At 43.6% G+C, this 57,671-nt stretch carries 41 protein-coding genes and 3 tRNA genes (1 of these 44 running past the window's edge); 13 read left to right on the plus strand and 31 right to left on the minus strand.

Annotation, left to right across the window (positions count from 1 at the left end; genetic code table 11):
- Positions 1–207: 207 nt before the first annotated feature.
- A complete protein-coding gene (locus BTW00_RS00005; RefSeq protein ID WP_075105675.1) occupies positions 208–921 on the minus strand; it encodes an HAD family hydrolase in 714 nt (237 codons plus the stop codon).
- 139 nt (positions 922–1,060) lie between these two features.
- Positions 1,061–2,071, minus strand: coding sequence for an RluA family pseudouridine synthase (locus BTW00_RS00010; protein ID WP_075105676.1), 1,011 nt, complete (start codon positions 2,069–2,071; stop codon positions 1,061–1,063).
- 1,200 nt (positions 2,072–3,271) lie between these two features.
- On the opposite strand from BTW00_RS00010, the gene BTW00_RS00015 reads away from it, so the two are divergent.
- Positions 3,272–7,468: an Rne/Rng family ribonuclease gene (locus BTW00_RS00015; RefSeq protein ID WP_075105677.1), complete on the plus strand. Its 4,197-nt coding sequence runs from the start codon at positions 3,272–3,274 to the stop codon at positions 7,466–7,468.
- 125 nt (positions 7,469–7,593) lie between these two features.
- Here the strand turns inward: BTW00_RS00015 and BTW00_RS00020 are convergent, their stop codons facing one another.
- Positions 7,594–8,523, minus strand: a complete 930-nt coding sequence (locus BTW00_RS00020) for a DUF808 domain-containing protein (RefSeq protein ID WP_075105678.1) — start codon at positions 8,521–8,523, stop codon at positions 7,594–7,596.
- A 405-nt stretch (positions 8,524–8,928) separates the two neighbouring features.
- On the opposite strand from BTW00_RS00020, the gene BTW00_RS00025 reads away from it, so the two are divergent.
- From BTW00_RS00025 to BTW00_RS00045, 5 genes are all read left to right on the plus strand, one after another.
- The gene (locus BTW00_RS00025; RefSeq protein WP_075105679.1) at positions 8,929–9,783 is read left to right on the plus strand and encodes a DsbC family protein; all 855 of its coding nucleotides are present in this window, start codon (positions 8,929–8,931) and stop codon (positions 9,781–9,783) included.
- A 386-nt stretch (positions 9,784–10,169) separates the two neighbouring features.
- Positions 10,170–11,528 (plus strand): homoserine dehydrogenase, encoded by a 1,359-nt coding sequence (locus tag BTW00_RS00030; protein ID WP_075105680.1) that lies wholly within the window; start codon positions 10,170–10,172, stop codon positions 11,526–11,528.
- 143 nt (positions 11,529–11,671) lie between these two features.
- Entirely contained in the window at positions 11,672–12,853 is a 1,182-nt protein-coding gene (locus BTW00_RS00035; protein ID WP_058025676.1) for a thiolase family protein, read from the plus strand.
- Between the two features lie 456 nt (positions 12,854–13,309).
- A complete protein-coding gene (locus BTW00_RS00040; protein WP_075105681.1) occupies positions 13,310–14,158 on the plus strand; it encodes a DUF2382 domain-containing protein in 849 nt (282 codons plus the stop codon).
- Positions 14,159–14,400: 242 nt separating this feature from the next.
- Positions 14,401–14,967, plus strand: a complete 567-nt coding sequence (locus BTW00_RS00045) for a YsnF/AvaK domain-containing protein (protein WP_075105682.1) — start codon at positions 14,401–14,403, stop codon at positions 14,965–14,967.
- 100 nt (positions 14,968–15,067) lie between these two features.
- On the opposite strand, the gene BTW00_RS00050 is transcribed toward BTW00_RS00045, so the two are convergent.
- Together BTW00_RS00050 and secA are read right to left on the minus strand one after the other, a co-directional pair.
- Positions 15,068–15,598, minus strand: coding sequence for a hypothetical protein (locus BTW00_RS00050; RefSeq protein ID WP_075105683.1), 531 nt, complete (start codon positions 15,596–15,598; stop codon positions 15,068–15,070).
- Between the two features lie 232 nt (positions 15,599–15,830).
- The gene (secA, locus tag BTW00_RS00055) at positions 15,831–18,623 is read right to left on the minus strand and encodes a preprotein translocase subunit SecA (protein WP_075105684.1); all 2,793 of its coding nucleotides are present in this window, start codon (positions 18,621–18,623) and stop codon (positions 15,831–15,833) included.
- Positions 18,624–19,081: 458 nt separating this feature from the next.
- On the opposite strand from secA, the gene mutS reads away from it, so the two are divergent.
- Entirely contained in the window at positions 19,082–22,156 is a 3,075-nt protein-coding gene (gene mutS, locus BTW00_RS00060; protein ID WP_083603509.1) for a DNA mismatch repair protein MutS, read from the plus strand.
- 97 nt (positions 22,157–22,253) lie between these two features.
- A complete protein-coding gene (gene fdxA / locus BTW00_RS00065; protein ID WP_011279554.1) occupies positions 22,254–22,577 on the plus strand; it encodes a ferredoxin FdxA in 324 nt (107 codons plus the stop codon).
- A 93-nt stretch (positions 22,578–22,670) separates the two neighbouring features.
- Here fdxA and tfpZ read toward each other — a convergent pair whose 3' ends face one another.
- The 23 genes from tfpZ to BTW00_RS00185 all read right to left on the minus strand — a co-directional run bounded on the left by tfpZ (position 22,671) and on the right by BTW00_RS00185 (position 47,728).
- Complete coding sequence (gene tfpZ / locus BTW00_RS00070; RefSeq protein ID WP_075105685.1) at positions 22,671–23,414, minus strand: TfpX/TfpZ family type IV pilin accessory protein; 744 nt, start codon at positions 23,412–23,414, stop codon at positions 22,671–22,673.
- An 84-nt stretch (positions 23,415–23,498) separates the two neighbouring features.
- Positions 23,499–23,978 carry a pilin gene (locus BTW00_RS00075; protein ID WP_075105686.1) on the minus strand — a complete coding sequence of 160 codons (480 nt, stop codon included), beginning with the start codon at positions 23,976–23,978 and terminating at the stop codon, positions 23,499–23,501.
- 198 nt (positions 23,979–24,176) lie between these two features.
- Positions 24,177–24,668 carry a pilin gene (locus tag BTW00_RS00080; protein ID WP_075105687.1) on the minus strand — a complete coding sequence of 164 codons (492 nt, stop codon included), beginning with the start codon at positions 24,666–24,668 and terminating at the stop codon, positions 24,177–24,179.
- Between the two features lie 328 nt (positions 24,669–24,996).
- A complete protein-coding gene (locus tag BTW00_RS00085; protein ID WP_075105688.1) occupies positions 24,997–25,458 on the minus strand; it encodes a type IV pilin protein in 462 nt (153 codons plus the stop codon).
- Positions 25,458–26,009 (minus strand): type IV pilin protein, encoded by a 552-nt coding sequence (locus BTW00_RS00090; protein WP_075105689.1) that lies wholly within the window; start codon positions 26,007–26,009, stop codon positions 25,458–25,460. The genes BTW00_RS00085 and BTW00_RS00090 overlap by 1 nt, the downstream gene beginning before the upstream one ends.
- A 12-nt stretch (positions 26,010–26,021) precedes the next feature.
- Positions 26,022–29,966 carry a pilus assembly protein PilY gene (locus BTW00_RS00095; RefSeq protein WP_075105690.1) on the minus strand — a complete coding sequence of 1,315 codons (3,945 nt, stop codon included), beginning with the start codon at positions 29,964–29,966 and terminating at the stop codon, positions 26,022–26,024.
- Between the two features lie 33 nt (positions 29,967–29,999).
- Entirely contained in the window at positions 30,000–30,875 is an 876-nt protein-coding gene (locus tag BTW00_RS00100; protein WP_075105691.1) for a pilus assembly protein PilX, read from the minus strand.
- Between the two features lie 21 nt (positions 30,876–30,896).
- Positions 30,897–31,880, minus strand: a complete 984-nt coding sequence (locus BTW00_RS00105; RefSeq protein WP_075105692.1) for a prepilin-type N-terminal cleavage/methylation domain-containing protein — start codon at positions 31,878–31,880, stop codon at positions 30,897–30,899.
- The gene (pilV, locus tag BTW00_RS00110; RefSeq protein ID WP_075105693.1) at positions 31,880–32,446 is read right to left on the minus strand and encodes a type IV pilus modification protein PilV; all 567 of its coding nucleotides are present in this window, start codon (positions 32,444–32,446) and stop codon (positions 31,880–31,882) included. The genes BTW00_RS00105 and pilV overlap by 1 nt, the downstream gene beginning before the upstream one ends.
- Positions 32,446–32,943, minus strand: a complete 498-nt coding sequence (locus tag BTW00_RS00115) for a GspH/FimT family pseudopilin (protein WP_075105694.1) — start codon at positions 32,941–32,943, stop codon at positions 32,446–32,448. The genes pilV and BTW00_RS00115 overlap by 1 nt, the downstream gene beginning before the upstream one ends.
- Before the next feature lie 268 nt (positions 32,944–33,211).
- On the minus strand, positions 33,212–34,048 hold the full coding sequence (locus tag BTW00_RS00120; RefSeq protein ID WP_075105695.1) for a ComF family protein: 837 nt from the start codon (positions 34,046–34,048) through the stop codon (positions 33,212–33,214).
- Between the two features lie 41 nt (positions 34,049–34,089).
- A complete protein-coding gene (locus tag BTW00_RS00125) occupies positions 34,090–35,502 on the minus strand; it encodes a phospholipase A (RefSeq protein ID WP_075105696.1) in 1,413 nt (470 codons plus the stop codon).
- 369 nt (positions 35,503–35,871) lie between these two features.
- On the minus strand, positions 35,872–38,040 hold the full coding sequence (gene dsbD / locus BTW00_RS00130; protein WP_256713936.1) for a protein-disulfide reductase DsbD: 2,169 nt from the start codon (positions 38,038–38,040) through the stop codon (positions 35,872–35,874).
- Positions 38,041–38,093: 53 nt separating this feature from the next.
- Positions 38,094–38,660: a protein-disulfide reductase DsbD N-terminal domain-containing protein gene (locus BTW00_RS00135; protein ID WP_075105697.1), complete on the minus strand. Its 567-nt coding sequence runs from the start codon at positions 38,658–38,660 to the stop codon at positions 38,094–38,096.
- Positions 38,661–38,901: 241 nt separating this feature from the next.
- Positions 38,902–39,342 carry a type II secretion system major pseudopilin GspG gene (gspG, locus tag BTW00_RS00140; protein ID WP_075105698.1) on the minus strand — a complete coding sequence of 147 codons (441 nt, stop codon included), beginning with the start codon at positions 39,340–39,342 and terminating at the stop codon, positions 38,902–38,904.
- Positions 39,343–39,942: 600 nt separating this feature from the next.
- Positions 39,943–41,145: a type II secretion system inner membrane protein GspF gene (gspF, locus tag BTW00_RS00150; protein WP_075105700.1), complete on the minus strand. Its 1,203-nt coding sequence runs from the start codon at positions 41,143–41,145 to the stop codon at positions 39,943–39,945.
- 228 nt (positions 41,146–41,373) lie between these two features.
- Positions 41,374–42,429: a hypothetical protein gene (locus BTW00_RS00155; RefSeq protein ID WP_075105701.1), complete on the minus strand. Its 1,056-nt coding sequence runs from the start codon at positions 42,427–42,429 to the stop codon at positions 41,374–41,376.
- A gap of 292 nt (positions 42,430–42,721) precedes the next feature.
- Positions 42,722–43,657, minus strand: coding sequence for an AraC family transcriptional regulator (locus BTW00_RS00160; RefSeq protein ID WP_071002397.1), 936 nt, complete (start codon positions 43,655–43,657; stop codon positions 42,722–42,724).
- A gap of 434 nt (positions 43,658–44,091) precedes the next feature.
- Positions 44,092–44,167 (minus strand) — tRNA-His (locus tag BTW00_RS00165).
- A gap of 42 nt (positions 44,168–44,209) precedes the next feature.
- Positions 44,210–44,286: transfer RNA gene (locus tag BTW00_RS00170), tRNA-Arg, on the minus strand.
- Between the two features lie 108 nt (positions 44,287–44,394).
- A tRNA-Pro gene (locus BTW00_RS00175) sits at positions 44,395–44,471 on the minus strand.
- A gap of 233 nt (positions 44,472–44,704) precedes the next feature.
- Positions 44,705–46,252 carry an McrC family protein gene (locus tag BTW00_RS00180; protein ID WP_256713937.1) on the minus strand — a complete coding sequence of 516 codons (1,548 nt, stop codon included), beginning with the start codon at positions 46,250–46,252 and terminating at the stop codon, positions 44,705–44,707.
- Positions 46,253–46,264: 12 nt separating this feature from the next.
- Positions 46,265–47,728, minus strand: a complete 1,464-nt coding sequence (locus tag BTW00_RS00185; protein ID WP_075105702.1) for an McrB family protein — start codon at positions 47,726–47,728, stop codon at positions 46,265–46,267.
- Positions 47,729–48,037: 309 nt separating this feature from the next.
- Here BTW00_RS00185 and BTW00_RS00190 point away from each other — a divergent pair, with 309 nt between their 5' ends.
- Together BTW00_RS00190 and BTW00_RS00195 are read left to right on the plus strand one after the other, a co-directional pair.
- Positions 48,038–48,766, plus strand: coding sequence for a DUF4442 domain-containing protein (locus BTW00_RS00190; protein WP_075105703.1), 729 nt, complete (start codon positions 48,038–48,040; stop codon positions 48,764–48,766).
- A gap of 87 nt (positions 48,767–48,853) precedes the next feature.
- The gene (locus tag BTW00_RS00195; protein WP_256713938.1) at positions 48,854–49,330 is read left to right on the plus strand and encodes a RidA family protein; all 477 of its coding nucleotides are present in this window, start codon (positions 48,854–48,856) and stop codon (positions 49,328–49,330) included.
- 147 nt (positions 49,331–49,477) lie between these two features.
- Here the strand turns inward: BTW00_RS00195 and gspE are convergent, their stop codons facing one another.
- Entirely contained in the window at positions 49,478–51,031 is a 1,554-nt protein-coding gene (gene gspE / locus BTW00_RS00200) for a type II secretion system ATPase GspE (RefSeq protein WP_075105704.1), read from the minus strand.
- Positions 51,032–51,415: 384 nt separating this feature from the next.
- Between gspE and BTW00_RS00205 the strand changes: the two genes are divergently transcribed.
- Both BTW00_RS00205 and BTW00_RS00210 read left to right on the plus strand, forming a co-directional pair.
- Positions 51,416–52,198 (plus strand): thiazole synthase, encoded by a 783-nt coding sequence (locus BTW00_RS00205; protein WP_218608998.1) that lies wholly within the window; start codon positions 51,416–51,418, stop codon positions 52,196–52,198.
- A gap of 134 nt (positions 52,199–52,332) precedes the next feature.
- Positions 52,333–53,760 (plus strand): wax ester/triacylglycerol synthase family O-acyltransferase, encoded by a 1,428-nt coding sequence (locus BTW00_RS00210; RefSeq protein ID WP_075105706.1) that lies wholly within the window; start codon positions 52,333–52,335, stop codon positions 53,758–53,760.
- A 57-nt stretch (positions 53,761–53,817) separates the two neighbouring features.
- Here the strand turns inward: BTW00_RS00210 and BTW00_RS00215 are convergent, their stop codons facing one another.
- Both BTW00_RS00215 and dxs read right to left on the minus strand, forming a co-directional pair.
- Positions 53,818–54,645: an inositol monophosphatase family protein gene (locus BTW00_RS00215; RefSeq protein WP_075105898.1), complete on the minus strand. Its 828-nt coding sequence runs from the start codon at positions 54,643–54,645 to the stop codon at positions 53,818–53,820.
- A 353-nt stretch (positions 54,646–54,998) separates the two neighbouring features.
- Entirely contained in the window at positions 54,999–57,056 is a 2,058-nt protein-coding gene (gene dxs / locus BTW00_RS00220) for a 1-deoxy-D-xylulose-5-phosphate synthase (RefSeq protein ID WP_075105707.1), read from the minus strand.
- A 533-nt stretch (positions 57,057–57,589) separates the two neighbouring features.
- On the opposite strand from dxs, the gene ribA reads away from it, so the two are divergent.
- A protein-coding gene (ribA, locus tag BTW00_RS00225) for a GTP cyclohydrolase II (protein ID WP_075105708.1) crosses the window boundary here: on the plus strand, positions 57,590–57,671 show its start. Its footprint extends 626 nt past the window's final position; only the first 82 of its 708 coding nucleotides appear in the window; its start codon is at positions 57,590–57,592; its stop codon lies beyond the right edge, outside the window.

Consider the following 57,671-nt stretch of genomic DNA (forward strand, 5'->3'; position numbering starts at 1 on the left):
GGGCTGATGCTAAAATTGCCCCATACTGCGTTACAAATCTCGCTAAGGCATCTGCATTATCGTCGCTTTGTGCCTTGTCTGGAACAATTTTAGCGATCAGCAGTGCCTATTTGCGAATGTTCAACACGCCCTAGTCTCAAATAAAAAAAGGGGTTTGTCGATATTAACGATAAACCCCTTTTTTATATAAGTTAAAAAGGTTTTTATTTAAGCACACAATAGCTTAGCCAATGCTTGCGGCGTGTCAACCTGATATGTCGGATTTTGCTCTGCAAGCTCTGCACTTGTTGCCGTGCCATAGTTGACCGCGATACTGGTCATACCCAGTTTGGTTGCCATTTGAATATCATAGATACTGTCACCGATGAACACGGCATCAGATATTTGCTGCTGCGTGTAATCCAAGATATCAATCAACATCTGCGGATCAGGCTTTGAGCCTGACTCATCAGCACAGCGTGTCATGACAAAATAATCGCGACTGTCAGAGGCATCCAATACACGATCTAGCCCTTTTCTTTTTTTACCAGTTGCAACAGTAAGCTTTTTGCCCTGCTCCTGCAGAGTCTGCAACATATCCTCTATCGGCTCAAAGAGTGGCGTGCAGTGGCTATTAGCAATATAGTACTCTGCATAAGTCTGCTGAATGGCGAGCGTCTGCGACTCATCTGCATAAGGATATAAAATCTCGATACCATTCATTAAACTCAGACCAATGATGTCTTTCACCGCTTTATCAGTCGTCTCAAATCCATGTGCCTCTCCAGCCACATGCATAGAAACCACAATTAAGCCGATAGAATCCATCAGCGTGCCATCCCAGTCAAAAATAATTAGTGTCTTATCAGATAGACGATGCTCATCTGCTGGCTGAGATTGTTGAGTAAGTTCTGGCGTATCAGTGGTAAATAATGCAGTCATGGATTCACCTTAACGAATAACAATAGTAAGTAGCAGATACGAAAACGTCACGGCAGCTTATTGATTAAATAAGGTATCGTGACGTTTTCATGTTTCTATAAAGGTCTACATTTTTAGACCAAAATGATTATATTTAGACTTATTCAGGCAACTTGGCTGTCTCTGGTAGCCAATCCGCCATGTCGTCTGGCAATGGTGCGGTAATAGCGTCATAACCCGGAATATCTAAGCGCCACGCGTGGAGACACAGACGATGAACGCCTGATTTATCATGCACGTTATACTTATCATCACCCAAAATGGCATGACCAATATGAGCCAAGTGCACACGGATTTGATGCGTGCGGCCAGTTAGTGGCTTGGCTTCGATGAGGCTTACTGGCTGACTATTAATCATAAAGCGATCATGGACGATGATGTCTGTTTGGCTTTCTTTCGCTTGCGGGTCTTGGCTGTCTACTTTGACACGGCGTTCGCCACTAGCAAGTGTATAACGTAGCAACGGTGCATTGATACGTTGCTCATTAAGCGCAGGCTGTCCTTTGGCCAGACATAGATAGTGCTTTTGAATAGTCTTGTCTACCAAATGCTGCTGCAATACTTTGAGTGTTGAGCGTTTTTTGGAAATCATCAATAGACCTGAGGTATCTTTGTCGATGCGATGTATCAGTTCTAGATACTTTTTACCCGTCACTTCACGCATGGCTTCGATGACGCCGAAGTCCAAACCACTACCGCCATGCACTGCAATGCCAGAAGGCTTATTTAGTACTAGCAGACCTTCATCTTCATAGACCACACGTGCCAGCAAGCTTTTAGCAAACTCAGTACTGATGATGGGTTTTTCGCGCGTTGCTAGCTCCACAGGTGCGATACGTACAACGTCATCACGTTGCAATCTATCATGTGCCTTACAGCGTTTATTGTTGACGCGCACTTCATCTGAGCGAATCATTTTATAGATGTGCGATTTTGGCAAACCCTTCAAGCGATTGAGCAAAAAGTTATCCAAACGCTGGTCATGTTGATGTCGCGTCACTTCAAGGTAGTTTACCTTGCCAAAGTCGCTAATCTCATCGTCAGCGCTTTGTGGGCGGGTTTTGCTATTGAAAATAGCAGGGGCTTCATGGGTGGGAGCGTCGTCAGTCATTTTTGAGTTTGTCATTTTTAGTTAGGTATTTACACAAAGATTTGTTATAGTTTAGCATGTTGAGCGACAATTAAGCAGAGGCGACAGCAATAATCATTGTTGTTTCAGATAGCTGGTTACTGTTTTATTACTTTCCAGTGCTTACTGATTGCTAGTAAAGAGGTCTATGCTATTTACCCTGCTGCTATGAAACGTTTCATCTAATTGTAGGGCCAGTCGTTTAAAGGCACTAGCATTTAAAGGTATTCGTTACCAAACACAGCCCTATAAATTAAAACACTGTATCGAATTTTACTCGGTACCATAAAACAAATAGTGACACTAAATACCATCGCGTTAATAACTTTGACGATTAGTCTATTTATTAACGGATGACAACACCACATTGACTCACTAACTGCATGACAACGACTTTTTTTGATAACTATTTATTATTTAATGATTACTTATCTGATAGTCTTTTATGACAGCATAGTTGAGCAAGTATGGGTCGTTTAGCGTTAGGATCGAAAAATAATTCGATAGCTGCCTGAGTATTGGTGGTCAAACAGATGACGATAAAGAGGTAAATACGATACCATGCTGACAAGCTGGTCCATTACTCTGTTTGCCAAGTACGCCCCGCTGATAACCAAAGCTGTGATACCTAACCTTGAGACACCCAAGATATTATTGACAATATATAAAGAACGATAAATAAAGAGTAACCAATCGCTTTGCTTGAATAGATAACCGCTGACTGATGACGCTACGATATATAGTAGCAATCACGACCGCGATATTATTGTTAGACTTTGAAGGATGAATGGCTACCGCAATATGCCTTTTTAATATCAGTATTTTTTAGACCCGTAACTGACCGTCGCCCACGCTTACAACGTGCGCCAACATCACTACCAATAGAACGTACTGACATTAAGAGAGTTTTTATTCGCTGACATATTCATATATGTACCAAGTTTATTGATAATAGAATATAAGTATCATAGCCTTACACCCTATATTATTTATATTAATGTGAGCACCGCTCATAAGTTCAGGTAAAAGAGCCATTGAAAAAGCCCACGTGCTTTACGAAACCCACGATTTACGTTCTACTGTTCACTGATATCTACAAATGCTAATGTCATATTAGCCACACTTGCCACTATCTTTTAAAGACTGTCTCATCGTTGTTATGCGTACTCATAGGATATAAATATGAAACGCATTTTGATCAACGCAACTCAAAACGAAGAGATTCGTGTCGCCTTATGTACAGGCAATCATCTATACGATTTCGACCTAGAAAATCGTACCCGCGAGCAAAAAAAATCTAACATTTATAAAGGCCATGTAACCCGTGTTGAGCCATCGCTCGAAGCGGTATTTGTCGAATACGGCTCTCAGCGCCAAGGTTTTTTGCCGATTCGTGAAATCTCTGCTGAGTATCTAAACGGTAACCCACGTGATGAGAACATCAAAAAACTGATCAAAGAAGGCGATGAGCTCATCGTCCAAGTCGAAAAAGAAGAGCGTGGTAACAAGGGCGCTGCCCTATCGACGTATGTCTCTCTGGCTGGTCGCTATCTGGTACTCATGCCAAATAACCCTCGTGGCGGCGGTATCTCACGTCAAATCTCAGGTAAGCTGCGCGAAGACATGAAGCGCATGCTGAGCAATCTTGATTTGCCAAAAGGCATGAGCGTTATCATTCGTACAGCAGGTATTGGCAAGACGCAAGAAGACTTGCAACATGACCTTAACCATTTGCTTAATATCTGGCAGGCCATCCAAGAACAAAACCAAAAATATCCGTCACCACGCCTCGTCCATCAAGAAGCAGGTGTCGTTACCCGTGCTGTCCGTGACTATTTGCGTGATGATATCGCTGAGATTTGGATTGATAACGAAAACGCTTATATTGAAGCAGCAGGCTTTATTGATGCAGTGATGCCAAAACAAGCCGAAAAGCTACGCAAATATACCGATTATGAACCAATGTTTTCGCGCTTTAATATCGAAAAACAAATCGAAACGGCCTATCAGCGTGAGGTGCGCCTACCATCAGGTGGCTCAATCGTCATCGACCAAACAGAAGCCTTGGTCTCTATCGATATCAACTCAGCTAAGTCGACTAAAGGTTCAGACGTTGCTGAGACTGCTTATCATACCAACCTAGAAGCGGCCGACGAGATTGCCCGTCAGCTGCGTTTGCGTGATATGGGTGGTTTGATCGTTATTGACTTTATTGACATGAATGACAATAAGCATCAAAAGGAAGTAGAAAAGCGTCTAATTGATGCGACCAAATACGATCGTGCTCGCGTCCAGTTTGGTGATATCTCTAAATTTGGTCTGATGGAAATGAGCCGTCAGCGTCTACGTCCATCATTAGAAGAATCAACTGGTTATATCTGCCCACGTTGCCATGGTAACGGTATGATTCGTGACCTGCGTTCATTGTCGCTCTCTATCATGCGTCAAATTGAACAAATTGCGCTCAAAGAACGCCAAGGTGAAGTGCAAGCGGAAGTTCCAACCGACATCGCAGCATTTTTGCTAAATGAAAAGCGTGACAGCTTGGTTTATCTTGAGCAAGACAGTGGCACTCGTATCACGATTTTGCCGCACGCCCATTTAGAGTCACCAAACTTTAAGCTGCACTTTAACCGCGATGGCTTTGCCCCATCGAGCTACGAGCGTATCACTGATACCCAGCAACAAGAGCACAGTGACCTTGGCTACAATGTCGACTGGCAAACGGCTGAAAAAGAGCGCCCTGAGCAGCAGCCTACTCGCCAGCCTCGTAAACCATCAAATGATAACAACAAGCAGAGCACAGCTACGCAGAACGATACCGTCAATCATAGCAATGATCGCCGTAATCATAAAAATGCTAATGACGCCGCGCCAGCGCGCGCACCACAAGCCAGTCAACCTCAAAGCGTTGCAGCGCCAGTCGCAGCGCAGACTCAAAATGTGGAAGCCACTGCTCAACCAAAAGCAGTCGCTTGGTTATCAAATCTGTTTGCGCAAGCACCGCAAGCCACCACCACACCTAGTGTCAGTAGTCGCGATGCCGCTGAAGCGATCGAGGCCTTGGTAAATACTGGCGCACAAAGCTTAGGCTCATTTGGCCAAGTTGATAGCAATGCATTGAATAGTGCCGCTTCAAATAGTGAGCAGCCAACTCAACAAAACAATCATCAGAAAAACAACAGCCAACCATCAGAGAGCAAAGCTAATCGTCAACAGACACGCCGTACTAACGACAGCGATACTGATGACAGCAATAACGAAGACAGAAGAAGACGTAAGCCGCGTAAGTCAAGAAACTCAAAGCCGCGTCAAAGAAAAGAAGCGACTGACGAGACGACTAACCATACCAATAGCGGCGCTGATGAGAAATCGTCTGACACGCAAGGCCAACAACAGCAAGACAAGCGTCAACAGGAAAACAGACGTACGAACGATCGCAATCGTAATAACCGTCAAGACAACAGCAATCGTCAAGACAATAACCAAAAAGCAAACGATCGTAATGACGCAGACAACGTAACTGGCCAAAAAGCTGATGAGCAAGTCCGCGCTAAGCGTAAATCGCATAGCCAACGTGGCTCACGCGGAAAGCTAGAGCGCGGTGAGACGCTAACGGCTGACGATGTTAAGCAAAACAAGCAGCAAAATGATAAAAATAGCGACGATGCCAATGGTAAAAACCAATCTGGCACACGTCGTAGTCAGGACCCTAATGAAGTCGTGCTACAAGTCAATGAAGCACCGACCAAGCTAAAGGCGTCAGAAGTTGTACACTTATCTTTAGATGATAGCAAGTCCACGCCTGATAAGCCTCAATCTAGCGATAAACAACGCTCAACAAACGGCACGGCAAAGAACGAGAGCACAAAAGATCACGCTACTCAGCAAGCTGCCAACAAGCCTAGTAACAGTGAGAACAATACTGAGCAGAAAGGTGACAATAAAAAGGGTACGGTAGAGACGTCTGAGAATCAGACTCAAAACAACCAAGAGGCGACTACTAACGCTAAGGTGCAAAACAATGCGCCTGATCGTAAACAGAGCACTGATAATAAAAATCAGTCAGAACAAGCGCAACCAGCATCTACTAGAGACCAACCGGCCTCTGCTGGCGACGTAGACAGTCAGTCAGTTAGTACAAAAACGGCTGATGCAGAGCAGGCCAAAGCCAAACCCGAGCATCAGAAAGCTGAGAGCACTGATACTGGTACCACTGATAATGTCAGCGAAGCTGAAGAAGCTAAAAAAGTTCCAGCTAATGACAGTGGTGCCAATAATAAAGGCATGAGTAACTCAGCACTTGAGTTAACACACGAATCACTGTTTGGTGAACGTTACGTGACTGCTGAGAAGTTTGGTCAAGCTAGCAACGACCCACGTGTGGTACGTGCTCAGCAAGCAAAAGCAACACCTCAGGTCGAAGCTACTACTGTAAGTGCAGCAGCGATACGTGGCACCGTTGGTGAGTTTATTCGTGCGACGCTGCCAGACGCGCAAACTCGCTTAGCAGAAAATGGCGTTATCAGCTGCTTTATTGAAACAATTGCCTTGTATAACGAGCAAGCGCAATCTGCAGATAATAGCACCAACGTTGAGAATGCTGTCGATGACAACCATAGCAACAATATGGCCAGTCAGCGCTTTGACTTTAGCAACTATGGCTACCAGCCATTAGCCGCAGATTACTTGGCACGCTTCGCAGCGATGACTCAAGCAGTCAGTCAATTTGCAGTAGCTCAAGGCAAAACCGCCGTTGAACCACGCGCCATTGGCAAGCGTGCCAGCAATGATCCACGCGGTCAGCATCCTGACTACCAAGAGCCAGCTGTGTTGAGTGTTCCTACAAAGCAGACTTCGAGCAATGAAGCATCGCTAGTAAATACTAAGCAAAACGATAGCGAAGTGGATGCACATAACGTTGAAGCGACAGCACTGGCCAATCAAGCTCAGGCTGACCATGTCAGCGCTGATAGTGAGAAATTGCTAGAAGTCGAGCAAGCGCAATCAGCTGCTAACAGTGTAGAAGCTCAAGCCAGTGAAGCACAAGGAGTCAATACGACGGAAGCTGATGCAACACAGGCAGATGTAGAAAAGTCTGATGCAGAAGAGGCTGAGCAAACAACCGAATCTAAAGTAGAAAAATCTGCTAAAGAAACGAGCAAAGATGACAGTCAGGCAGCTAAATCTAAGACCACCATCGCCAGCTATAAAAACATGATCGAGAATGTGGCTGAGCAATTGCTGCCACAGACCGGCATGTTTAACCTGACGACGCCGAAGGTTCCAAAGGCACGTAGTCGCAAGCCCAAAACGGATCATAAAAAACCGACCCAAGCTGAGAAGCTTGCGTCTGATGATACCGATAGCGAAAGCTAATATATAGAAGCAGAAATATAAAAGCCCCAAAGCTACTAATAGCTTTGGGGCTTTTGTTTTGATAGGTTTCTGTTTAATTATCTGTTTAGAATAAAATTGGACATAAGATAAAACCACAAACCAGCTTAATGAGTAGAAGAAGCCTTATCATCTTTGCCGCGAACTTTATCAATCACAGTAAGCAATGCCACAACTGCCGCACCAATAATAAAACCAATAACACCATTTAATACGGTGGTTGTTACCCCCTCAAAAATACCCGTGAGATGTGCGATATCCTCTACACCATGATGCAAAAAGCCAATACCATGTACTAAGATACCACCACCCACTAAGAACATAGCCAACGTCCCTGCAATGGATAAAAACTTCATCAGCTTTGGCGCGGCGGCAAACATCACCTTACCTACTTTTTGCTTAAACGTGCTTTCTTGCTCCATCAGATGTAAGCCTGCATCATCTATTTTGACGATACCAGCAACCAAACCATAAATACCGATGGTGATACCAATTGCCAAGATGGACAATACTAAACTGCGTTCTAGCAAAGTAGCACTTGCCGTTGCCCCTAGTGCAATCACGATAATCTCAGCGGATAAGATAAAATCTGTACGTATGGCCCCTTTGATTTTTTCTTTTTCAAATGCCACTAAATCGACTGTTTCATCGGCATTGGCTTTTCGGCGAGCATTTTGTTCTTCATCATGTGGCAATGCATGTGGCCAAAACCGATGTATGACTTTTTCAGCCCCCTCATAAACCAAGAACAGACCGCCACACATTAATAAAAACGTGACAAGCGGTGGATAAATCGCACTAATCAATAACGCTGCTGGCACCAAAATGAGCTTATTAATGAACGAGCCCTTAGCGACTGCCCAGACAACGGGAAGCTCGCGATTGGCTTTGACACCAGTAACTTGCTCAGCATTCAACGCCAAATCATCGCCCAATACCCCAGCGGTTTTTTTGGCAGCGACTTTGGTCATGACGGAGACGTCATCCAATATCACACTGATATCATCAAGTAAGGTTAATAAACTGGCACCTGCCATGTGTGCTCCTTAAAGCAAATTTGTTGAAGTAAGTACTACTGAAATCATTAAAACAAAGTATTTTATTAGAGTTCTTATAATAACAATGCTGTTAGCAGTAGACTACAAGGGCACGCCCATATATTACATAGTACAAATGTATCTTATTTTTTGAATTTGTGTTGTCAGCTATTCTTAAAAGTTGGGATTATTTGCATTTATTAGACGATGCATTTGAGCTGTCATTATCCATAAATATGGTAATATAGCGATTTTATCGCTTATCTTTACTATCAATCATTTATAAAAACTTCTGTAAAATTAAACCTTTAAAACACTATACAGACACCTTACTATATATTGTAATTCACAACGCTTTGTATATAAAGAACTCATATCTAGGCGCGATACCTATAGGAAATCCATATGCCGTCATCCATTAGCAAAAATACCACGACGAATAATTTTTTCTCTCGTACTACCCTATCTCGTTTTGTGATGAGTGCCTTGCTAGTAGGTATTGCTGCTGGCTGCTCAAACAATGCAGCGGATGCAACCGGTAATACCAGTGTTGTCAACGCGGCACAGACCAAGGATGCGCCAGCCAAAGCGTCAGCTGATAATGACTCTGCAGTAGTTAGTGCATTACAAGCAAACCTAAAGGCCTCTGGTATCGAAGAAACCATCGTCTCAGCGGTACCAACAGATATGGATGGTATTTATTGGGTGACCGCTGAAGGTCTACCCTCTTTCTTTACCGATAAGTCCGGTAAGCATATTATCCAAGGTCAGATCATCGCTGTGGGTGATGCCGCTCCGGTTGATATCAGTGCTGCCCTAGTTGCTACGACAGCACAAGAAGCGCTAAAAGCAGTCGATAAAAAAGAGATGATTATTTATCCAGCAAAAGGTGAGACCAAAGCGGTCGTCTATGCCTTTACTGATGCCGACTGTGGCTACTGCCGTAAACTACATTCAGAAATGGATGATATCAATGCGCGCGGTATCGAAGTGCGATATCTCGCATGGCCACGCAGTCAAGAGTCTGTGCCAAAGATGGAAGCTATCTGGTGTAGTCAGGATCGTAACGCAGCGATGGATCAAGCAAAAATGGGTGCCAATGTGCAAGCGCCTAGCTGTGCTACCCCTGTGCAAGCGCATATGGCTCTAGGATCAAGGCTGGGTGTGCGTGGTACCCCTGCTATCTTTACTGAAGCAGGCGAGCAAGTAGGTGGCTATTTACCTGCAGCACAGTTGGCGCAAGCTGTCCGTGCAAACTAATACTTAATCCTAACATGTGATATTTTTGATGTATTCCAATATCTACTGTTTATATGAATGGATTTAAATATAAGACAGCACCGCTTGAGCAATACCTGAGTATGCCAAGTACAGATGAGCACGATAGTTATTCTATAATCTATACCCTATATAACCTTATCGACATTGTGTAGACGTCACAACTGCTTGTCGGTATGATACGATAAAGCGCGATGCAAAATTAGCAATACCCTTTTATCTAAGCATTTTTTATTCAACTATAATGAAGTATGTATGCAAAGTAGCACTAGAAAATGCCTATAGACTGCCGGTGTCATGCCGCAGACTCATTTGCTATTGCCCCAGCGTTATGCCTGCTTCATTATATTTAACCTCTTGAGGATACTGTGAGCAATTCCATCAAACTAGCGATACTTGGTTTAGGCACCGTCGGAACAGGTGTGATCAACCTAATCAATGACAATTTAGATGAGCTAAAACGCCGTAGTGGACGCGATATTATTATTACCGAAGTGGGTACGCGCCGTCAGCGTGATGATATTGATACCAGCATCATGCAAAACAGTGACTTGATGGCAATTGCGGCAAGCGACAATGTCGATATCGTTATCGAAGTGATTGGTGGTACGACCTTGGCTAAAGACGTCATCATGCAAGCTATTAAAAACGGTAAGCATGTCGTAACTGCAAATAAAGCCTTATTGGCTGAACACGGCAATGAGATTTTTGCCTTTGCTGAAGAGAATAATGTCCATGTTGCTTATGAAGCAGCGGTGGCAGGCGGTATCCCAATTATTAAAGTGATGCGTGAAGCATTGGCTGCTAATAAAATCAATTGGCTCGCAGGTATCATTAACGGTACTGGCAACTTTATCATGACCGAAATGCGTGACAAAGGTCGCCCATTTGCCGACGTACTAGAGGAGGCGCAAGAGCTGGGTTATGCAGAAGCAGATCCAACTTTTGATGTGGAAGGCATTGATGCGGCGCACAAATTGGCCCTACTCGCTTCTATTGCCTTTGGTATCCCGCTACAGTTTGACAAAGTCTACTGTGAAGGCATCACTGGTATCACACTACAAGATGTCAACTACGCCGAAGAGCTTGGCTACCGTATCAAACATTTAGGATTTGCAGTACGCCGTGATGCTCAAGGCAACAGTGATGATGCTGGCGTTGAGTTGCGTGTACATCCAACGCTTATTCCACAAGATGCACTGCTTGCCAATGTCAACGGCGTAAAAAACGCGGTATTGGTCAACTCACATCCACTTGGGCAAACACTCTACTGCGGTGATGGCGCTGGTGCTGGTGCTACTGCTTCGGCAGTGATGGCCGACGTCATGGATCTCGTCCGTGTATTAGGTAGCAAAAGTGGCGACGAGCAAAACAGCAGCGAGCAAAACAATCGTGGACACCATGTACCGCACTTAGCATTTATCCCTGAGCAACTCTCAGACACACCAATATTACGTGCTGAGCAGATGATTACTGGTTACTACTTACGTGTACATGCTTATGATAGCCCAGGTGTTTTAGCGGACATCACTCGCATCCTAAGCGATGCAGGTATCAATATCGATGCCATTCTACAGAAACCTGCGCATAAAGTTGGTCAAGTACCTGTCATTATCTTAACCCTACCTGTGGTCGAGAGTCAGATGAATCTCGCTATCGAAAAAATTGAAAAATTAGAGACCATTACTGATAAAGTAGTACGCATTCGCTTAGATGAGCTGGCTTAAAACATAATTTTAGCAAGCCACGCTTATCACCCCCTTTATCAGTGAGCCGGGCAAATGCTAACTGATAAAGAGTAACAGCGAACCAGCCCTTACCTCTCTATGAGGCACTTTCATTTAAAATACGTAAATAAGGAATAATAACGATGTCAAATGATGCAATTGTAATCTTAAACGGCGCACGTACACCAATGGGCGGCTTCCAAGGCGTACTAAAAGACATGAGTGCTAGCGATTTGGGCGCTGCTGCAATCAAAGCCGCTGTCGAACGCTCAGGCGTTAGTGTCGATGATATTGATGAAGTAATCATGGGTTGTATCTTGACTGCAGGTTTGGGTCAAGGCCCTGCCCGTCAAGCCATGCGCAAAGCTGGATTGTCTGACGCGACTGGCGCGGTCACCATCAACAAGCTATGCGGCTCAGGTCTAAAAGCCGTCATGCAAGCACATGATGGCATCAAAGCTGGTAGCTTCAATGTTGCTGTAGCTGGTGGTATGGAGTCAATGACCAATGCACCGTATCTAATGCCAGGGTCGCGTGGTGGCTACCGCATGGGTCACAAAGAAGTCAAAGATCATATGTTCTTAGACGGTCTAGAAGATGCTGAGACTGGTAAGCTCATGGGTATGTTCGCTCAAGAAATGGCGGATGAAAAAGGCTATACACGTGAAAAGATGGATGAGTTTGCCATCGAATCACTCAATCGCGCGCTAACCGCTATCAAAGACAATCACTTCAAAGATGAAATTGAGCCTGTGACGTTTGAAACTCGTAAAGGCGAGCAAACGGTCGATACTGATGAGCAACCAGGCCTAGCGAATGCTGATCGTATCCCAAGCTTACGCCCAGCATTTGCAAAAGACGGTACGATCACTGCAGCCAATGCCAGCTCAATCTCAGACGGTGCTGCTGCTGTCGTCGTCATGAAAGAGTCACAAGCAAAGGCTGAAGGTCTGGATTATCAAGCTCGCATCGTTGCCACTGCTTCAAACTCTCGTCACCCAAGCGAATTCACTATCGCTCCGATCGGTGCCATCGAAAAAGTACTAGCAAATGCTGGCTGGTCAGTCGCTGATGTGGATCTATGGGAAATTAACGAAGCTTTTGCGATGGTCACTATGGCGGCTATGGACGAGCTAAACATCGACCACGCCAAAGTTAACGTTGAAGGCGGCGCTTGTGCGCTTGGTCATCCAGTAGGCTGTTCAGGTGCACGAATCCTAGTGACACTCATCAATTCTCTCAAGCGTACCGGCGGCAAAAAAGGCGTTGCGACACTTTGTATTGGTGGCGGCGAAGCAGTTGCCGTTGCTATTGAGCTTCCTTAAGTAAAAATAATACTAGCGTGTCGTTGCTCAGATAGCTCGTAACATTTAACTTCACGCATTTATTGGTATTTATCTTTTGTTCAAGAACCGCATTGCTCATTGCTCTGCGGTTTTTTTGTGTCTATTGATTCAGCGTTAACTTTAAACATTTCTTTGTGTTAAGGCTCGTTAAGTTGTGACCCACCTATGTTATACCACTTACAGCCTATTACATGTAATTACCCCAAGCGCACATTTTGCTACCTTGCTCATGTATTTCATCCAAAATCATAGTGTTAGGATAGCTACAAGTTGATGCAGAGATGTCGTGACCTATCTCTTAACTTACTTATTGAAGTTCGATTATTGAAGTAATTTTTGCCTAGAATTCAAAATAAGTATTCATCAGCAATTTTAAAAATATCCATTTATAAAATAATTTTTACAAATATTAACTCATAAAAAAGGAAGACAATAATGAGCCAACTAATCCGTTTAAAAGATATTCAAGCCACTCATCGCGACCTAATCGGTGATGACTATTATGATCCAACAGACAAAACTGCTTACGGTGTGAACGAAGAAAAAATCGGTAAAATCGAAGGTGCGCTAGTAGAAGACACCACTGGTCGTATCCGTTATTTAATCGTTGATGCAGGTGGTTGGTTCAGCTCAAAAGAAATCTTAGTACCAGCGGGCTTAGCTCGTATCGTTGGTGATGATGTCTTCTTTGATAGCTTGACCAAGTCACAGGTAGAAGCCATGGAAGTATATGACCATGACTATCAATACAGCTATAAAGAACAGTACGAAAGAGACCGTCAAGCATTTGCTGCTGACACCCTTCCAGCTGAAGAGCGCGTAGATATCGCAGACCATTCTTATGATGCACCAAACACACTAGAGCTTTTAGAAGAGCGTTTGACTGTCAATAAAGACCGTATCGTTGCAGGCCTTGTAAAAGTTGGCAAACATGTTGTGACTGAAGAGCGCAATGTCGATGTCGAGCTAGAAGAAGAACATGCTGATATTCAGCGCACTAGCGTTGATCGCCCAACAGACCGCCGCATCGGTGATATGGACGTTAATGATACCGTTGAAGTTGAGCTAGAAGCAGAACGTGCTCGTGTTGGTAAAGATACTTATGTGTCTGAAGAAGTTAATGTTGGTAAAACAACAGAGCGTCATACTGAAACTATCGTTGAGACTATCCAGCGCGAAGAGCTAGACGTTAATAATGACGGTAATGTGGTCGACCGTGAAGGCAACTTAGTTAACCGTGATGACATCACAGCAGATGATGTACGCCGCGCTCGTGGTATGTAATACCCTGATACTTTGCGTCTTTTAATGACATTGTGATTTCATTATGAGATGTGATAATAATAGGTAGCTAAGCATTTTGACTTAGCAGATTAAGACCAGAGCATGTCTCTGGTCTTTTTTGTATCGATAATATGGGGACGTGAGTTATTATAGTAATGATTAATAATAGTAATAAATTCAATATCATTCGTTAACATTTCATTTTGCCCGATTCATCATTTTATAACTATAAGGAAATAAAAATGACTACTGACCATACAGAAAACTTATACCAAGACGATTTGGAAAGCCAAAAAAGCACACTAGCTGATGAAACCTCCAATGTCGTCAATGTTGGGCATTTGGAGCTATTAGAAGAGCGACCTATCATCAGTAAAGAGCGCCTAGACGTTGGTAAAGTGACTGTTACCAAGCATGCCCGCACCAAAACTATCGACGTCCCTATCGAATTAGTAGAAGAGTACATCACGATTCGTACTGAATACCATGATGCAGAGAGTCAAAATTTACTGTCTGGCCATTACGACGAAAAAGACATATTGCGTCATGTTGAGCCATCACTTGATAGTAAAGCCGTGGTAACCGTCAATGGTAAACAAATAGAGATTGGCGATGATCCGATTGAAATCGTTCTATCACGCCAAGTAGCGACTATTACCAAAGATACTTATGCCGTCCAAGAAATTGATGTCAATAAGAGCACACATATCCATACCGATAGTATTCAAGTAGAGTTGAAACATGAAGAGCTTGATGTGACTGAAGAAGGGTTTTTGGCACATGAAGCCAATACTACTCGACCAAAATAAACCCTTTGGCGTTGATAGCAAGCATATAAATGACTGACATAAAAAAGCAACGCTATTGTAGCGTTGCTTTTTTATTATGTGGTAAGTAGCAGTCAAACTTTTATACTTTATTGCATTCAAACGTATTCACGGTTGACTCATCCGCACCCGCCGTACGCATGACGCCAGTTTCACGTTCTTCATGTGCCACACGCCACTGAGTAAAACCTTGCCCACCATCCATTGCGGTTTCAACTTCAAACACTTCTGGATTACTGCCTTCATTGGTCTGACTCAATGTCACTGTACCCATATCAGTCGCGACAACGACTTGGTTAGCGTCTTCTTTATAAGTGGCTTCAACTTTTAGCTCAGGTGAGCACAAATAGGATATTTGCGTCACGCCGCTGTTTACTGACGCGACTGTATCATCTTCTACTTCATTAAGTGAGGCATCTTCAGTATTTACAACGACATCACTTGGCTCAGCAGGCTCAGCTGACATTGGTACAGATTCTTCAGCATTGACACCATCTTCCATACTTGACTCTGGCTCTGATTGTTGCTGACAGGCACTGATCGTTAATGCACCAGCGAGCAACCCCGTCAATGCGACTGAGGTACGCAATTTTTTTAATAATTCTAAACTCATAATGCTCTCCCAAATAGATATGATAAACACTATAGCGTGTCCATAAATTCGCGCCTATGCCGAATTTGTAAATAATCAATACAAAGTGTTCATCTGCTATAGAACGGTAAATTATAGAACAAGCAGCCTTTATAAGATATAAAAAAGCCCCTATCTGGTTGAGATAAGGGCTTGCTATTTAGCAGTCTACAGACTTTAATCATAGTTGCTAATGATTAAAAGACAATAGGGATTAGATTTTACCGTGACACTGTTTGTACTTGAGCCCTGAACCACAAGGACAAGGGGCGTTACGACTGATATTCATACCAGCATACGGGTTTGGCTCATTGGCGTTGCTACCACTGGCTGCCATAGCAGCGCCAGCTGCTGCCGTACCACTAAGACTGCGGTTTTGTGGTTGCGGCTGAGCAGCTGAACCACTCGCATTGCTATCCAAGTTATCTACATCGTCATGTTCGAACTGCATTTGCATATGGGCAGCGTTCTCACGTTGCTGAATTTCTAATGCTTCCAGTTCTTCCTTGGTTGGGATATGTACACGTGACAAGTCTTGTACGGTCTCAGACTTAATCGCACCAAGCATCATCTGGAACAATTCAAACGACTCACGCTTGTATTCTTGCTCAGGGTTTTTCTGTGCATAACCACGTAAATGAATCCCTTTACGTAGCTGATCCATCTGCGTTAAGTGTTCTTTCCAATGCTTATCTAGACTCTGTAGCATAAAGTGACGCTCAAGCTGGGCGGCGTCTTGCTCACCCATTTGCTCACGGCGGCTGTGATAACGCTCTATGGCTGTTTGGATAATTTTAGCACGCAGTCCTTCTTCATCTAGACGGCGGTCTTCATCTAGCCAATCATTGATCGGCATCGTGACTTTAAACTCGTCCTCAAGCTCATCTTCTAGTCCGTCAATGTTCCACTGATCGTCGATAGAACCAGGCGGAATGAATTGGTTGATCATGGCGTTATAGACTTCATGATGCATCACTTCAATGGCTTCTAATAAGTCCATTTCGGCAAGCAAATCATCGCGCTGACCATAGATAACTTTACGCTGCTCGTTGGCAACGTCATCGTATTTCAACAGGTTCTTACGCGCATCAAAATCGCGGCTCTCAACTTTACCTTGCGCGTTTTCGATCGATTTTGAAACCATCTTATGTTCGATGGCTTCATCTTCTTTTAGACCCATTGCACGCATCATATTGACCACGCGATCGCCTGCGAAGATACGCATCAAATCATCTTCGAGCGATAAGAAAAAGCGTGACATCCCAGGATCACCCTGACGACCAGCACGACCACGTAGCTGATTGTCAATACGGCGTGATTCATGACGCTCAGAGCCAATGATATGTAGACCGCCAGCCGCAACGACTTGGTCATGCTTCACTTGCCACTGAGACTTTAGGCGCTGCATCTCCTCTGGACTGACCGAATCGACATCTTCAATAAACGACTGCCAATTACCACCAAGGATAATATCCGTACCACGACCTGCCATGTTGGTGGCGATCGTCACTGATTTTGGGCTACCAGCCTGTGCGATAATCTCAGCTTCACGCTCATGCTGCTTGGCGTTTAGGACGTTATGCTTCACACCTTCTTGATCGAGCAAATAAGACAGCTCTTCACTGGCTTCAATGGTCGCTGTACCGACCAGCACAGGTGCACCTTTGGCTTGAATGTCTTTGATCTCGCGGATAATGCCTTTGTATTTGCCTAACTTGGTTAAGAAAATCTGATCATCCATATCGATACGAGCAATCGGCTCATGCGTTGGAATGACGATGACATCTAGATCGTAAGTAGATTTAAATTCTGCCGCTTCAGTATCAGCGGTACCCGTCATACCAGACAGCTTGTCATATAGACGGAAGTAGTTTTGGAATGTGGTGGTTGCAAGTGTTTGGTTTTCTGCTTGGATTTCAACATTTTCTTTGGCTTCTACTGCTTGATGCAGCCCTTCTGACCAGCGGCGACCAGGCATAGTACGGCCCGTGTTTTCATCAACGATAACCACCTCGCCTTCATCGACGATGTAGTGGACGTTTTTGACAAATACATGATGCGCACGGATGGCAGCTTGGACGTGAGCCAACAACGGCAAACGGCTTGGGCTATATAAGCTTTCGTTTTCACCCAGCTCGCCCACTTCGACTAAGAAGCGCTCGATTTTTTCGTAACCCTTTTCACTGATTTCAATCTGGCGATTTTTTTCATCAATCCAGAAATCCTCTTCTTCATTATTCTTGTTGGCTTCTTCGTCTTTTGAACGGATCAGCACAGGAATGATGGTATTAATCAGCGCGTACATGCGTGATGAATCTTCAGCTTGACCCGAAATGATAAGCGGCGTACGAGCTTCATCAATCAAGATCGAGTCGATTTCATCGATAATACAGAAGTTTAGCGGACGCTGTTTTTTCTCTTTTAGACTAAAGACCATGTTGTCACGCAGATAATCAAAACCATATTCGTTATTGGTACCATAAGTGATATCTGCTTGATACGCTGCGATTTTTTCTAACGGCGGCTGCTGTGAGTAAATAACCCCAACCGTCATACCTAAAAAGCCAAACAATGGACGGTTCAACTCCGCATCACGGGCGGCTAGATAATCGTTGACCGTGACCAAATGCACACCTTTACCACTGATAGCATTGAGATACATGGCCAAGGTTCCCATTAGGGTTTTACCTTCACCGGTTTTCATCTCAGCGATTTTACCTTCGTGCAAGGTGATACCACCGATCAGCTGCACGTCGTAGTGGCGCATGCCATTGACACGCAATGAGGCCTCGCGGCAGACAGCAAACGCCTCTGGCAATAACGCATCTAAGCTTTCGCCTTTTTGATGACGCGCCTTAAACTCTTCGGTTTTTTGTTGTAGTTGCTCATCAGACAGGGCTTGTATTTCAGCCTCTCGTGCGTTGATCTTACTAACCACTTTACGCATGCGTTTTAGTTCGCGGTCATTTTTGGTGCCAACCACACTGCCTACAATCTTTGATAACATAATTTTTTGACCTATGGAATATTCGATAATTAGTGCGCATTAGCCAAAGCTTAGCTCGCTGCCTTGTCATTACCCGACTAAGTACTACCTAATTTAGTATCGCCCAATTAAGTGTGCCGTCATTATATATGGTTATGGCGCTGATGGATACAAGGGCAGCGAGTAGATATTTGCCAAGGCAAAAACCTTGCAGGGCGTGTTAAAATAACACTTACTTTATTAGATTTCTTAGGTTTTTTGGCGCCTGTATGTGATAGCTATGAGGTACTGTCATATGGCGCTGTCGATATAATCTAGCCTAAATCTAATCGTTATATCCTTCTTCGGTACGTACCAGGCGCATTTGTTATATCAACTCTATCGTACCAAAACAATCTATAAAACTGGCGCTAATCCGAAACCAGCTGCCGCAAATGCTATTTAATAAAAATCTATCAAAACACAATAAGAGACTCTGCATGACCGTAAAGCCGTCCGTCCAACATCATTCATCTATTTCTACTCAATCAGATAATGCCTTATCAAAACCAAATACATCTGACTGTTTAAGCATCGGCGATACCGTCTATAACCTAGCGGATCATACGCCGATGATGGTGCAATATCTAACCATGAAAGCCAACTATCCACAAGCATTGCTGCTATACCGGATGGGAGATTTTTATGAGCTGTTCTTTGATGATGCTAAGCGGGCGGCGCAAATATTAGACATCACTCTAACGCGTCGTGGCAACGACAAAGCGGGCAACACGATAGCGATGGCGGGCGTGCCATTTCATGCAGCCGATAGCTATATGGCACGACTGATCGCGGCTGGTCAAACAGTGGTTGTATGCGAACAAATTGACGAATCGACAACTGGCAACGCTGAGAATAAGTCTAATGTCCCTGCAATAGGCGACAAGCAAAAGAAAGACAAAAGCAAATCGGCGGCTGGTAGCATCATGCGCCGTGAAGTAGTCAAAACGCTGACAGCAGGTACTATTACTGATGATGCACTCATTGCACCAAACCATACACCGACTGTCGTCGCCATCGATATTGCTCATTTAAAAACGCAAGACAGTAACAAGACACTACAGGCCGCAGTCAGTCAAATGGACTTGGCTGCAGGTACATTGACTACCCAGACGCTAATAGCAGATAAAAACGATATAGATGGTTTGCAAACTCAAATGCTGACGGTACTTGCGCGTTTTGCACCCAGTGAATGCATCATTAGTGAAGCACTCAGTGATAGCATTGGCGGCACTGATGGCACTGATGCAGAGTGGATGCTGTGGTTACGGCAACATCTGGACTGTCCCATCATAGAAGTCGCTGCCAATGACTTTCATCGTGATCACGCCAGCGACACGCTTTGTCAGCAGTTTGAAGTACAACGTCTTGATGGTTTAGGTATCGCAGATAACCTGCTGGTGCAAACTAGCTGTGCTGCGCTTATTCACTATGCAAGGCAAACTCAGCAGCGCCATGTGCCACAAGTTAATCAGCTGATCGTTGAATACAGTGACGATTATTTGATTATCGATGCCAACAGTCAGCAAAACCTTGAGCTATTTGCCCCAGTCAGTAGTAGTGGTACTTCCCTAATATCCGTACTGAATCATTGTCAAACGCCAATGGGCAAGCGGCTTCTCGTACAGCAAATGAAACGTCCACTGCGTCAGCATGCGCGCATCAATATGCGTCTAGACGCGATAACGTCCCTATTGAATGCGGATGGTAATTCAAATCAAAATTCAGAAAATAGCTCACTGGTTACACATTTACGCGATACGCTACACACCATTGGCGATATTGAACGAATCAGCAGTCGCATCGGGCTGATGAGTGCCAAACCTCGTGATTTACGCAAGCTTGCCGATGGTATCGCTAGCAGCGCCCAGCTTACCACTCTGCTGACAGCGTCAGGTATCAACCATGAAGACGCTGGTCTATTGCCGATGTTGATGCAGCAATTGCCTGCCAGGCTGCCAGCCGTTCAAGCGGTGGCTGAGTTAATCGAGCGCGCTATTGTCATTGAACCACCTGCCCATATCCGTGATGGTGGTATGTTGGCAGCAGGCTATGATGACGAGTTTGATCGTTTGACCCATTTGCATGACAATATTCAAGTGACACTGGATGAGATGGTAGAGCGAGCGCGTCAGGAGAATCAACTCCCTAGTCTAAAAGTTGGCTTTAATAAAGTCAGTGGCTTTTACTTTGAATTGCCCAAGATGCAGGCGAAAAATGCCCCTGCCCACTTTATTCGTCGGCAAACGCTCAAAAGCAGTGAACGTTTTATTACTGATGAGTTAAAAGAGGTCGAGACAGAATATCTGAGCGCGCAATCTTTGGCATTGGCTCGCGAGAAAACGCTGTACCAAGCGCTGCTCAACCAACTAAACGAGAACTTGGCTGAGCTACAACAACTGAGCGCTGCTATTGCCCAAATTGATGTCCTGAGCAATTGGGCACAGCTTGCGACAATTTATCATTGGCAACGCCCAGTTATGGGAGGAGCTTCAGAAAACCAAAATAAATCTATAGTCAAAAATCAGACCCATATTGATATCCGCCAAGGTCGTCATGTCGTGGTCGAAGCGGCGTTAAATCAAGCGAACGCGAACAATCGGAACGGTGCTGCATCAAGTACAAATTATTTTGTCGCCAATGACTGCGTGCTGGGTAGCGCCAATACTGATGAAGGACATCCTGAAAGACTGCTCCTCATCACTGGCCCTAACATGGGTGGTAAGTCTACCTATATGCGCCAAACGGCGCTGATTGTTTTGCTTGCTCATTGCGGCAGTTTTGTGCCTGCTGAGCATGCACATATTGGTGATATTGATCGTATCTTTACCCGTATCGGCTCAGCGGATGATTTAGCTGGTGGCAAATCGACCTTTATGGTTGAGATGATAGAGACGGCCAATATACTAAACCAAGCAACCAATAAATCACTGGTGTTAATGGATGAGGTCGGACGCGGTACCGCCACCACTGATGGTTTGGCAATCGCTCACGCTTGTGTCAACCGTCTAGTCGATATTGGCTGCCTGACGTTATTTGCCACTCATTATTTTGAACTGACGCAATTGGGACAGACAAGTGACGAGATTCGTAACGTCCACGTCGCCGCCAGTGAGATCGACGGTCAGCTACTCCTTCTTCATCAGATCTGTGAGGGCGCAGCAAGCTCTAGTTTTGGATTGCATGTCGCGAAGATGGCGGGTATCCCCGCGCAAGTATTAAATGATGCCAAACGTTACTTGATAGACAATCTAAAAGCAGAAAATGAAAAAACTATTGATGATAAAAATGACTTAGCTAAGTCAGTAACGGATAAACAGCCGGAATCTGACAATAACGCTGTTCTAGAACCGCAGACTAGTTACATAGTACAATCACCAAATATAGCGGGTAATCTAAAGCAAAATCAGTTATTTAGCATTGAGGACGAACTAAGCGCCATTGATCCTGATAGCCTGACTCCCAAACAAGCGCATGATTTGATCTATCATTTGAAAAAAATCATTGGTCACTAAAGGGAATTGTCAAATCGTAGTAAAGGCGCTAAAATACGCTTTATTTTCGACTATTCTATTTAGCCAAAAGCCAAATCAATAACAGGTAGACATTACTATGACCTTTGTCGTTACAGATAACTGCATTCTTTGCAAATACACCGACTGTGTAGAAGTCTGTCCTGTGGACTGCTTTTATGAAGGCCCAAACTTCCTTGTCATCGATCCTGATGAGTGTATCGACTGCGCACTATGCGAGCCTGAATGTCCAGCCAATGCGATCTTCTCAGAAGATGAAGTGCCAAAGGGGCAAGAGATGTTCACTCAGTTAAACGAAGAGCTGGCACAAAAGTGGCCAAACATCACTGAGATGAAAGAGCAAATGCCAGAAGCAGCGAAGTGGGATGGCGTGGAAGGTAAGATTCAGTATTTAGAGAAGTAGTAAATTTAAAAACATCTCAAAAGTGTCGATGTAATAAAAACCACCTAATAGCGATATGCGGTTAGGTGGTTTTTTATTGTCTTATTATATTGATTAAGGTCGTAAATCAACTATACCTATAATACGTTTTTCATCTATGTTCAGTAATACCACTGCATTTTCTTCATAGCCTTTTAAGGGTAACCAACTGTCCGCTTCTGAGTGGTTAGCGATTATAGCGTCAATCTCCTTTTCTTTATTGTGCTGCTTGAGTTGATTCAATGGCTTTGCTTGCTTATTCATAATCGACCATTGATTATCTAACGGCTCGTATAGATTCGGCTGCATACTTGGCGCAACGCCAGTTTCCAGCTCTACGAATAATCTATCGTTTTTTTGCTCAATACTTGTTGTAGGTTTGACTGCTATAAGTTTTGGCTTTCCCCACCCTAAGCTATTGTAATCAGCTGACGCTTGCTCCAGACTTTCTACAGGTATGTTATTTGCCTGCACTACTTCAAATCGACTGGTATCAAAAGCAATATATACTGGTCTGCTAACAGCGATATTGTAAATACCATAGGTAAATGCAGCAAACTGCAAGACAATAATCACTGCCAAATCAAACTTTAAGGACTTTTTACCTTGTCTAGCAATAATAAATGTCAGTAAAGGCCCTAAAATGACGTCAATACCTAGCATCATAATAAATATGTGAGTCACACCGACCACTTTGGCTAGTGGTGCAGGATGCCACACCATGAACACTATATACAAACTCACTAAGGCAATAAAAATAGAAATTCCGAGGTGAATTCCAAAAGCTTTAAGACGAAACTTTAGAGAAGAATTTAGCATAACTTATGTCAATACTTTATTGATAGGTAAAACGCTTATATCAGTTATCAAGTTTTCAAATAAAAATGAAATGATATCAGTAGTTTAAATTTGACAACTAGCTGGTAGCTTATCCCTACCCACTGTACCACTACATACCCACTGAATGACTTGTTGATTGTTCAGTGGGTTTATTTCGGGTGTTAATACCAGCGTTTTACCAGCGATATTTCCAGCATCGAAGTTGACAGTAATAATACCTGTGTTCGGTGTGACGCTAATACCATTTTGTGCTACGTATTTTCCATCAAGTAAATTAGCCTGTCTACCGATAATTCCCGTTACAGCGACCTCTGCTGCATTAGGGAAGCGTTTGTTTTCCCATACATGTGCCGCTATCTCACTACGCAAACCATTAGAGACAGTAAAACCTTCGACGGTTTGGGATTTACCAATATAATTTAAATAACTGGGTATGGCGATAGCTGCTAGAATACCGATAATGACGGTGACGATCATCAGCTCTATCAAGGTAAAGCCCGCATGAGAATTACTGGCAGGGATGGGATGTGCATTGGTGTGCATAATGATTCCTTTATGGAATGACATATATATAAGCATAACACTGCACACGGCGTACCATCCTATCAAATAGATAAAAATGTACAGGCAGTATCTATTACCATTCACTGGATGAAAGTCAATAGTTAGGAATTGGCACAAAAAAGCCTTAGCATATGCTAAGGCTCTTAAAAATATTTTGCTTATTAAGCGAGCAAGCTATTACTGACAGCTAGCAGGTAAACGATTATCTTCTAACGCAGTAGTTGTTGTCGTAGTACCAGCTGTCACTGCCCCGGCACAAGTCCAACTTGCGATTTGACCAGGAGCACCAGTTGTAGGGGTAAGCGTCATACCTTTACCAGCATTTGCGCCTGATGCAAAAGCAACGTTAATGACCGAAGCGTTGGCATCTGGATCGGCAGCATCTACTGCACCACCACCACTCAATGCTACATCACCTTCTGTAAAATACTTACCGACTAATAATTCAGCTTGTTCACCAACTGCACTAGTAGATGAAGGCCATGCATTTTGATCAACTAAAAAAGTAGCAATATCAGCTTGCACACCTGAAGTCGCTTTAAAGCCTTCTGATGCTTGTGCACGAGCTGTATAATCTTGATAAGCAGGTAATGCGATCGCAGCTAGAATACCGATAATAGCGATAACGATCATTAGTTCGATTAAGGTAAAACCTTTTTGAGCGTTCATAGACATGTCCTTTTGGATAATATGGCAATAGAATCATTATCTAACTGCCAGCTATAAATATAATGTTTTTCTTACTATAGATGTTGCAGATAGTGTGCCAAAGATGTTGCAGATAGTGTGCCAACAATAAAATCAGCATTGTTTTATTTGAAAAATACCCTACAAACGCTGTAATTCGTTTTTGAAACCATTTAATGTCTTTTTTTCATCGTTGATAACAGTCAATGTTACCTCTAGTCTACTGAAAATTGTCAATCATGTTTGTCTTTAACAACAAAAAGTAACTGACTATGACAATTTTTGTCAGCGATACTCATTGGTTTTTTTATCAATCACTCCACTCATCGCTACTGCCGCAAACGCTGTCACGACATTTGACCCCTTGATAATTTAGTGTGAGGTTGCCGTCTCCTGCCATCTGTGTGCCTATTTTTGGGCTAGCAGTGATTTTCCATTTAGCAGTCAATGTATTATCAGGCGGTGTTAAAGGTTCTGGGTTAATAGTTACATCATATAGCTGAGTGCCCTGCCTTGGATAAGCGATAGCAAAATCTGTTTTTACTTTTGCACTGATATTGCTATAACTACCTTGTGCTAACTTTCGACTCTCAATCTCTGACGCAATATTGTGCATCTCACTCATCATATCAGTACGCTTGGTTTTGATGACATATTGTTGGTAGCTCGGGTAGGCAATCGCAGCGAGTACGCCAATAATGGCGACGACGATCATCATTTCAATTAGAGTGAAACCGTGTTGCTGTTTAAACGCTTTATTAATTGTAGACATTACCAACTCTCCTTTCCCGCACCGCAGTCAGTAGAAACTATCTGCACCGTTCTATCTTTGCTCTGACACCGTAACCCCGTACTATTGAGCATAAAGAGGTGCGCGTCAGAGCTTGTAAGGCTAGGACTAGGCTCAGCAAGCATACGCCATGAGTTTCCCGCAGTAGAAAAGCTAGTAGTAGCAGGCGCTAGAGTAACGTTCGTGCTAGCATCAACTAAACTAATCTTATAACTGTAATTACCATTATTGCTACCCGCTGGCACATATATAGTTTGATTAGTAGGTGCGTCATCATAACCGTTACTGACTGTACCATCACTGGCTGTCTTTCTAGGCTGAAATCCTTTGTAAGTCAAAGCAGTAGCACGCCAACGATTAAGTTCTATCTCAAGCTGCTGCAGACGTGCTTGTGCTTGGTGCTCTGAATTGCGAACAACATACTGTCTGTACGACGGAATAGCTATCGCAGCCAGAATAGCGATGATAAAGACCACAACCATTAGCTCAATGAGCGTAAAGCCTGTCTGTTGCCTAAACACTTCTTTCTTCATATTGCTGTCTCATCAGTCTACTTCATACCATGTTTTTGGCTGAAGAGTAAATCGATCATTGAATATCAAGTCAGGAGCAGTACCACTTCCTGGAAGAAGATCAGTAGCTGACAGGTTCTGGTTCTGACTCAAACCATAAGGCTTTGAGATGAGATCAAAAACGCCCTTATCCGTATCAGAACCGAAATTTACTCGATCATTTGCACGTTCTGCCAGAGTTCTGGTTCCGATAAGCAAACGCTGATTGGACAGTGTCGAGCTTCGCGGCCCTAAAGTAAGCTCTTGAATACCTTTACCTGCTCTGACAAATCCGCCTAGGCCATTTTTGGATGCATCATCAGTGCAAATACCATAAGGCAAACAATATAGTTGTCTCTCTGAACCACCAGTAATCTTAGCAGAACAAGAATCTACCGTTCCATAATTCATATCTGGATTATAGGCAGTCGTATATAAGAAGCTATCGATCACTTCAGATTTACCGACACCTTTGGTATATCTGACATTGCCATAACCGTCAAAGTTCGTTAACGGAATATACCAGCCATTCTTTGTTGTACCTTGTAGCACTGAGATAGCAGTATTTTTTTGCGCTACTGTGTAACCCGCAGCGCTTAAAGTTCCGATAGCACTAGGCAACTCGACTAAATTACTACTTGCTGAATTATTGGCTGTCAAATCAGCTATTTTTTGACCGTTGGTATTACTTGCTGTCGTGAAGTTGCTCGCATAAAAGATATTATCCGCCTTTGTGACATCAGTATCCATTATGCCGTAGAGTCTATCAGACTTACTAAGATCACGTATCTTAGATAAAGGTGAGCTACGATCACCTGATATGACATTTACGAGTGCAAATAAACTGCTGCTAACGGGGTTTCGGTAAAAACTGACGACTGGGCGCTCATAGAAACGATGATTGTACTTGGTATCAGAGCCAGTATAAGCACTTTGAAGAACTCGAGTAACTCGAGTGTTAGTAAAAGAGGTCTCAGGCGATGATGCTGTGGCTGTCGTAGAAGGCTTTACAAATCCTGCATTGGTAAAGTCAGCACGGAAGACTTGACCACCTAAATCTGCAAAATAGATATGATCCATAAAGCCATCATTGTCACGATCTAGCGTAGTCACGCCAGCAACGATACTATTTTTCATAGTGGTTACTGTTTTCGTTGCGCCTGAATCACTAGACGCCGACCAGATCAAAGCACCTGTTTTGGCATTAATAATATATACTGCGTTACCTTTGACAGAAGTTTTACCTGAGCATTCTTTTAATTCTGAGTTAGTCACTCCTAGCTGAAAGCCTTCATATTCATAACACATATCATAACCACCACCGAATACCAGAACATCTGTTCCTTTATCACTAGCAGCTGTGCTCATTTTTATCTTAGCTTTAGTAGGCTTTTCCCAAATTTGGCCCATACGACTAAAACCCGAAGTCGCTGGCGTAATCGCAAACATCATACTTGGACTTTCGTTATTAATGAGGTTCAGGCCATATAAGGCCTCACCACCCATACGTAGGCCACCATAAGCATAGATACCCTTTCCATCAGCGGTATCAATATTGACTCTTTTATTTGTAAAGTCATACTTGTAGTCAGCGCTCACCATCCAAGGAGCATCCACACCAAAATTAGGTGAACCAGTACTAGTCTTGGTCGCATCTTTCACTAATGCTGCTGATTTTTCGGGATCTATCAGCATCTCTCTTGGAATAATGACAAATTTTTCTTTACCACCATTCCCACTCGTACTGGCATTGTCAGCATTAACCAAATGCAGACCACCTTCCGATGAACCAAATAGTACATAATCATCACGAGTAGTGTTAACTCTACCATCTGCATCTAAGTTTGCTGAGTATGATACTGAAGCAGGAGTCGAGTGTATCGTCGCTCCTAGTACCTTGATAGGCTGAGTTGCATTGGCGCTCGTCAACGTCATATCCTTCACATTGACTGTTGTCGCTGGAAGATTGGCAAAACCTAAAAAATTTAGTAGTTTTCTCAACGTCGCTTCATTATAAGTTGCTGTATCCACAAAAGATATATTTGTTAAAGCAGCATTATTTACCAACACTTTACCTGCAGCATTGACACTCACCTTTTTCAATACTGGCTTTTTGGTCGTACTGTTTTCCCAATCTTCTACATATAAAGTTCTAACAGAGGCAACACCCGTCGCTGGTGTGCTCAGTTGTGAGTAAAATCCACCAGACTCTACTTTGTCATTGGCGCCAGCATAGTTTTGATCTGACCATAGATCCTGTGCTGCTGGGTTCAACTCCCCTGCTATATTTTTGAAGAGCTTAGTATTACTCTTACCATATAGCGTGCCTTCGTTTAAACTATATTTCTTTAGGTTACCTTCCCAAATCACTGAGTTTTCAGCAACTTTGGGCTGTATGGTGGGATAATAGGCGACAGCGAGCTGACTATCGGCACGATAGGGATCGTCTGGGATAATAATAGTCCCTGATGGCGTAGAAGGTAGAGTTTGATTCAAATCGCTAACGAAAGTGGTAATACTATTAACAATATCCTCAGTAGACTGCGCTGAAAAGAAACCACCCTCACCAAATCCACCAACCCCTGGCAATGCTGCAGTTGTCTTTTCGCCCCAATTACAGGCATTTCTTGCGTCGATATCTGTGAATTTTGTGCAATTATAAAAATCTCGATTGGCAGTGATACCTGTTTTTGGATTGGTATAAGGAAGATTGCGAATAATGCGATTTTCTGGAGACTTCTTTTCATCTTCAACTTTATCAACATTAAATACTGAACCAAAGCCAACCACTGCTGTAAATATTTCTCTATCAGTACCTAATGGGTTCTGAGATGGGTCGCGTAATGCTCTAGCAAACGCTCCTACTGCGGGCATACCATTATTGTTTTCGCTACCACTAGGTAATGAGTCTGACGGTATTGAGAAATTGTTATTATTCAGTACTGTGCGCATTATTCTTGCAGGATCAGGTGAGCTATTTGGGTTACCATCGGTTAAAAAGTATATCCCTCGTCCATCGCAAGAAGAAGGTGACGATAGTGGGCTAATATAGTTGCCATTGTTGCCATTACTTTTAGAGTCCTTAACGGAGTCATTAAAACCACTATAAATACCATTTCCATTCACATAGCGCGTATTAGTACCTAGCATATAAGCACCCGCCTCTGCATAAGCATTGGCGGTAGGAGTACCATTAGATCCTACTAAACCTGCGATCTCTGTCTTAATAAGACTACGTTGGGTATCGTCCAATAGTGCTGCTGGCACTAGTATTTTGCCACTTCGACCATCAGCACCTGTAAACTGATTGTTACTATTACTTTGTGTAGAAAATTGACCAATGCCAATAGCGACTTTTTTGGGGTCTAGTTGAGCATTATCCATTAAAGTAAAAATAGCGTCTTTAAGACGAGTAAGGCGATCATAAAATTTTCCGCTTCTATAATAATATGTATTACCACTATTAGAAACTACCGTACCAGCATAAGTTTCACCTAATGGAATATTAATTCTCGTGCCGCAATCACTAAAACCGTAGCCAACAGATCCAGAGCCATTACTAGGCCCACATCGATACCACTGACCATCAGGAGCTAAGCGAAAGAAGTATCTTCTACCTGTTTCACAGTAGTATCTTGTATACGTAGGATTAGTGTCAGAAAGTTCAGAGCCTTCGGTATAAGATGTACTACCTCCTGGCAAGTCACAAGCATAGTTTACTTGATTTAAGCTCATACTACCTGAGGTATCAAGCATCATAGTGATAGTGGTTTTACCACCTTCGGCCGCCTTATATATCTCTAGATCACCGATTTTTTTGCCGGCTACATCAGCTTGTGCGACTGGCAAAGCGACCATAGCAGCCATGGCAACAACGAGATACTTCAAAGGCAATCCAACTTTGCCACTCATTGGCGATACAGTATTTAGTCGTTTCATGACCTCTATCCTTTTATATAATAAGTCAACTACTTATGGCGTAGATTTGAGTACGCACTCTGTATTCAATGTACCTCTACCGAAAGGAATACATTTCGTAGAAGAAGAGATGTTTTCGACATCCGCTTGCTCATATAGCATTTTACTTGGAGTGTTAGCGGCGAGCATACAGTCGCTTAACGATTTCTTGCTACCAATCACATTGGCTTTAATACTAGTCTGTGCAAAACAATTGTCACCATTAGCTTTAGGTTCGCTGTAGGACGGTAACGCTGAAGCAGATCTGATATCGAACGTAAATTTTTTACTGGTCCTATCCTCAATCTCTTTACCAATAACCACATGTCCAAACCTTTCTGCATTTGGGTCGACAGGTGCAACAGTCACGCTCATTTGAGTAACCACCGTTTGTCTAGCACTGGTATAGCCATCAGCGCTATTGTAATCACATATACCATTATTCAAACCACTCCAATAAGCTGTTGGATTGGCGGTCGTGCCCTTCACCATGATGGTAGCATTAGATGCCAAATACTTTTTGGTGCGCGGATTAAAGCAGTAAATAAATTCATTAGTCGAATTTTCAGGATTTAGTAAGAAATGACCAAACACGCCTGCCGCACTCGTTACATCAATGTATTCAGTGGATGTTGAGCTACCATTCAGCATCATTTCGAGCTTTTGATTGGCGCTATCTGAAGACTGCAATAATACTGTGTTGATCTGATCGCTCGTAGCAATCTTAAGATCAGTATTACTCTGTCTCACCGCTATAGCACCAGCTAGCATAATCAACACTAAGAATAGTAGCACTACTATCAACGTTGCGCCTCGCTCAGCACTCCGATATCCAATAGTCATTTTGACGTCTTTTATGGTTGAATTTGGTGAATAGCGATGGATCGTCATTCTTACTCTCCTTACCAGAGTTTATAGGCTGGTTTTTACGTTGACTACACGAGCATTGCGTAAGAAGGTTGTTGTCTCATAAGTCGTACGTACTTGCTTCTGGCGCGCAGTGTCTGTCTTCAGTACATTATTTTGACCTAACAGCATGAAAGATGTTTGATCATCACTACCTAATATAGGAGTACTACCATGAACGATTAAACCTATTTTTACTGCCGTTATTGCTGGTTTATTAGCAGTTATCGATAAATAGGCACTGCTTGGTAAATACATAATTTGACCTGCATTACTACCCGAATCATACTGGGCACCTAACAAGATCTTGAACTGATCCACATTAGTAATAAACTCTTGACCAGCTTGACCAAAATTACGCGGATCTGTACCACTTATCGTTCTAACCTTGCCTGCTGCAAAATCCACCCTTCCAGCATCGCACGCTAGTACTAGGTTTTTAATAGCGCCACTACTGCTATCATTCGTAACAGGTCGCAAAAAATAACGCTCGATAGCGATATCATTCACCTCAACTGCCGAGCCCTCACAATCACTGAAAGGGCTACCTGTTATGTTGGTATATTGGATTGTCAGTTGATCACTAGCAACAGCAGTATTTGAGATACCTGTCCATCCATTTGTACCGCTAGTAGGATCACCTGCGCGCCTTGTCAAATAACCAGTATCGGTATAAGGTGTGGTAGCAACCCCAAGGTTGGCACCTGTTAAGACGATACCACCTTTTGCAGTCGTTCCATCTATTCTATTAATAGGGTTTCCTAAATTAGCCAAGCGAACTTTTTTTTCTAATTGCTGTAGCCCAAACACACTAGCGTCTTGCAACTCGCTACCACTAGATTGCACGCTACTCGTCTTAACACTAATTACGTATATCTGTATAACAGCGGCTGAGACAATCAAACCTATGACTAATGAAATCATCAACTCTATTAAGGTAAAACCAGACTGATCGCAATTACTACACTCATAACTGTTAAGGTTTGGCATCAGTAGGCCTCCATAATAAAGCACTCTGCACCATTTTTATAAGTGCCATTTGCATTGGCACAGGCATTCGCATCACTATCGCTTAGAGTTACAGTAGTATCACCCCAGCTAGCTACAAAGCATTGGCGCTCTTGATTACCTGATGTACCAGGACAGCCGTTAGGCACTAAGCCCAACTTAATATCATTTTGCACCGCATATGATTTCATCAACAAGCCATCACGTGCCCCTAGCTGCTCAATAGTACAGCTATCTGTGGCAGCAGGTGCTCCAGCTGTATTTTTTACACAACTATCTTTTGTGATTGTGACACCATCTATCGTTATAGAATCAGTACTGCCATTTACAGCAGTTTTGAAAGCGCTTATTCCACCTGAGTTCGCACGTATTGTTTCCGCGCCTCCTCTCATAATAGTTAATGCTCGCGTACGCATGAGGCTTTCATCAGTAGCTTTTACAGCAGTCATTTGCATAGCTGAAAACCCAAGCACTGCAACTGCTAATAGTAACAGTGCCACTAGCACCTCTACTAAGCCCACTCCATACTGGTTATTGATGTTTTTCATTAGCAAGTACCTCCTAACTTCTTGTTACTAATGCTTGCTACTGTGTTAACTTCAATTTGTCGTGGTGTTACTACTGAACTGCTATCACAAATAGTATAAGTAACTTTGCCAACGTTAGATGTCACTTTATTTGGTTGAAAAGTCACCGCAGTTACTGTATTAGGATTTATAGATACTGTGCTTGTAGAATTAACATTATAAGTCGCCAACACAGTGCCACTAGTGTTCTGCAAGACAATGGTTTTGGCACTATTATTATATACGACTCGAATATCTTGACGACGAATAACACTTTCGACTTTCGCTTCTTTTAACGCATTCTCAAGCGTCGCAGCCGTCGACTTAACACGCTGATTAGCAAGCTGTGTGCTAATACTAGGTGCAGCAATACTCACAATAATAGCTAGTACAGCAATCGTTACCATCAGCTCAATTAGGGTAAAACCTGAATTGGCTGTTCTTAGCGAGGTCGGTAGACTATTCATAGATGCGTTCACATCAAATCCCTATTTAGCACTGCTAATGTCTGTCTCTTATCAGTCTTTGTTTTAAAATAACTAAAATCTGGTGTCAGTTTTGCTAATAATTTTATAGTTAGCTTAACTAATAATATGCAATTTTTGTTCCACAACATTCTGTTCATATTATATACGGATGAACAATAATACATACTTGATAGACCAGTAGGTATATACGTGTCTAATAATATAGCGTTACGATGATATATAAGCAATATATTAATAATTTCAATTAGATAGATGATTTTTAGGACTGACTCCCATGAGCTAACACATAGGCAGAAATATGATAATTGCTATGGCTTTGAGCATTTATGGTCACTGTTTGCTCAGATGAGATGAATGCACGTGCCAATGCCTGCAAGCTTGCGCCTGTCGTAGAGACATCATCGAACAATAGTAAGCGTTTTACCGGAGGTTTTTCGGTTAGAGCAAAGGCGTTATTTAAGTTACTAAGACGTTCAGCGCGTGTGAGCCCTTGCTGACTGACCGTATCATCAATGCGCTCCACACCGTGCCATAAAGGAATTTGCCAATGCTTTGACAGTTGTGATGATAAAATACTGACAGGATCGAACCCTCGTTTCACTAGCCGCTGATTGGTCGTTGGCATGGCAACAATCACGCTATTATTACGATGACAGCCATGTGGCCGTGGTAGCTGGCGTAATGCATGTAACAACAATGGCAATTTTGTCATGTCTTCATGATGCTTAAACGCTCGAATCGCTTGACGGATTGGATATTCATAATAGGTAGATACTTGGATAGATAAGGATCTGCCAGCAGCAATGTCAACGTCAAAAGGCTGTGGTAGCCATGCGATACTATTATGGCAATAAGTACAGAGTAGACCTCTATTTAAGCGGTGATTGATTTGATGAAAAATATGAGCAAACGAGGATGGATTGCTTGAAAGGGAAAATTCAGAATGTTCGCTCGATGCGTCATTACTATTAGCCTGTGATTGCTGCATCAATAGCTGAGACTGTGGTGTACTGCGATAAATACGGCATAGCTGGCAGCGTACATTTAAATACTCTGCCAGCCACAGTCCGGTTTGGTAAGGCACTAAGCGGTGCATAAATTATTAATTGTCATAAGATATGGTAAGACTCGCTTATATTAGAGGCCTTTCCAGTCATTCAGTACAATACCGAAACCAATAGAGGTATTTTCATGATTATAATCAACAATGGACTCGCCATAACCTTGGAATAGCTGCACCATACCATTGACGTTTTCTGACAATGGATAGATATAATCGATTTGCGCCGCCCCTTTATTGGTGCTTGGATTGTAGCGCAAGGTACCGCTAATGCTCTGCTCGGCAGGCAAATCATATAAGAACTTGATATCGCCATAACCCATGTAATCTTCGATATCTGGGTTGTCATCGTCGCTACTGCTATCACCATTCACTCGAGCCCATAGACGCGGTATGACTGACAGCTTACCCCACTCGGCCCCTGCCATTAAATAAGCACGGTTCCACGAACGTGATAATGGATCATCCTGTCCATTAGAATGGTGCACAGCACCCGCGCCTAGCATGCGTAGACGCCCACCGAAAGGTAGATCTGCCGTCACAGGCTGAGTCAAAAATATTTCAGGTTGATAGTCGGTAGCACGGAATGGTCGTGAATTGTCTTCGTTATAAACCTGCCAATGTGACTCTTGGGTATAACCAAACCACAGATCAGCGCTGGTATCGAATAAATCCTCTGCGACTTTACTCTTTAGAGACAACTGAAATTTTAGCTCCGTCTCACGTATGTCATTAGAGTCAAAAGGTTCAATTTCTTGAGAAGGGGTGCTTGGGCTTAAATTAGGATCAAAAGTATAAAATAATGGCAGCAGATAAGTCGGACGGTATGGTCTTACCGTCCAAGTACCGCGCTCACTGTTTTGATCGAGATCATATGCCAAACTGAGTGGTGTGTATTTTTCAATATCTGCTTGAGTGACACCCACACTTTCTAGAACTTGAGCCTCTTGCTGATTGTCTGTGACCGTATCCAAACTATTAGTAGCAGACTGTTGATTAGCAGTTGCGCTCTCATCACTAAAAGTACTGGTCGAGTTCTCTTCCACAAAAACAACTTGTGGATTACCCGAAATAGTCGTCTTGAATGTTTTTGCCAAATCAACTGGTTGTTTGGTCGTGGTGTAGCTTGGTGTTTTACCTTGTTCAGCTACCTTATCAAAACAAGCCAAACGAGCGGCACTGCTCTGCACTTGCGTACATTCAGAAAACAGCTTCGCTTGTTGAGCAATAAATTCTTTGCTGATTACTTTACCGCTCTGTGTGGTTACGCTCTGCGGCATCTCAACGGTTTCATATTCAAACGCCGCTTCTGGTACTGGCAGTTCGTTATAAGTTTGGCTATTGTCAGCTGCTTGTACTTGTACCGCCGTACAACTCAACGCGATAGCGACTGCGATACTCAAATGAGTATGTATCGTGCGACTACTGGCGTTACGACTGATTACATGAGTACGTTGTAATTGACGCTGAGTGGTGATGTGGGCAAACATAAATGTCCTTTATCTAACCAGCATTATCGCCAGCAGAGTATGTGAGTTAATTAATATAACTGTTAGCGTCGCCGCTAAAAAACTAGAAAAAATGAGAACATCAGAAGCAGTTATGACAAACTGATATACCCCTTCAGTATTGTTACTTTATTGTAATGAAAATATAATCACTATACTAGCGTTATCGATATATTAAATCTGCTTAAAAAGACATATTGTTTGTAAAACCAAACACTTAGGAGATATTTTAAAAATAATTTTATGGCATTAAAAAAGCCAGCGTACCATTATTGGCATACGCTGGCTTTTTTTCATTATTAAGCTTTAGCAAAAGAATTACTCAGGTTATTAAGTACGGGTTGTGAGCCATCAGTTGTTTAGTGTCATTAAGGTTTGCTCAAACTCCACGCGACCGATTTCGCCCACTTGTTGATTAACCAGTTGACCACCTTGATAATAAAGTAATGCGGGCGGGCCAAACAGCTTGTAGCGTGACAAAACGGCTTTGGAGTCTTCTGTAGTATCCGTGATATCAAGTCTCACCAACTGCCAATCTTGCATTTGTGCTGGGCGATTATGAAATAAATTTTTATCCATGATACGGCACTCAACACACCAATCTGCTGTCAAATCGACAAGGACATTAGGATTTGCCGCAACAATCGTATCTAGCTCTGCAAGTGTGGTGATCGTTTTATCTGTCGCCGTACTATCGTTGCCCATCGGCTGACCAGTTGCTGACTGAAGCATCGTCGGCGCAGCGCTTAGCGAGGCTAATGGATGCAGGCTATCATCATTCCCTAATGCCGCGCCCACGATCAGACAAGCGGCCCAGATACCAGCAATCAGACTCATGGCTTGGGTTAACATGCGTCTCCTGCCAATCCAGCTCCACGCCCATGTCGCCACCACCATAAACCATAATGCCCATACCATAAGCATCACTGGCGATATAAACACGCGCTCAACTAATAGCAATGCTACCGCGAATAATAGTAGCGCAAAGCCTTGCTTGACCCAATTCATCCACTCTCCTGCCTTTGGCATGATTTTGCCCTGAGTAGCGCCGATTAAAATAAGCGGTGCTGACAAACCAAAACCCAGCATGAATAAGGCGGCGAAACCCAAGAGCGGACTACCAATGGTAGAGACTGCCAGTAGCGCACCGAATAATGGCGCAGAGACGCAAGGAGATACGACTAATGCAGATAAAAATCCAGCAATCAAACTACCGCCTGTGCTACCAAGCTTGCTGTCGCCTGCTTGGCTAAGCTCTTGCATTTTTCGGCTGAGTGCTTGCGGTAAACGTACAGTAAAAGCATCCAGCATGTATAGCGCTAACAAGACAAAAACAATCGCAAAGCCAATCAAAATAATAGGATTTTGCAACCAGCCAATAATACCTAATGACTCGCCAAATACCGCAATCACAGCGCCCAAAACACCATAGGCAGTCGCCACACCAATTGCGTAACTGGTGGTTAGGATGACGCCGCGTTTGACCGTTGGGTTTTGCTCGCGGGCGACAATATTGGCAACGATGGGCAGCATCGGTAGGACACACGGCGTCAAGGCCAAACCTAGACCTGCTAAAAATAGCAATACCAATGCGAGCCAAGGATGAGATTCCAAACCAAAGGGATCACCATCAACAAGGTTGCTAGCATTTACATTCTCGCTATTGGTCGCGTCACTTGATAAATTGGCGTTTGCTCCAGAAATCGTGGTCGTTGCAGTGCTACCATCTAAAGAGTCGTACTCCAAGGTACTGTCATCGATTAGATCATAATCAATAACCTCATCATCCATCGGCGCTTGTTCTGCTTGCTCCGTGGTGCTACTAGTACCAGTCGTTGCAAATGTCGTTTCAGTATTCCCAGCAGATATCGTCGCATCAGTCAGATTGTCGCTCGTGGCCATCTCGCCAACAGACGCACGTTCTGCCTCAGTATTGGCATTACTTGTCGCGCTCTGTGACGATGCTGCTGTGATATTGACTGTGGTTTTGATTTTTTCAGGGGGATAGCACAATCCCGCTTTGGCGCAACCTTGCCAGCCAATGATAATCGCTGCATCATCGATGTTTTTGCCGTTGTTACTGGTCAATGTGGTAGTTGCGACCATATTGGCTTGATCAAAAACCAATACTTTACCAAATGTCGGATCGTCGATTGAATATGGCTTTTGGTTAAAGGTAAAAGGTGCCGCCGTCACGCCCGCAGGTAGCGTCAGTTTGATTTGATTTTTATAGACATAATGCTCAGGCGTGATATCAAAATTAATAGATAGACGCGTACCTGACTTGGTAGAGGCGCTACTGCTACTAACCTGAAAGGCTTCATCTACTGGCAAAAATTTCGATTGCGCTGTATTTTGACTGCTGCCAAATAGATCACCCAATCCTGCCGCTTGCGCTGTCGTTGACGTCGCTAACAACCCTGTCAATAGCGAGCCGCTAGCAATCACACATGCTAAGACATACGCTTTTTTTGCATGTGTATTTGCAGTCAATGATGCCGATTGTTGTGATGTCTTCATGAGCATGAATAGCTACCTGTTATTACCAATATTTGAATCAAACTTCTCAATACTTATCTAGGTGTCGCAGCAATATTTACCTTAGTTTTGATCTTTTCGGGTGGGTAGCATAGCCCAGCTTTTGCACAGCCTTGCCAACCAATGATAATCGGGGCATTTTTTGCATCTTTACCATTATTGGTCGTCAGCATCGTGGTGGCAACAACACTCCTTTGCGTAAATACAGGAACTTTACCAAAGGTTGGATCATCAATGGACACTGGTGTCTGATTAAAGGTAAATGGTGTCGCATTTATTCCTTTTGGAAAGCTTAACGCGAGCTTATTTTTATAAATATAATGTCCTGGCGTGATATCAAACGTGATGGATAAACGCGTGCCCTTAGAGGTCGCTTTGGTGCTGCTAGTCACTTGGAAAGCTTTATCCACTGGTAAAAATTTTGATTGCGCAGCGCTACTGCTATTAAATAAGTCGTTCAATCCTGCCGCCTGTGCGCTGATTGATGTCATTGATAAAGCTGTCATCAACGAGGTGGTTGCAACAGTAAACGCAAGCACATGGAACTTAGTAGCGCGTTTATTGATAGCGACTGATTGTAGTGTTGGTATTTTTATTGACATAAGTTATTACCTTTGATGTTAGCTTCCAGTGACTGGCAGTACGGACATACACCTACTGATAAAACTACTGACCCTCAATACAAGGTTCATATCAGATGGTATTTATTTTACGTATCGATAAAAAATATCAACCAATAAAGAGTTATTGGTTGATATTAATAGGTCGTTAATTGCACGATAGTAAGTGCATTTAACGATATTTTATTGGCATAGATTTTTTAGATGCAGACAAAGCTAAATCTTATAGCTGAGCATAAAGATCCGCATCCTGACCTTCACCACCTTGCTGTCCATCTGCACCTAAGGAAAACAAGTCATAAGGTCGCCCTTCACTACCTGGCGCAACATATTGCATCTCATTTTCCCAACCATCTGTTGGATAGCCACCTTTAATATAGCCACCTTCAGGATAGTTTTTGGCGTCACTTGGCGGTGTGGTAAGCGCTTCTAACCCTTGCGCTGTCGTCGGATAGCGTGAATTGTCGACTTTATACATATCTAACGCGTTGGAGACAGTAGCGAGCGCCGTTTCAGTGGTTTTGACACGCGCTTTGTCACTTTGTCCGACTACTTTTGGGACGACCAAGCCCGCAAGAATAGCCAAGATAACGATAACGACCATAATCTCAATAAGCGTAAATCCCGATTGTCTAGACTTACCTATCAAGCTGCGATGTGTCATTGAATGGACTCTCTGATGGTCATTTACAATGCCACCATGGGCTTGAATATTATTATTGTCATCTTTGGTATTGGCACTTTTTGGGCTAATATTTACTTGAAGGGTGTCAGTCATAGTCATCGCTTTGGTCATCACAGTTATGTAAATAGTAAAAGTGGCGTTCTAGTAGCACTCATGCGTCTATGGGCTTATCAATAAAACCCTAAATCATTGTCACTATAAACCATGGTTTTATTTTTATCCAGCGCTGTGCTCAGATTGTCATTACAGTCAATACCAAGTAACCATCAGCAACAAGTAATCAGCAGCAAGTAGCCGTCACCACATAACCATCGAGATTTATCATTGTCGTTTTGACCCGCTTTCACTATAACGTGGCACTTAGGTTTACCATAGCAAAAATTTTGCTTGGTCAACAATATACAACAGTAAGCAAATCTTAAGAAAGCTAGCGTAGGGTTTAGCAAGATAGGTAATTAACACAGGATAAAAATGCAGATAGTTGATAGTTGATAGTTGATAGTTGATAGTTGATAGTTGATAGTTGATAGTTTGAGAAAAACATATCGGCTGTTTGTCAGCTAGTTAGTTAGCTATTGACTAGCCTGCCAAGTCATTCATATTAACGATTGGTAGCATCACTGCCATCACGATAATCATCACCACCACGCCCATCAAAACCAACATCAAAGGCTCAAGTAATGATAGTAAGGTACTGATAAAATTGGTGGCCTCCGCCTCCTGCATCGTGGCGGCACGACTGAGCATACTTTCAAGCTCACCTGAATTCTCACCGCTTTTGATCATTTGTACCATCATGGGCGGAAAGTAAGTGGATTTTTCGAGTTGGCTGGATAAACTTGAGCCTTCTGTGACCCTATCAGCAGCAGTCACAATCGTTTGCTTGATGTGCAAATTGGTCGTCACTGCCGCACCAATATGTAGCGCCTCAATCAACGGCACCCCTGAACGCACCAAAATCGCAAGCGTACTAGCAAAACGCGCCGCATTCAATCCCTTAGACAATCTGGCTAATATCGGTAGCCTGAGCACCATACTATCTATTGCCAATTTCCCAGCCTGCGTTTGGGCAAAACGATAAAACAAAAACGCAGTACCTGCCAATACCAGCAGCATTAGCCACCACCACTGCGTAATGATATTTGATAACGTCAGAACGACTTGGGTAATTAATGGCAGGGCCTGTTCAGACTGCTCAAAGACTTTGACAATTTTGGGCACCACAAAACTCATCAGCCCCATGATCACGCCAATTGCCATGACCATCAGTACAATCGGATAGACCATCGCCCCTTGGATTTTCTTTTGAAGGGCAAAGCGGTTTTCAGTGTAGTCGGCTAGCTGATTAAGGATTAAATCCAAGTGACCAGATTTTTCGCCTGCGGCAATCGTGGCGATGTATAATGGCGGGAAGCTCGCGGCTTGTTGTAATGCTCGTGCTAAGCTTAAGCCTTCGAGGACATGTGAGCGTACCGCCAGCATCAGAGATTTGATATGCGTCTTTGGCGATTGTTTAGCGACAGCAGCCAAAGTTTCTTCAAGTGGAATACCAGCCGCTAGTAACACAGATAACTGGCGTGTGAGTAATGCAAGCTCATAAGCAGATGGTTTTTTATAGCGGCTTTTGTTTTGGCTTTGTCTGTCATTGACCGCACTGACTTCGACTGGTGTCCACTGCTTATCACGCAGCTGCTGCCGAACTTGCCGAGCAGAATCCCCTTCTAGTAAGCCTTTTTGGACACTACCTTGGTCGTCAAGCGCTTTAAAATGATAAGCGGGCATAGCGGCAGATATCCTAAAAAAGTCACAGGTAGGGGTTTGGATGTATGGCTTAACAAAAAGGGTAATGTCTATAAAAACTATCTATAGTGAATTCAGTATAAAAACGATACAGTGGGACTGGGATAAATTTTTCGCAGCCTCTGTCTGCATAGGCACAGCGCGCAAGGAAAATTTAGACCAGTTCCACCTTGATATATAATGTCTCTGTTTTATTTAGGATTGACTATATCAAAGCGGCGTTGAGTCATTACTGTCAGGCATCAAGCCTTGTAATAATAAAACATCCAAATGCTGCTGCTGTAACTTTTTATCAAAATCATTGACCTCAGCGATCAGCATTCTCTCAATGCGTTTATCACTTGCAAACACACTCAAGCGCGCACAAATCACTGCCAATTGATAGACACGTTTTTTACAATACCCATCCAGACCCTGTAACAGCCTGACCATGTGCGGCGTCTCAAGACTAGCATAGTCATAATCAGCAACGACTTGCTGACCGAGCGCTGCCACACCATAACTGATAGATAAGTGCGCGCAGAAATAACAGCTGAATAAATACCCAACCACGTGACCGATATAATAACCGCGATCATAGGTAAAGCTGCTCACGCCAAAGTGACCAAGCACGTAGCTATTGAGACTGCCCTGATCGCGGATTGGCTTGCCATGTTTTAGCTTACCGACAGTGGCAAAACACAGCGGGTTGCGCCCATCCTGCGTGGTAAGCTGCCAACCTGCTGGCTGCTGAGCGGGCATATGATGCACGATATCTGCAATAATATCATCGACCACGTGCAGCTGCTGCCAGAGTCGTTCAAGCATTTCCGTATCCATCAAACCACGCTTATCGAGCTGCTGAGCAAGCAAATACTGCTGACATTCTGCAAATTGTGATTTGAGGGTTTGTACTAAATACGTGGGGCGCGTATTGGCAGATGCCATATATAGCAGTCGAGTGCGTTCGTGCTGGGTATGATAAAGAGCCACACGCTGCGCAGCCACGTTTGACTCATTGGCAGTAGGCTGTATGGTTGATGTATCGGTGTCAGGCTGTTCGCTAGCACCTACTTCATCAATGCTCTCTTTGGTATCTGACAAAGTAAATAGCGTTAATAATGCCGCTTTATCAGGCATCTCAGCCGTATTAGCTAACACCGTTTTGCTAGCATGCACGTTATCTTGCCCATTAGCTTTATCAGATTTCTGTTCTTTTTTAGCAGTTGCAGTAGTACCTTGGTGGCTATTGGCTTCTGTACTTGGCTTTGCGGTCGGTTCAGTCATAACATACCATCAGCAGCAAAAATAAACATCGTCTCGATCCTTCTATATCACTGGTATACAGTCACATATTATGCGTCAAATATGAACGCTCACACCTCGACGACTCATTATTCCATAGTACCTGAACACAAGCGTATTGTCAGCCTTGCCTAGCCAAAATAGCGCCAGTTGACTGCCAAGTATTTTACCTAGGCAAATGCTAGATATATATCAATCAGAAAAAAGCGCTAAGGATACCTTGGTCGCCTTAACGCTTTTAATAAATGAACACTGAGGACGTTAAAATAATAACTTATGCAAGCTTTTGTTGTTGATACTGTTTACGGTACGCTTTTGGTGAGACACCATAAACGCGTTTGAACGCCTGACTAAAAGTTGAATCTGACGCATAGCCCACCATATCACTGATACGGCTGATACTATTTTGCTGTAAGCGCAAATAACGTGCTGCCAAACGCAAGCGGTAATCAATCAAATAAGTAAGCGGCGGCATCCCTACTGTATCTTTAAAGCGCTGGGCAAAGCTCGAGCGCGACATACCTGCCACCTCTGCAAGCTTATGAATGGTCCAGCTTTGACTTGGCGCTTCATGCATCGCTGCAAGCGCCTTGGTCAAAAACGGATCTTTCATGGCCTTTAGCCAATTCTCAGTCGCCTCAGGTAAGCTTTCAATATAAACGCGCAAACATTCAATCATCATGATGCTTGCCCAGTGATTGATCACAGCTGTTTTGCCCATGCGTTCGCGCTCAGACTCCAAGGTCAAAAGCTTGATTTCCACATCAATTACCTCAAACCGACCATCAGCCGCATCATTGAGCTCAGGCAATATCGGTGGTAACACAGATAGTAGAGGGCTAATCATCTCTTTATCGTATTTACATTCAATCAAAATCAATGAGGAATTAGGATCGCCATTGCCATCAATCTCAAGCGTGCGATCTTGACAATTGGTCAGTAATTCATCGAGGGGTTCAGCCACGTCACCATGATGATTGAGTGCATAGCTTACGTGCTTATGCGCGTTCGGGATCATAATCATATCACCAGCACGAGCTTCGCGTAGGCCATTGCCAACGTCTATACAAAAACCACCAGACATCACCAAGTAAAATAAAATGGTGTCTTTTCTACTCATAGAATAAGACCAATTGCCAGCACCATTCAAACGATAATACTTGGTCTCAAATAGGTGCACATTCTGTAGCAATACGCTCAATGCGTCCATCAATCAGTTCCTCAATAATACAGGGTCAATAACAACAAATCTTAAAAAGGCGGGTGTGTATCCAAAATGCTTTAAATTTTTTCGATCTAGCCAATACGATGTCTCAATCAGCAGGATGCATCAAGACCTAAGCATAATGCCCGATTTAAAACATGATGTCTATTTACTCATAAGCAGTACTAATAAATAGTAGAGTAGACACAGTCAGTTTAGGTTTTTGAAGAAAAACCTATCGCAAAATTGATATGAATAAGAAGTCAATAAATCGTTAAACAATCAAAAATTCAGAAAGCTTTAACCGTTTAATATTATAGGATAATACAGAGAAATAGAAATCAAGCAGGCACAAAAAAACGCCAACAGTGGCGAGTGCTATTTATTCGATAAGGTTTAGTATAAAGATAGGATTTATATGCAGACAATGCAAAATAAAATGGGGCGACTGATGGGACTCGAACCCACGACAACCGAGATCACAACCCGGGGCTCTACCAACTGAGCTACAACCGCCATAACTACTGCCAAAAGAATAGGCAAGATTTGCAGGCTAAATGGCGCGCCTGGCAGGATTCGAACCTGCGACCACCTCCTTAGAAGGGAGATGCTCTATCCAGCTGAGCTACAGGCGCTCTTAGAGGACTTTTATATACTATCATTCAGTCTATAATATAATTTTTACTATATCAGAAACTAAATCATTATACATAAAAAAAAGCCTGTAAGGCTCTTAAAATAGATGGTCGGAGTGATAGGATTCGAACCTACGACCCTCTGGTCCCAAACCAGATGCGCTACCAAACTGCGCCACACTCCGAAATTCTCTATTATCACGATAGTTTGTCGATTAACTCGTTGTTGGCAATGCCGCTAACTTGTTAATGTTCCTCGCTATCGAGGTGCACATATTAAGGGGTAAAGGCGATTGTGTCAACACCTATTTTCGATTAATTTTAAATAATCTCTAAATTCTTTCAAAAAAGACATTCTTATAAAAATAGTCTCTTTAAAAACCTTCGTTAATTATGATTCTTATGATTGATGGAATCATTATTTCTCATTCAAATTCGTAGGCAAATCACCGTTGACCATACCTGTCAGCACATCAAACGGTATTAGCCATAAATCCGCATGGTTTAAGTGGTTACTTTTAGTACCATCGCTAATGTCACTGCTAATGTTACTTTTATTATCACCACTGTCACGATAAATCTGCTGCTTAAGCGCCACTGGTCGTCTCTTGTCTCCTAATACAGGATATACCATCCAACCTTGCCCTGCTTGATAGGCCTGTGCATAACTGGTCAACTGATAGGCATCACTGGAAGTAATAGCACCAGCATGAGGCAGATATTTCCATTTGATATCGATGACGTGGCTATAGCAACCGTTTACTGTCTCTTTACTAACCGCGGTGTCACTCTGATTTTGGTTATTATCATTATCAGCCGTTTTATATATCAGCAAATCTGGTCGTATCGATACGCATGCTTGACCCTCGCTATCATTGAGCCAGACACTTTGGGTTTGGTAAAAAGGACGATAATTGCTACTCACTTGCTGAAACATCGACGCGATACGCTGACTCGCCCACTGTTCAAACGCCTGATTCATATCGATCAATAGACACAATCTTGGCTGAGGTAGGTTTGGTCGAGTGGGGTCAATACCATAACCTGTCGATGCATTTGACTGCTGTAACAGCCAATAAGCTAGGTCTACCAACTGCTGTGCGGCTTGCAACTGCTGTTTTTGTAATGGCAGGACGCTTAACTGCTGCTTTGCTTGAGTATATATTGACTCTAGCCGCTGTCGTTCACGCTGGTTTAGCCCAAATAACGGCTGCCATGGCCGTAAGAGCGGTGTACATATAGATCTAGGCAGTAACGGCATCAGCCATACCAATGCGCTCTTAATCAAGCGATTGGCCAACATATCTTGACTGAGCACACTACGCTCACAGACAAACTTATGCGGCTGCATGCTGTTATGTCGTAGCTGCTCTTTGATGACCAGCCGCCCTTGTAGCGATGATTGGTTATTGATCTGCGCCTGATAGTGCTGGGTTGGCTGATAACGAACCAAGCGCTGCAAAAACTGCTCTAATAGCCAGTCTGACAATGGCGGAGCCTCTACAGATAATGGCATTGACTGATCACTAAATTGACCTAGGTTTTTCATGCTAGGCAGCTTACGACTTTGACGCGCATCAAGACGAGTTAAGTCAGATAACATGCCTTGTACCCAGTGACGAGTCTGAGCAATATTATTATATTGAGTGGATTGATTCAGTTTTGGTAATAGCTCAAGTGTCATACCACTAGGCAAAAGGATAATTCCTATATGATGCCCAACCTTGAGTTGCCACTGTCCTTGTTTACGCTTGATGGTAAACACGGCAAATTCTTGCGCCATTAGCCAATGAAAGTCAGAGACATGCGCGAAATCGTGCGCTGTGAGGCGTTGATGTTCAAATACCGTGATAACATTTGCTACGAGAGCCTTATTGTTAGGTATACGAGCATAAAAACTGTCTGCATTAATATTATCTGCATTAATATAGTTTCCTTGCACATAATATTGATTATGAGTTCTCACTAAACAGCCACCTTACTCGTACAAACGCTGATAGATAGCGGGCTTGCCAAATTCACCAGTCTTAGTAATAAGATCAGGATTGATCGTATAGCCACCTACGTTCATCGATTGACCAAGAAAGGCCCCTTGTTCTGCAAACATTTGATGTTGAGTCGTTGCATGGTTCTTACTCATCGGATCATACAAATCATTATTTATCATTGTTTGGCTGTCGTGGATAAACTGGGTGCTTAACGGTTGCTGCTCATCTCTAAAAATATACTGCAATATAGCCACTTGACCGCCCGCAGCTTGCGCCAATTGCGGAATGATCTGTTCGACCAACACCATTTGTAATTGCTCTAAATCATCGACTGAAAATAAAAAAGCATGCCCCAACTGCGCCTCGGCTCCAAGAGTCTGTGTGATACGCATGTTTAAGCCTGTTAGCAATTTGCTTAAATCTACCGTGTCTGCTTGTACACGATCAGTCGCGCTAGCGATATCACCAATTATCGGTAATAATTCAGGCTGCGGTGGACAATCAATAAAGCGGAAACGTCGACGTAATGCCATATCAAGCGGCGCAAGCGAATGATCTTGGGTGTTCATAGTGGCATAAATATCAACATTGGCAGGCACACTAAACGCACGCCCAGAATACGCCAAATGAATCGTCATCGCATTTGGTTTGCCAGCACGCTTGTCTGGCTCGATCAAACTGAGCAGCTCGCCAAAGACTCGTGAGACATTGGCGCGATTGATCTCATCAATCAACATCGCGTAACGATGCTGAGGGTCACGCGCGGCACGCTGACATAGCTTTAAAAACGCTCCATCTTGAACGGCGTAGCTCATTTGGGTATTACTCGAGTGACTGTTATTTGCGTGGATAGAGCCGCTCATAACAGGACGAATACCTTCGACAAACTCTTCATAACCATAAGCCTGATGAAAGCTCACCATACTAAAACGCTGCTGACCCATACTTTTATTTTGATTGGACTGGTTATCACGCTGTGCCTGCTGAAACTCCGCCAATTGCTGTGACAACTCTGTTAGCAACACCATACTCTCAGGCAGTAAATACCATGCGCCGCTGTTATCTTTATCAAAGTACGCTTGGCTGGCTCGATTATCAAAACTGACGGTTTTAGAATCTATAGGACTATGTCTGCGAAGCTCTAACCAAGCAGTGCTCTCTAGGTTTTTATCACGTGCGTTTTGTGCCGCTTTGGTAATAAAAAAAGGATGGTCGACAAGCTCTCGCACTTTGACCAAATCCTGTTGTTCAGCCCTTAAGTCTAAAAATATCAAACACAGTACTTCACGCCAGCTTAGGCTTTGCAACAGCTGCCCAAGTAGCGCTTCATTATTTGTCTCAGGCAGATAATCGGTATATTGCTTCGCGATTTGGAGCAATCGATAGGTTTTGCCAGTACCCGCGACGCCAGTATAAATAATATTGGTCGGCTCGTGAGTAGACATATCAGACATAGCATCATCCAGTATTGAAAATTTATGAAATAAGACGTACCAACATCACGCTATTATAGCGCGGTGGTCTCGTAAGAGATTGTCTACTAAGCAGATCCGTGCATCACCATTGAGCCATTTTAATTATTTAAAACTATATCCTAGCAATACAATATAGATGACTGCTGTTTTATAAGCGCAGCAGTTCATGCTAATAATAGTAGGAAAGCAGCGGTTAATGTACCATAGTGTTTGTAATGGCCTTGCTAACAGTGACTGTTTGCCACTATCAAAAACAACATTCGATTTATCTACGTTAAGGAAATTTGTATGTCAGGATTATTAAAAAAACTGCCCGTCAAACTGACCAATAAAAAACCAGCCAAAGTCTCTGACAGCACAAGATCATCCATCGAAAAACCCAGCAGCACGCTAAAACCAATCAGTAATCAATTTACCAAACTGTTGTCTGTGACCAAATATCTACCTGCCAGTGCACGCTCAAGTATTCTCTCAAAAGCCTTTGGCAAAGTTGTACCCTACGTAGGGACAACAGGCGTGTACTATGAAATGGTTGAGCCTAATCAAGTCATCGTCAGTCTAAACAATGTCAAAGCAGTCCAGAACCATATTGGTTCAATCCATGCGGTAGCCATTACTTTACTGGCTGAAACGGCAACAGGCTTCATTCTGGGGTTAAACTTACCCTCTGATCGCGTACTACTGATTAAATCTTATTCTGTTAATTTTTATCGCCCGATCAAAAAAGGTCAAATTGCAGCCGTAGCCAGTCTATCTGATGAGCAGCGCTTACAGATTTTAAATACGCCAAAAGGTGAAATGGTTATCCCTTGCGTCATTGATGACCGTGAATCTGATAGTGACCGCGACCCGATTGTAGTGGAGATGACTTGGGCTTGGATTCCAAAATCTGAACTAGAGGCGCGCCGCCAAGGCAAAGCATATGAAAATGTCTCAGAAGATAATACGGATACTCCAGTAGATAACGAGCAAGACGACGCACTCTCTGCAGATGACGAGACTATTAATAACAAATAATCGATTAAACCGACATAACATTTACTATCTGCATTTTGTGGCGCATCTAGCATGTTTATGATCCATCAACTTAATAAGGAGACAAGGATGTCCAAACTTAGCACCTATTTATCTATCGTACCACTGGTTGCTATGTGCTCATTAGGCTTGGCTGTTGGTGCTAACGCCAATCCGGCGACAGCTCCTGCCGCTAATATTAAATCTAGCCCAACTTTTTTGGGTGATGGCGGTCCCTACCCTTTCTCAGAAGCCGTACGTGTTGGCAATACATTATATATGTCGGGACAAATTGGTGTTAAAGACGGCAAGTTGGTCAAAGGCGGTATCGACGCTGAAACCAAACAAACACTAGATAATATCCATAGCACGCTACTAAAATACGGCTACCGAAAATCTGATATCGTCAAATGTATGGCCATGCTGACTGATATGGATGACTTTGATGATTTTAACAAAGTCTATAAGGCAGAACTGTCCAAACCTTATCCTGCACGCTCAGCGTTTGGCGTATCGGAGTTGGCCGCAGGAGCGAGCGTTGAGATTGAATGCATCGCTGCCAAGTAATAGCAGTTGAAAACGTTACCCTGTTAATTTCGAAAAAAAAGATCAGATAACTGGCTATTTCGCTCAGTTATCTTTTTCTGCTTTTCAGACATTGCTCTCTAGACAATGTTCTCCAAATACTGTTTCTCATCGTTTATAGCTAAGCATTTATACCAGTATCGTATCATCCGTTAGGGCGCTTTCTTTCGTCACTCGCAGTACCTCTTCTAGTGTCGTCCGCCCTTCTATCACTTTACGTAGACCATCCGCGCGAATCGATGGTGTCTGCTGGCGAGCATACGCTTCTAATTCATACTCAGCGGTATTACTATGAATCATACGGCGCAGCGTATCATCAACTGGTACGACTTCATATATCGCCGTACGTCCTTTAAACCCTGACTGATTGCATTTATCGCAGCCTACTGGCTTGGGTAGACGAATCGCATTATTTGCTACATTTTCAATATCGCTGTCCAATACTTTCTCAATACCAATTTCGGTAAAAAGCTTGGCTTGTTCGGTGTCCGCTGCCTGCCAGCCATGACAATGTGAGCATAAAGTACGCACCAAGCGCTGTGCCACCACGCCGATCAGTGACGACGATAATAAAAATGGCTCAACACCCATATCTTGCAAGCGAGTGACCGCGCCAATCGCGGTGTTGGTATGCAGCGTTGATAAAACCAAATGCCCTGTCAAAGACGCCTGTACAGCGATCTCTGCCGTCTCTAAATCGCGAATCTCACCCACCATCACCACATCTGGATCTTGACGCAACATCGCACGCAGACTTTTGGCAAAGGTCATATCCACCTTATTATTAACCTGTGTCTGTCCGATACCGTCGAGCTGGAACTCAATGGGATCTTCGGCGGTCAAGATATTGCGCGTTTGGTCATTCAAATCAGTCAATGCCGAATATAGCGTGGTGGTCTTACCCGACCCCGTCGGCCCTGTGACCAAAATAATCCCATGCGGACGGTGAATCAAGCGCTTCAGCTCAGTATAGTCATTATCAGATAGTCCCAAATACGTCATGTTAAGACGTCCCGCTTGCTTGTCTAGTAGACGCATCACCACGCGCTCGCCAAAGCTCGACGGTAGTGTCGATACACGCACATCGACTTCTCGCCCTGCCAGTCGTAAGCTAATACGCCCATCTTGCGGTACACGCTTTTCTGCGATATCCAGCTTGGCCATGACTTTGATACGTGATACCAGTAATGGCGCGAGTTGACGCTTTGGCGTGATGATTTCTTTAAGCTCGCCATCAACGCGGAAGCGGACGACCAAACGTTTTTCAAAAGTTTCGATATGAATATCTGAGGCATTTAGGCGAATGGCTTCTGACAACAGCGCATTAATCAGACGAATAATCGGCGCATCATCTTGCTGATCCATCAAGTCTTCAGTCTCAGGGACGCTATCTGCTAAACTATCAAGATCCGGATGATCCTCAAGTCCAGCAGCGATATGCTGCGACTCTCCGGTATTCCCAGCGTAAGCCGCGTTCATACGTTTTTCAAAATCATCCGAGCTGACACTTTCGTAAGTTGGTACGCCGCGACTGCCTTGCTGCTGCAAAAACCGCACCGCTTCATTAATCGCAGACAGTGGGGTGGCTTTCGTCAATACCAAAGTTGGCGGCAACTCAGGATCAATGGCAAGTATGGCCAAAATCTGATGGCGTTTCGCGAAGCTGTACGGCAACTGCATCATAAAGACAACCTAATAAATAGAGATAGTGTCAAATAGACAATCACACCAAAGCACTGTAAATACACTGAGCTTAACTGACCAAGCCCAAAAAGATTGCAAGTAAGATTGCATGAGTTTGTTATAATAACATTTTGTTTTAGACGCGTATTATTTTATGTGGTCGGCGTTTTTTATGTATCGCCACTCGCCTATTTTTACGGTATATATAGCCAACTTATCATGCGATTTTTTATTTTGCTAACAGTGCGCTATTATTGTCTACTGCACTTTTTTAATATTACTTAGAAATCTCGTTATATTTTTTCTGTCCACCTTGCCCGCTCGCCATTAGGATTTTTAGTTATGTCAGAGACCGTTAGCACTGCTACTCACCCGGCACCACTTTTGCAAGATACTTTTACTGTTGGTAGTCGTACCTTTTCCTCTCGCCTGCTGGTCGGTACGGGCAAATATAAAGACATGAGCGAGACTGGAGAAGCCATTGCCGCTTCGGCAGCAGAAATCGTGACCGTCGCTATTCGCCGTACCAATATCGGACAAAACAGCGACGAGCCAAACTTGCTTGATGTCATCTCTCCTGACAAATACACGATTTTGCCGAACACGGCTGGCTGCTTCGATGCCGAAACCGCCATTCGCACGTGCAAACTTGCGCGCGAGTTATTGGACGGGCACAATCTGGTTAAGCTTGAAGTATTGGGTGATGAAAAAACGCTTTATCCTAATATCACTGAGACCTTAAAAGCGGCTCAAGTACTGGTCGATGATGGCTTTGAAGTCATGGTCTATAGCTCAGATGATCCTATCGTCGCCCAAGAGTTAGAGAGCATGGGCTGTGTCGCTATTATGCCACTTGGTAGCTTGATTGGCTCGGGGCTTGGTTTGCTTAATCGCCATACCCTCAGCCTCATCATCGAAAACGCCAAAGTGCCCGTATTGGTTGACGCGGGTGTTGGCACGGCATCTGATGCTGCAATTGCCATGGAGCTTGGCTGTGATGGCGTTCTGATGAATTCAGCAATTGCCCATGCACAAAATCCTGTGATGATGGCACATGCCATGAAACATGCCATATGGGCAGGCCGCGCCGCATTTTTGGCAGGTCGTATGCCAATGCGTAAGATGGCAACTGCTAGCTCACCGCAGACGGGATACTTTTTTCAGTAAGCGCTTGCTCGGGTCAGCCCTAACAAAAAACCGATTATAAAATAATAAGACGGAAATCTGGTTGGGTCAGCACGCCGTCAGCTATTATTTTTATTCATTATCGTTTATTCATTATCGTCATAAAAGGATTTATTATGCGACTTCTCACAGCAGTCGACCAGTTGTTCTTACTTCTTGAGTCGCGTAAACAACCAATGCACGTTGGCGGATTGTTTTTATTTGAATTACCCGAAGGCGCTGATAGCGACTTTGTTTATCAGCTGGTAAAACAAATGCAAGAATCTGATGTACCGCCGAGCTTTCCGTTCAATCAGGTGCTAGAGCATTTGGTGTTTTGGAAAAAAGACAAAGATTTTGATGTAGAGCATCATTTACATCATGTGGCGCTACCGAGTCCTGGACGTATTCGTGAGCTGTTGATGTACGTGTCAAGAGAACACGGTCGACTGCTGGATCGTGCGATGCCTCTCTGGGAATGTCACGTCATAGAAGGGATTGAGCCGGAAGTAGAAGGTGGGCCTGAACGTTTTGCTTGGTATTTTAAGATTCATCACTCGCTCGTTGATGGTATCGCTGCCATGCGTTTGGTAAAAAAATCCTTATCACAATCCCCTACCGAACCCGTCTCGCTACCAGTATGGTCACTGATGGCGCGTCACCGTAATCAAATGAATGCTATTTTGCCTGCCGAAAGATCTATCAGGCGCATCATGAAAGAGCAAATATCTACCATCAAACCGGTATTTACAGAACTGATAGACAATCTGAAAAACTATGGTGATGAAGGCTATGTTGGTACGTTTGACGCGCCGATGAGTATTTTAAACAGGCGCATATCTGCATCACGTCGTATCTCGGCGCAGTCTTACGACATACAACGCTTTAATAAAATTGCCGAAAGGCTGGAAATCAGCAGAAATGACGTGGTATTAGCTGTCTGTGCTGGCGCCCTTCGTCGTTATTTGATCTCGATGGATGCGCTACCCAGCAAGCCGCTGATTGCGTTTGTACCGATGTCACTGCGTACTGATGATAGTATATCGGGCAATCAGCTGTCATTTGTGTTGGCGAATTTGGGCACACATTTAGACAACCCATTACGCAGGATAGAGCTTATCCATCGCAGTATGAATAATGGCAAACGTCGCTTTCGCCGCATGAATCAAGCGCAAGTCATTAATTACAGCGTTATCGCCTATGCATGGCAAGGTATCAACTTGGCGACTGGCGTATTTCCAAAAAAGCAAGCCTTTAACCTCATTATTTCTCACGTTCCTGGTTCTGAGAAGCCGCTATATTGGAATGGTGCACGCTTACAATCACTGTATCCCGCTTCTATCGTATTCAACGGTCAAGCCATGAATATCACTTTGGCCAGTTATTTGGACAGAATTGAGTTTGGCATCACTGCTTGTAGTAAAGCATTACCGCGTGTCCAAGACATGCTCATGCTGATAGAAGAAGAGCTACAGTTGTTAGAGACTGTCAGTCAAGAGTTGGCGTTTAAAGGTATCACCGTTGAAGATAAACCTGTTAAAAAAACAAAAAAGCTGGCTCCTTAACGGAACCAGCTTTTTAATATTTGACTCGCTCAGCGTTTAAGCCTGCTTATTTTATAATTAGATCACATCGCCCCAAATTGGCACGACGGTTTGCATCAATGGCTTGAGCAGTTTGACGTTACAAGCAAAGATAGAGCCTGAGGTCATAGAGTTGTGCGCGCCCGTGTGATCGACAACAACGCCGCGCGCTTCGGTGACGATAAGCTCACCTGCTGCAATATCCCAAGGCTTAATCGACATCTCAAAATAGCCATCAAAGCGTCCAGCAGCAACATAACACAAATCAAGCGCCGCTGAACCCAGACGACGTACCTGACCACCAGCTTCAGAGATCTTTTGTAAGCTCTCAAAGTGCTGCTTGGCATAAGAGATCACTTCGCCATTACGCTTACGCTCAAGCGGATGACCTGTGGTAAAAAACCCACCATCGATGGTTTTGCGTTCGCTGACATTGATACGGCGTTGGTTCAAACGTGCGCCTTTACCACGGCTAGCAGAGAACATCTCGTCACGGACTGGGTCATAAATGACACCGTGCTGCGTCACGCCTTTGTGCTGTACAGCGATAGATACGCAGAACTGCGGTACACCATGAACGAAGTTCTTAGTACCATCTAGCGGATCAATGATCCAGCACCAGTCGGCGTCTTCGCCGCGACCTTCTTGCATACCAAACTCTTCACCCAAAAACGAATGATTCGGATAGCTGGCTTTTAGGGTTTCAATCGTGAGCTCTTCGCTAAAGCGATCGATGCGCGTAACCAGACCATCAAGTCCTTTAGACTCGATATCTAACTCGATTTTGTGACGGTTTTGATGCGCATATAAAATCTCTTTACCAACTTTTTCAGCAGTACGCGCTGCGATGACGACCATGGGTTCCATAAATAACCTATTTGCTTGATGAATGAATATAAAAAATAAGACCAACTCTGTGCCCACAACATGCCAAACAGCCGCCGCATCACACCACATCTATGCGATTAAAAACGTGTCTTCTATAAATAAAAACTTATAAACGACAACCGCATTATACTAAAATTGTTCGATAAAAACGAAAAAACCGTCACGCTGACCAAGCCAGTATTTTGGTGGTCATACAAACTGCGCAAGTTGTAAAAAAGTTGGCACCTACGGCTAGCAGGCGTTTGCTCTGTTTAAAGAGCGAGTATCTGTTTACAGTAATAGCTTTTAAAACAATAATTTGTAAATAATACTGCAAATCTAAAAAGTAAAATTTACGACAACAGTTGCTTAAGCTGTTTAATAACACCTGCAACATCTAAACCACAATCAGCCCACTGCTCTGCCTGTGAGCCATGCGCGATAAAGCGATCAGCAATACCTATGTTGCCAACAGCTGGACGCTGACGTTTAAAAGCAGCCGATTCATTGAGCAAGTATTCATTCACTGCGCTACCCGCGCCACCCATAATCATATGCTCTTCTATGGTTGCGATATGCGTCACCCCTTGCGCCAGTAAACTCTCAAGCATAGCTGTATCTAGCGGTTTTACCCAGCGCATATTGACCACATGTACCTGACACTCTAACGCTGTATCATCACTGGTTAAGCTCTCGGCCGCTTGCTGAGCAGTCGCAACCATCGTACCAAAAGCCAATATCGCTAGCTTATAAGGCGCATCATTGCTGCCCAATACTGACTCAATAACGGCTTCACCGATTTTATAATTCTGTGCTGGCTGCTCGATAGCTGCGCCTGTACCGGTACCACGCGGATAACGAACTGCCGTACATCCCTGATGTTCATAGCAAGTATTGAGCAGATGGTAGCATTCATTCTCATCTTTTGGCGCAGCAATCACTATATTCGGGATACAACGTAAAAAGCTAAAATCAAACACGCCTGCATGCGTGGCACCATCTTCACCAACGAGGCCCGCTCGATCAATTGCAAACATGACATCGAGATTCTGTAGCGCCACGTCATGAATCAGCTGATCGTATCCGCGCTGTAAGAACGTCGAGTAAATCGCCACAATAGGTTTGACACCTTGCGTTGCCATACCGGCCGCTAGCGTGACCGCATGTTGTTCGGCAATAGCCACATCAAAAAAGCGTGTTGGAAAATAACGAGCAAAGTCAATCATGCCCGAGCCTTCTTCCATAGCAGGAGTGATCGCGAGCAACTTATCGTCTTCGGCCGCTTTATCGCATAAGAAATTACCAAATACTTGCGAGTATTTTAGCGCAGGTTTTGTGTTTTGCTTTAATGCTTCTGCAGATTTGCTCTGAGACTCATTATGAATCTCTGCTGGTAGCTTACTAATCGCGTGATAGCCGACCGGATCTAGTTCTGCTGGTGCAAAGCCTTTGCCTTTGGTGGTATAGATATGTACCAAAACAGGCCCTCTGACTTGCTTGGCAATTGACAACACACGTAGTAGCTCAGGGATATTGTGCCCATCAAACGGACCAAAATAGGTAAAGCCAATCGCTTTGAATAAGTTATCTTCTAATTGCGGTACATCACGCATCTCTTTGTGACGTTTGCGGCGATCAAATGCTTGCATATCAGGACGCTGGCAAAGCACAGGCTCACCTGACTCAGAAATATCGACTTGGTAGCCCGACTCCCAAAGCATCGCTAAATGCCGCGAAAAACCACCGATAGAACAAGAAATCGACATATCGTTGTCGTTCAAAATGACTAGTAGATCGGCATCTTGTTGGACTGCATCGTTCATGGCCTCAAAAGCCATACCACCAGTCATCGCACCATCACCAATGATACAAGCAACCGTTTGCGCGAGGCCTTGATAGCGCAGCGCCAAGCTCATGCCCAAACCGGCTGAAATAGAGGTTGATGAATGCCCAACGCCAAATGTATCGTAGATAGACTCTGCACGCTCTGGGAATGCAGTCAGACCATCTTTGGATCTGATCGTTGCCAGCTGCTCACGGCGACCGGTCAGGACTTTGTGCGCGTAAGCTTGGTGGCCTACGTCCCATACAATCTGATCCTGCGGAGCATCAAGTAGATAATGCAATACAATCGTCAGCTCAATCACACCCAAATTGGCGCCAAAATGCCCACCGCTCTGACCGGCTGAATACAACAAAAAAAGACGCAGTTCATCAGCCAGCGTAATCAGCTGAGTGGTTGAAAGCGTATTCATATCAGAAGGTGTGTTAATGGCATCAAGCAATGGCGTATGCGGACGCACGCGAGGAATCACAGTATAAGTCTGCTGTAAGCTCGATAGCTGGGCGGCAGAATCAGATACTGATGCAGATGAGGACTGAGACTTTGGGGAATGAAGTGACTGCTGCATAAACCGTACGATACCTACCAATCTGCTGACAAGACGTGTCTCCAATATAGCAATAGCTACAATTGAGAGACGTCAATAATATCTACATCATTATTGATGTAATCGACCATATAATTATTCATGCAACTTTACGTGTATATAGCTGCGCTACGTATCATATGAACACGCTACCACAGTAGATCGTGCCTCAAAACTACGTGCTTTAATACCAAGGACTATTATTATGCCCTATTATTTTGCATCAATATCGGATGTTAGTGACGACATAGTAATGTAAGGATAAAGACTTGTCACTGTATCTACCAAAATAGTATGGCATAATAGCATTTTTTTTTAATTGTCGCTTTAATCATCGTGCGTCGTCTGTGAACTTTGTGTGTTTTTATAATAAATACAATAAGCACGCGTTCTTTATGAAAGGGTTATACTGCTATCATCTTGGCCTTACCGTTCAGGCTAGAATGTTATTGCGGGTTTAATAGCATTATCACAAACCCTTCACCGCCACGACTATAGGCTTATGCAGGACAGTAATGTCATATCAATTTATCACTAGTGCCAAACTACCCACTCGTCATGGCGAGTTTGATATTCATATCTTTGAAAACGACGAAG

It is taken from the genome of Psychrobacter sp. C 20.9, from assembly GCF_001921765.1.
In the GTDB taxonomy this organism is placed as follows: Bacteria; Pseudomonadota; Gammaproteobacteria; order Pseudomonadales; family Moraxellaceae; genus Psychrobacter; species Psychrobacter piscatorii_B.

What these genes read in the sequence shown, in the direction of transcription:
- BTW00_RS00005 (WP_075105675.1), bottom strand. Translation starts at nt 921, where the DNA reads ATGACTGCATTATTTACCACTGATACGCCAGAACTTACTCAACAATCT.
- BTW00_RS00010 (WP_075105676.1), bottom strand. Translation starts at nt 2,071, where the DNA reads ATGACTGACGACGCTCCCACCCATGAAGCCCCTGCTATTTTCAATAGC.
- BTW00_RS00015 (WP_075105677.1), top strand. Translation starts at nt 3,272, where the DNA reads ATGAAACGCATTTTGATCAACGCAACTCAAAACGAAGAGATTCGTGTC.
- BTW00_RS00020 (WP_075105678.1), bottom strand. Translation starts at nt 8,523, where the DNA reads ATGGCAGGTGCCAGTTTATTAACCTTACTTGATGATATCAGTGTGATA.
- BTW00_RS00025 (WP_075105679.1), top strand. Translation starts at nt 8,929, where the DNA reads ATGCCGTCATCCATTAGCAAAAATACCACGACGAATAATTTTTTCTCT.
- BTW00_RS00035 (WP_058025676.1), top strand. Translation starts at nt 11,672, where the DNA reads ATGTCAAATGATGCAATTGTAATCTTAAACGGCGCACGTACACCAATG.
- BTW00_RS00040 (WP_075105681.1), top strand. Translation starts at nt 13,310, where the DNA reads ATGAGCCAACTAATCCGTTTAAAAGATATTCAAGCCACTCATCGCGAC.
- BTW00_RS00045 (WP_075105682.1), top strand. Translation starts at nt 14,401, where the DNA reads ATGACTACTGACCATACAGAAAACTTATACCAAGACGATTTGGAAAGC.
- BTW00_RS00050 (WP_075105683.1), bottom strand. Translation starts at nt 15,598, where the DNA reads ATGAGTTTAGAATTATTAAAAAAATTGCGTACCTCAGTCGCATTGACG.
- secA (WP_075105684.1), bottom strand. Translation starts at nt 18,623, where the DNA reads ATGTTATCAAAGATTGTAGGCAGTGTGGTTGGCACCAAAAATGACCGC.
- mutS (WP_083603509.1), top strand. Translation starts at nt 19,082, where the DNA reads ATGACCGTAAAGCCGTCCGTCCAACATCATTCATCTATTTCTACTCAA.
- fdxA (WP_011279554.1), top strand. Translation starts at nt 22,254, where the DNA reads ATGACCTTTGTCGTTACAGATAACTGCATTCTTTGCAAATACACCGAC.
- tfpZ (WP_075105685.1), bottom strand. Translation starts at nt 23,414, where the DNA reads ATGCTAAATTCTTCTCTAAAGTTTCGTCTTAAAGCTTTTGGAATTCAC.
- BTW00_RS00075 (WP_075105686.1), bottom strand. Translation starts at nt 23,978, where the DNA reads ATGCACACCAATGCACATCCCATCCCTGCCAGTAATTCTCATGCGGGC.
- BTW00_RS00080 (WP_075105687.1), bottom strand. Translation starts at nt 24,668, where the DNA reads ATGAACGCTCAAAAAGGTTTTACCTTAATCGAACTAATGATCGTTATC.
- BTW00_RS00085 (WP_075105688.1), bottom strand. Translation starts at nt 25,458, where the DNA reads ATGTCTACAATTAATAAAGCGTTTAAACAGCAACACGGTTTCACTCTA.
- BTW00_RS00090 (WP_075105689.1), bottom strand. Translation starts at nt 26,009, where the DNA reads ATGAAGAAAGAAGTGTTTAGGCAACAGACAGGCTTTACGCTCATTGAG.
- BTW00_RS00095 (WP_075105690.1), bottom strand. Translation starts at nt 29,966, where the DNA reads ATGAAACGACTAAATACTGTATCGCCAATGAGTGGCAAAGTTGGATTG.
- BTW00_RS00100 (WP_075105691.1), bottom strand. Translation starts at nt 30,875, where the DNA reads ATGACGATCCATCGCTATTCACCAAATTCAACCATAAAAGACGTCAAA.
- BTW00_RS00105 (WP_075105692.1), bottom strand. Translation starts at nt 31,880, where the DNA reads ATGCCAAACCTTAACAGTTATGAGTGTAGTAATTGCGATCAGTCTGGT.
- pilV (WP_075105693.1), bottom strand. Translation starts at nt 32,446, where the DNA reads ATGAAAAACATCAATAACCAGTATGGAGTGGGCTTAGTAGAGGTGCTA.
- BTW00_RS00120 (WP_075105695.1), bottom strand. Translation starts at nt 34,048, where the DNA reads ATGCACCGCTTAGTGCCTTACCAAACCGGACTGTGGCTGGCAGAGTAT.
- BTW00_RS00125 (WP_075105696.1), bottom strand. Translation starts at nt 35,502, where the DNA reads ATGTTTGCCCACATCACCACTCAGCGTCAATTACAACGTACTCATGTA.
- dsbD (WP_256713936.1), bottom strand. Translation starts at nt 38,040, where the DNA reads ATGAAGACATCACAACAATCGGCATCATTGACTGCAAATACACATGCA.
- BTW00_RS00135 (WP_075105697.1), bottom strand. Translation starts at nt 38,660, where the DNA reads ATGTCAATAAAAATACCAACACTACAATCAGTCGCTATCAATAAACGC.
- gspG (WP_075105698.1), bottom strand. Translation starts at nt 39,342, where the DNA reads ATGACACATCGCAGCTTGATAGGTAAGTCTAGACAATCGGGATTTACG.
- gspF (WP_075105700.1), bottom strand. Translation starts at nt 41,145, where the DNA reads ATGCCCGCTTATCATTTTAAAGCGCTTGACGACCAAGGTAGTGTCCAA.
- BTW00_RS00155 (WP_075105701.1), bottom strand. Translation starts at nt 42,429, where the DNA reads ATGACTGAACCGACCGCAAAGCCAAGTACAGAAGCCAATAGCCACCAA.
- BTW00_RS00160 (WP_071002397.1), bottom strand. Translation starts at nt 43,657, where the DNA reads ATGGACGCATTGAGCGTATTGCTACAGAATGTGCACCTATTTGAGACC.
- BTW00_RS00185 (WP_075105702.1), bottom strand. Translation starts at nt 47,728, where the DNA reads ATGTCTGATATGTCTACTCACGAGCCGACCAATATTATTTATACTGGC.
- BTW00_RS00190 (WP_075105703.1), top strand. Translation starts at nt 48,038, where the DNA reads ATGTCAGGATTATTAAAAAAACTGCCCGTCAAACTGACCAATAAAAAA.
- BTW00_RS00195 (WP_256713938.1), top strand. Translation starts at nt 48,854, where the DNA reads ATGTCCAAACTTAGCACCTATTTATCTATCGTACCACTGGTTGCTATG.
- gspE (WP_075105704.1), bottom strand. Translation starts at nt 51,031, where the DNA reads ATGATGCAGTTGCCGTACAGCTTCGCGAAACGCCATCAGATTTTGGCC.
- BTW00_RS00210 (WP_075105706.1), top strand. Translation starts at nt 52,333, where the DNA reads ATGCGACTTCTCACAGCAGTCGACCAGTTGTTCTTACTTCTTGAGTCG.
- BTW00_RS00215 (WP_075105898.1), bottom strand. Translation starts at nt 54,645, where the DNA reads ATGGAACCCATGGTCGTCATCGCAGCGCGTACTGCTGAAAAAGTTGGT.
- dxs (WP_075105707.1), bottom strand. Translation starts at nt 57,056, where the DNA reads ATGCAGCAGTCACTTCATTCCCCAAAGTCTCAGTCCTCATCTGCATCA.